Genomic DNA, 56573 nt, shown 5'->3' with positions numbered 1-56573 from the left:
GGTTACCGCTTTGAAGTCACCTTCGGATGCGATCGGAAAACCGGCTTCGATGATGTCGACGCCCATGTCATCCAACAGTTCGGCAATCTCGAGCTTTTCGTCATGGGTCATGGTCGCGCCGGGGCTCTGCTCGCCGTCGCGCAAAGTGGTATCGAAGATCAAGACGCGGTCTTGGTCGGTCACGTTGGTCATGGGAATCTCTTTCTTGTCTGTCCTAAAGCCTGTTGGCGCGCTGGCGTCCTCCTCTGAGCGGGCGCGCCGGATGGCACGCTCAGAGGCGGATTAGGATCAGTAGGCCACGCAGAACCGCGCCGCGAGGGGCGGCTTTGGCAAAAGGGATATCTGCGCAGTTGATCATGGGTCTGAGGTTATACAGACGCCGCCGGGAATGAAAAGAACCAATTTTCGACAAGTTGCGGTGCAGGGGGTTGGAAATTCCCGTCCCTTGATTGATCCGTCCATGCCGCTAGCTGGTCACAGATGGATACTGCTTTGATCATTGGTGCGTCCGGCGGGATTGGTGCGGCCGTACGCGAGCAATTGGAGGCACAGGGCGTTGCGGTGACGTGCCTCTCGCGCTCTGTCGAGGGGTTCGATCTGATGGAGCCAGATCAAGCGAGCCGGATGCTTGATCGCTTATCGGGCCCGTTCGATCTTGTTCTTGTCGCTTCCGGGGCGCTGGAAATTTCAGGCAATGCGCCCGAAAAGACCATTCGATCTGTTTCGGCAAGGGCAATGATGGACCAGTTTGCTCTGAATGCCGTTGGTCCGGCGTTGGTGCTAAGCCGGGCCCATCAGTTGTTGCCGCGACAGCGGCGTTCGGTATTTGCTGTATTGTCCGCGCGGGTCGGGTCCATTGGCGACAATCGGATGGGCGGCTGGATCAGCTACCGCGCGGCCAAGGCCGCGGTCAATCAAATCGTCCATACTTCGGCAATTGAATTGGCCCGGACCCATAAACAGGCGATATGTGTTGCGCTGCATCCCGGCACGGTCAAGACAGAGTTTACTCGGAAATATCTGGGACGGCACCCTGCCGTTGAACCCGGTGAAGCCGCGCGCAACCTGATGTCCGTGATCGGCGGGTTGCGCCCGGCGGATACCGGTGGGTTCTTTGACTGGGCCGGAAAACCTGTTCCCTGGTGAGCGATCATTCGCCAGACGGATCTGGTTGTGCCACCTCTGAATCCGGGTCTGTCTGCTGTGCCGGAGCGTCTGCGCCGCCCTGCTGGTCCGGGGTTTGATTTGGCAAAACACCGTTTTCCCAGATACCGGTTTCTTCTTGCCCGTTGGCATAGCGCATGGTTCCGCTGCCCTGCCTTTTGTTGTCGACAAAGTTGCCCTCATAGACGTCGCCGTTCGAATAGGTCGCTATGCCTTCACCGTTGATTTTGCCTTCGGACCAGTCGCCGACATACTTGAACCCGGCAGGGGTCACGATTTCTCCTTTGCCGTGACGCTTTCCGTTCACGAAGTCCCCGGTGTAGACCGTGCCGTCAGAGTAGGTCGCCTTGCCTTTTCCCTGACGGACCCCGTTGACCCAGTCTCCGTCATAGATCGAACCGTCCGCGCGGGTCATCACACCCTTGCCGTGGCTTTGCGCGTTTTTGAACTGGCCCCTGTAGATCATGCCGGTGGCATAGGTCGCCGTACCCTGACCTTCGATAACGCCAGCGATCCACTCACCCTCGTAAGTGGAGCCGTCGGGATAGGTAATGCGGCCGTTTCCTTCCGCCAGATCGGCCACGAAATCGCCCACGTAAACCGAACCGTCGGGATAGGTCAGCTCACCCAAGCCTTCTATCTGACCCTGGTTCCAGTCGCCGGTGTACACAAATCCATCGGTTCCGGTGAACGTGCCCTTGCCATGGCGGCGATCATCGACAAAGTCGCCCTCATAGACGTCCCCTGACGCGTGAGTTACTTTGCCTTTGCCCTGACGGCGCCCCTGCACAAGCTCGCCTTCATACACATCACCATTGGCATAGGTCAGGCGACCAGTTCCGGTGATCTGGTCCTGCGTCCATTCGCCTTCGTACACCATTCCGTCAGGCATCGTCTGGGTGCCTGTGCCATCGCGCAAGCCGACGTTGACATCGCCTTCGTAAACGCTGCCATCGGCATAGGTGATCGTGGCCTTACCTTGCCGCTGACCGTCCACCCAGTCGCCATCGTAGACATATCCGTCGGGAAAGGTCAGTTTGCCCTTGCCGTGCCGTTGCGCGTTCCTGAACTCACCCTCATAGCGCGAGCCATTGGCAAATTCAGCGATGCCCGTGCCGTTAATGGATCCGTTGGACCATTCACCGTCATAGCTGCTGCCATTGGCGTAAACGATCTTGCCGCGCCCGTCCGGCTGACCTTTGACGAACGCGCCTTCATAAACCGATCCATCCGGGTACTTGGTGACGCCTTGGCCTTGAATTTCGCCTTCCACCCACTGGCCGGTGTATTCGAACCCGTTGGGCAGCCGATACGTACCCGTCCCGTGGCGCAGGCCATTCTCATAAGTGCCCTCGTAGACGCCGCCCACTTCGTCATCCTTGACGATAATCGTGCCGTCCTGCGCAACAGCGGTCGCAGCTGCCAGGCTCATGGCCACAGCCCCAATTGAGTTTCGGATCACATTCATTTTGGTTCTGCCTGCCGGATCATCGTTGGTTGCATCCCTGGGCGCAAAACTAGGGTACCGTCGCGGGCAGGGCAACGGGTTTTGCCGCATTGGCCTTTTACTCGCGCGATGATCTGCTAAATGGCAATAGGACTGACGAGGCAAGAGGGCAGCATGGCCGACCGTTTCCGCATCACTCTGGCGCAACTGAACCCGACCGTAGGGGATATCGACGGCAACGCGGCCAAGGTCGTTGCCGCGTGGGAACAGGGCAAAGCGGCGGGCGCCGATCTGGTGGCGTTCCCCGAGATGTTCATCACCGGATACAACACGCAGGATCTGGTGCTGAAGCCGGTGTTTCATCGCGCGGCCATGGATGCGGTCGAGACTCTGGCCGGAAAATGCGCCGATGGACCCGCGATTGCCCTGGGTGGTCCGTGGGTCGATGATGGCAAGTTGTACAATGCCTATCTGATCCTGAAGGGGGGGCGGATCACCAGCAAGGTTCTGAAGCACCACTTGCCGAATGAGACTGTTTTCGACGAAGTGCGCCTGTATGATGCGGGTCCTCTGGGTGGTCCTTATTCGGTTGGCAACTTCCGGATCGGCAGCCCCATCTGCGAGGATGGCTGGCACCCGGATGTGGCGGAAACGCTTGAGGAAACCGGGGCCGAGTTTCTGCTGATCCCCAATGGATCGCCCTATTTCCGGAACAAATACGATGTACGTCTGAACCATATGGTCGCGCGCGTGGTCGAAACGGGCCTGCCGCTGATCTACCTGAACATGGTTGGCGGGCAGGACGATCAGGTCTTTGACGGCGCCAGCTTCGGTCTCAACCCGGGCGGAGAGCTGGCCTTCCGGATGTCGGTATTCGACGAAGTGGTTGCGCAGGTGGATCTTGAGCGCGGCGACGATGGCTGGCGCATTGTGCCGACAGAAATCGTGCCCCAGCCGGATGTGTGGGAGCAGGATTATCGCGCGATGGTGCAATCCCTGCGGGACTATATGGGCAAGACCGGTTTCAAAAAAGCAGTTCTGGGACTGTCCGGAGGGATCGATTCCGCGTTGGTGGCGACCATCGCGGTGGATGCCATCGGGGCCGACAATGTTCGCTGCGTGATGTTGCCGTCGGAATATACCAGCCAAGCGTCATTGGACGATGCCGAGGCCGTCGCCAAGGCGCTGGGTGTGCACTATGACCATGTGCCGATTTCGGAAAGCCGGGCTGCCGTCACCAACACGCTCGCTCCGCTATTTGCGGGGTTGGACGAAGGCTTGACCGAGGAGAACATTCAGTCGCGCCTGCGCGGGCTTTTGCTGATGGCAATCTCGAACAAATTCGGCGAAATGCTGTTGACCACCGGCAACAAGTCCGAGGTCGCGGTGGGCTATGCCACGATCTATGGTGATATGAATGGCGGCTACAACCCGATCAAGGATCTGTACAAGACCCGCGTGTTCGAAACCTGCCGCTGGCGCAACGCCAACCATCGAGACTGGATGATGGGGCCTGACGGAGAGGTCATTCGCCCGTCCGTCATCGACAAACCCCCCAGCGCCGAACTGCGCGAAGATCAGAAAGACAGCGACAGTCTGCCGGACTATCCCATACTGGACGCGATACTTGACATTCTGGTCGATCAGGATGGCTCCATCGCGGATTGCGTCGCCGCCGGATTTGACGAGGCGGACGCGCGAAAGGTCGAGCACCTGATCTATATCAGCGAGTACAAACGGTTCCAGTCCGCTCCGGGCACGCGCTTAAGCAAGCGGGCATTCTGGCTGGACCGGCGGTACCCGATCGTAAATCGCTGGCGTGATCGTCACTGAAATTGAAGCCAAACCCGTCAGATCGGAAACAGTGGAGTTTTCGCGCTGCGCATTGTCCCCTGATCGAGGAGCAAAGCCCGTGCGCCGGGGCGAAAAAGGCCATCCCTGGCTTGCTTGGGTGACATTTTTCTGACACATTTTTGCTTGGAAGTTGCCCAATGTGGGGCGGATGCGACGCATTGTTGTTGATGGCGAGGGCCTGACGTGGTGATCGCGGCGTATCCGGGGTTGGATGTCTGAGTGAATGGTTTGGTGTTAAAATGTACGAGAATGTTGAAAGATCGCTTCATGCGCCTTTGAAATGGCGCACAATGGAATCTTTGCCGCAAGATTTCGATGAAGAAAAGCTGGATGCGGCAATTGCCGATCTGTTGAATGAGCAGCGGCAGTCGGAAGATCAGAAAGCGGCCATGTTGCGGCCAGAGTTTCCGCAATTGCTTCCACAGGAAGACGTATCCGCGCAAGCGGCGCTGAAGGAAAACCGGTTGTCCGCGATCTTGCGTCAGAAATGGGCGGAACTGTCCGGCGCAGCGTAACCTTTGGCCCCGCGCTATTAACCTCAGGCGTCTGGGTCACAGAAGCCGAAAATCGTATGTTGCGGTGGCAGTTTGTATTGCCCATGCTTTGTCTTTTGGTCTCCATAGCGGTCCAAGTGACAGAGTAAGGCTTATTGATGACCGCGCCCAAACCGACTCCTGTAGAACCTGATCTTGCCCTGCCCAAAACCGTGGATGTCGTGGTCATCGGCGGCGGAATCATCGGCGTTTCAACCGCATTGGAACTGGCAGAGCGGGGCGCTTCGGTTCTTTTGTGCGAAAAAGGGCAGATTGCAGCCGAACAAAGTTCTCGCAATTGGGGTTGGGTCCGTCTTGGGATGCGGGACCCAAGAGAGATACCCCTGATGCAGGAATCGTCGCGCATCTGGCAGACGCTCGATGACCGGCTGGACCGCAAGACAGGTTACACCCGATCCGGTATCCTTTTTGGCGCATCCGGCAAGCGGGATGCCGGCAACATGGAACGTTGGCTGCACCATGTCGAAGGATTGCAGACCGGCGCGCGGATGGTTTCGGGCGGTGAGTTGGAAGACCTTTTGCACGGCAACCAATCGGGCTTTGAATCCGCTTTGTACATGCCGCAGGACGGTCGTGCCGAACCTCAATGGACAGCCCCCGCCATTGCCGAAGCTGCGCGGGCTCGGGGCGCGGTGATCATGACGAATTGCGCCGTGCGCAGTTTGGACATTCAGGCTGGACGTATCGCCGGTGTTTTCACCGAGCGCGGCAAAGTTGCCAGCGGCCGCGTCGTTCTGGCCGGGGGTGCGTGGTCGCGCCTGTTTGCAGGAAATGCTGGGATCGAGCTGCCGCAGTTGAAGGTTCTGAATACGGTCCTGCGCACATCCCCTATCGCAGAGGGGCCCGAGGCGGCGTTGTGGTCGGATGACTTTGCGATCCGAAAACGGGCAGATGGCGGGTACACTATTGCGTCCGGTCATGAGAATACCGTGGACATCGTGCCGGACAGTTTTCGATTGGCGATTCAGTTCCTGCCGGCTTTTGTGCAGGAGTGGAAATCTCTGCGCTTTCGCCTGTCCAAACGCTGGACGATCGAAGCACAACAGAACCGAAGATGGCTGCCAACCGATGTGACACCATTCGAACAGTGCCGGATCCTGGACCCTGAGCCGTCTCAAAAAACGTTGCGACGCGCCTGGGCCAGTGCATGCAAGGGATACCCCGCTGTGCAAAAAGGCGAGATCGTACAAAGCTGGGCAGGTATGATCGATGTGACGCCGGATGCCATTCCCGTCATCTCGGGCGTGGATGATCTGCCGGGAATGTACATTGCCACGGGGTTTTCGGGCCATGGTTTCGGAATCGGGCCCGGGGCGGGGCGGCTGATGGCCGATCTGGTTGCCGAAACAACGCCTTGCGTGGACCCGGCCGCCTTTCGCTTGTCGCGGTTCAGTGACGGTTCAAAAGTGCGGCCGGATCCGGGGTACTGAACGCTCAGCCCATCATCTGGTAGCTGACCGGGACAAAGCGAAAGCCTTCTCCACGGGTCTCAACATACCCGGCGCCGGGGAATGGCATGTGATAGCCGACCATAGGTACCTTGTCGGCAGCCAGCATGCCAAGAACATCGCGGCGTGCGGCAGTGGCTGCGGCCTTGTCCATGTCAAACCGGACTTCCCATTCGGGATGGGCGAAAGACCAGACATAGTGGTTGGCCAAATCCGCCGTCAGCACCAGACGTTGCCCGTTACTTTCCAGATGGTAGACCGTGTGGCCCGGTGTGTGGCCATAAGCGGCCACTGCGGTAATGCCCGAGGCAACCTCGCCCCCGTCTTCGACAAAGGTCATTTTCTCGGCCAGCGGTGTGACTTTTTCAGCGACCAGATCGCCCACACGATTGCCTGCGTCCTGCGCAGCCCAGAAATCATACTCCGGAGACGCCGTCACGTAGCGCGCTTTGGCGAAGGTGGGCGCGCCTTCGGTCGTCATGCCGCCGATATGGTCAGGGTGCATATGCGTTATCACGACCACATCGATCTGATCCGGGGTTACACCCGCATCTGCCAGCGCGGCCTGTATGCCACCTTGCCCCAGACCGGTATCAAACAGAACCAGCTCTGATCCTGTGTTGACCAGTGAGGGGGTAAAGAAAAACTGTGCGACGTCTGCCGGAATGAAGTTTTCAGCCGAAACCTTGGCAAATTCATCGTCCGTCGCTCCGCCCCCAAAAATCTCTTTGGCTCCGTCGCGTGGAAAGCTGCCATCCAGCAGGGTCGTGACCGTGAAGTCGCCAATATGAAATGACCTTGCGATGGTCGAGTTTGCTTTGGTTTCCGGGCTGGCGGCCAGAACCGGTGCGGCCGCAGCTGCAAACGGCAAGGCAGCGGCACTTCCCAAAGCGGCGCGGCGTGTAAGTTTTATTGTCATCTTCGTTCTCCCTGTCAGGACATCAATGTTGCAGTTAGGGCGTCGAGAGTTTCTTGCCAGTTTATACGCCATTCGGATGGGGTGCATGGATGAATAATACGTGTTAATTTTTGTTCATGGCGCGATCAGACAATAAGACAGTTCCGACAGATCAAAGCGTCGAGAATTTCCTGAAAACGGTTCAACCGGCGCACCGTGCTGAAGACGCGCACCAGCTTGACAAGTTGTTTCGCGCCACCACCGGGTTTAAACCGGTCATGTGGGGCCCGTCGATCGTCGGGTATGGCCGCTACCATTATCGCTACAAAACGGGTCGTGAAGGGGACTTTCTGGCAACCGGTTTTTCGCCGCGCAAATCAGCTTTGGTGATTTACACCATGCCGGGTTACGCAGATTTTGCGGATCTCATGGCCAGATTGGGAAAGCACAAGCTGGGCAAGTCCTGTCTTTACGTCAACAAACTGGCGGATATCGACACGGGTGTTTTGCGCGAACTCATTCGCGCCGGACTGGACGACCTCGACAGGGTGTGGCCGGTGAAACCTTTCTGAATCACCTGATGGATCAAGCGGCGGCTGGACAAAATCGCGCCTTTGTGACAAGAGCCGCGCCAACAGGAGACACCCATGACAACCACCCGTTTCGCCCCGTCGCCCACCGGTTACATCCATGTGGGCAACCTGCGCACCGCCCTGATGAACTATCTGATCGCCCGCAAGGCCGGCGGCACGTTCATCTTGCGTATCGACGACACTGATCCTGAGCGGTCGAAAGAAGAATATGTCGACGCCATCAAGCAGGATATGGAGTGGCTGGGCCTGCATTGGGACCGGATTGAACGTCAGTCCGAGCGTCTGGACCGCTATGCCGAGGCCGCCGACAAGCTGCGCGAGATGGGCCGGTTTTATGAGGCGTTCGAGACGCCCACCGAGCTGGACCTGAAGCGCAAGAAGCAACTGAATATGGGCAAGCCTCCGGTCTATGATCGCGCCGCGCTGAACCTGTCGGATGCCGAGAAAGAGGCCCTGCGCACTGAGCGCGGCAATGGTGTCTGGCGCTTCAAGCTGGATCATGAACGGATCGAATGGACCGATGGCATCTTGGGTGACATCTCGATCGATGCGGCGTCCGTTTCGGACCCGGTGCTGATCCGTGGCGATGGTCAGGTTCTTTATACGATCGCGTCGGTGGTGGATGACACCGAGATGGGCGTCACGGATGTAGTGCGCGGCTCGGACCATGTGACCAACACGGCGACGCAAATACAGATCATCAAGGCGCTGGGGGGCACCTGCCCGCGCTTTGCCCACCATTCGCTGCTGACCGGCCCGCAGGGTGAGGCGCTGTCGAAACGTCTGGGCACGCTGGCGTTGCGCGATCTGCGCGAGCAGGGTGTGCAGCCTATGGCGCTGCTGAGCCTGATGGCACGTCTGGGCTCGTCTGACCCGGTTGAGCTGCGCTCGGAAATGGCCGAACTGATCGAAGGGTTCGATGTGAACCGGTTTGGCGCCGCGCCGACCAAGTTCGATGTGCAGGACCTGTTCCCGCTGACTGCCAGGTATTTGCAATCGCTGTCGCTGTCCGATGTGGCCAGTGCCGTTGCGGATGCCGGTGTTCCCGATGAATTGGCAGAACCTTTCTGGGCAATGGCCCGTGAAAACATCACCACCCTGGCCGATCTCAAGGGCTGGTGGGAGCTGTGTCGTGACGGGGCAGATCCCCTGATCGCCGATGAAGATCGGGAATTCATTACCCAGGCGATGGCTTTGCTGCCCGAAGGCCCGTTCGATGGTGACACGTGGGGCACCTGGACCAAAGCCGTTAAAGAGGCAACCGGTCGCAAGGGCAAAGGCCTGTTCATGCCACTGCGCAAAGCGTTGACCGGCATGGAGCGCGGCCCGGAAATGGCTGCGCTGATGCCGTTGCTACAGGTGATCCGCGCGCGCGGCTAACGTGGTGGCACACCAATTTTCTGGGCCACGTCATCGGCGTGGCCCTTTTTGTTACGCCGGCTGTACGAACCGAACCGACAAACTTGTCAGGCGGTCATCGACAAAATCACGTTCGACAGGTTTGAGTTGCTGGTGGCGTGGATAACGCGGTTCGGCGCGGTCATTCAGGATCGGGGCGTCCCAGCCTGTTGTCGTCTCAAAGAATCGATCCGCGCCGTCCTCGCCGAATGCCCGCAAGTAACCCTGCACGACAACATCGATATAGCTGAGCAGCAACGGGTGGTGATTGCTGGGCTGGCAGTGCCGATCCTGCGGGACGGCGTAGACAGCTATTTCGACGTCGTGCGTCAGGGGATGTGAAACCGAATGCGTTGCAGGAATCCGGTCATACGCCCATTCCCGTTCATCCAGCGCGGCCCAGTCATTATTGGGAACATGCGCAATCATGCCTTCGATCTCTGACTTCGGGTCGGGCACGGCAGTCAGAAACGCCACGGGTCGCAGATCGGTATGCCGCCAGGCCCGCCGCCAACCCTTCAGTCGCGCGGGGCGCGGATCGGGGAAATCATGCGTCGCGAGGTTCACGAGGCTGCCATAGCCAAAGAAATAGGGGTCGGCCATCCAAGAAGTGTCCTTTGGGTCGATTGATGTATGTCAAACCGCTTTTTTCCCGGACATGCAATAAGGTTGCATCTTGAATTTAGGGAGGCCCTCATGCGGATTACCAAAAGGACGAATATCGCTGTGCGCCTGTTGATGTATTGCGCAGCTCACCCGGACAGGCTGGTCACGAAATCCGAAATCGCCGAAGTGTGCAACATTTCGGAAAACCATCTGGCGCAGGTGATCAATCAGCTGAGCCAGCTGAACTATCTGAGCACACAGCGCGGTCGTAACGGTGGCATGTCACTGGCGCGCCCCGCGGATCAGATACGCATCGGTGCGGTGTTCCGGCATGTTGAAGGGGCTTTGCCCATTGCCGAGTGTTTCGCCGACGCGGACAACACGTGCCCGCTCACGGATGCCTGCCGGCTGAGGCTTGCGCTTCAGGACGCGGCAGAGGTGTTCTATGCGTCCCTGGACGATGTTACCCTGGATGCGCTGGTATGTGACAATGATCCGCTGCTGAGGCTCTTGCAGCCCGTGGCCTGCGTGCGCTGATTTCAATCGCTCGCGCGCAATATGCGCGCCGGACGCACCGAAAGTGGACGCAGGGCAAATGCCAGCCCAGCACATAACGTGACGCCAATCCCGGCCAGAACGATGCCGAAGGCCGATGACCAGATCACCGTGAACTCTGTGTCGAAGATGTAGGTGGCAACGGCCCAGCCGCCCAGAATGCCAACGAACAGCGCGACGCATCCCGCAGCGGCCCCAAGCAGAACGGATCGCAGGCCAAAGCTGCGCAGGATACGGCCACGGTCCGAACCCAATGTCCTGAGGATTGCTGCTTCGTATCTGCGGGCAGGTTCGCCCGCCGCCGCAGCGCCGATCAGAACCAGAAATCCGGTCAGCAGCGATACTCCTGCACCGTACGAGGTCGCTGCGACGATGCCTGCCAGCAGGCCCGAGACACGATCAATGGCGTCGCGCACCCGGATGGCCGTGATATTGGGGAACTGGCCTGCAAGATCCCGCAGGATGGCCGCCTCGGCCTGTTCTTCGGCATAGACCGTCGCGATAAAGCTGTGCGGCGCACCGGCCAGCGCAGTGGGGTTCATCGACATGACAAAGCCCATTCCCGCGGTAGAGAAATCTACCTCGCGCAGGGACGTCAGCTCTGCCGTGATGTCACGCCCCAGGATATTGACGGTCAGTTGGTCGCCCAGGTTCAGGCCCATCTCTTCGGCTTCTTCGGCGGCAAAGCTGACCTGCGGCGCACCTGCGTAATCTTCGGCCCACCATTCCCCTGCGGTCAGGCGTGCCTTCGGTGGCGGTTGAACCGAATAGGTCACGCCGCGATCCCCTTCCAACACCCAGTGATCTCCGGCCACGTCCCGAGCGGGCTGGCCGTTGATCTGCGTGATGATCCCGCGCAACATCGGCGCGCTTTCAATGCGGCTGACCGCGGGGTCGTTTTGCAGGCGTTCGGTGAAGCCGGGCATTTGATCTTTCTGGATGTCCACGAAGAAGTACGACGGCGCGACATCCGGCAGGTTGCCCGAAATGGCGTTGCGCAGGGTACCGTCGATCTGCCCGACCGCAGCCAGCACCGACAGGCCCAGCCCCAGTGACAGAACCACAGACCCTGCGCCTTCGCGTGGGTCCGAGATGGCCGACAACGCCCATCTGACTGTGGGTCGCCCGCGGGCCAACGAAGTCCCAGCCCGGGCCAGTTTGCGAATGGCATAAGCGGCGAGGGCCAACAGCGCCAGTGCACCGACAAGCCCGCCGCCGGTCCAGACGGTAAGCCGCGTCGAGCCGCTGAACCATGATGCCAGGGCGATCAGCAACAACAGCCCGACACCCGTTGCCACGACGTAAATCAGACGTGGAAAGGGGCGGGCCGAGCTCAACGCGTCGCGAAACAACGTCGCGGCGCGCACATCTTCGGTGCGGGCCAAAGGCCAGAGTGTGAACAGGAACGCTGTGAGCAGACCGTATATTGCCGCCTCGATCAGCGGCTGTGGATAAAGGGAAAACACTGCTGGAACCGGCAATTGGCTTTCCAGCAGTGGGGCCAGAACAAGCGGCGCCAATCCACCCAACGTCAGGCCGATCGCGATCCCGAAGACGGACAGAACGCCAGTTTGAAACATGTAGGTTTGAAAAATGGTGGCGCGATCGGCCCCCAAGGTGCGCAGTGTGGCAACGGTTTCCGTCTTCTGCGCCAGATAAGCACGCACGGCGGCAGAAACGCCGATGCCGCCGACGGCAAGCCCGGACAGCCCGACAAGGACAAGAAATGCGCTCAGGCGATTGACGAACTCGGATATCCCGGGGGCACCGTTGCGCGCATCCGTCCAGCGCATCCCCGTGCCTTCGAATGCCGCATCAGCCTTTGCGGATAAATCCGAAAGATCTGCGTTCCGGGGCAGGATCATCCTGTATTTTGTTGAAAACAGTGTTCCGGGTTCCAGCAGACCGGACGCCTGCAATGCCTCGGTTCGGACCAGAGTGCGCGGCCCAAGGCCAAACCCATCCGCCGCGCTGTCGGGCTCGTCCAGCAGGGCTGCCGTCAGGATGAACTCTTGCGCCCCAAGTGAAAACCGATCACCGACGGACAACCCAAGCCGGTCCATCAGCACAGGTTCCATCACGGCCCCGGGCAAGCCGGAACTGCCGTTCAGGGCGTCTTCCAGCGGGATCTCTGGTTCCAGCCGTACCGAGCCGACAAGTGGGTACGCGTTGTCGACCGACTTGACCTGAGTCAGTGCTCGTTCCGGATCTGTCGCGCCGGGCACAACGGCCATCGAGCGGAAATCAACAACCTCGGACATCTGGACGGATGTCTGTTGCATCCAGGCGCGCTCGGCCGGGTCGGCAAATCGATAGGTGAATTCAAGTTCGGCATCGCCCCCCAGCAGCGAGGCCCCTTCTTGCGCAAGCCCAGCCAGTATGGCTTGCCGCACCGACCCGACGGCCGCGATGGCGGCGACCCCCAACGCCAAACAGGCCAGAAAGATCCGAAAACCACTCAGGCCTCCGCGAAGCTCGCGGCGGGCGAGCCGCCCGGCCATCCGCAGGCTCATTCCGCGGCCTCCTGCCGGGTCTCTTCGGCGATCCTGCCGTCACGCAACCGAACGACCCGGTCACATCTTTCGGCCAATGAATGGCTGTGTGTCACCAGAACCAGGGTTGCATCGTATTTCCGGCGCAGACCAAACAGCAAATCAACAATTGCGGCCCCGTTGGTTTCGTCCAGGTTCCCGGTCGGTTCATCAGCCAACAGGATTTTGGGACGCGGCGCAGATGCTCGTGCCAAGGCAACACGCTGTTGTTCTCCGCCCGACAGTTGCGCCGGGTAATGATCGCGACGGTGCGACAGGCCAACGGCGTCCAGCTCTTGCTTGGCCCGGTCGAACGCATCCTTGTGTCCTGCCAGTTCAAGTGGGGTTGCCACGTTTTCCAGCGCGGTCATTGTCGGGATCAGGTGGAAGTTCTGAAACACCACACCCATACTGTCGCGTCGAAACCGGGCCAGAGCGTCCTCATCCATGTCGGTCAGGTCCTGACCCAGCGCCATGATTTGACCGTGCGTCGCCTGTTCCAACCCCGCCATCAACATCAGCAGCGAAGACTTGCCCGAGCCAGAAGGCCCGATAAGCCCCAGAGTCTCGCCTTTGTCCACAGTCAACGTAATGTCATGCAGAATATCGACCCGCCCGGCATTGCCATCCAGGGACAAAGAGGCATCTTGGAGGGCGAGAACAGCAGTCGTCATGGGTCTACCCGAAAAAGGAGCGGTCTTTTGGGATATGGAGCGATCACCGCATTGCGCAAGGCTTTGATAGCAGGCCTTTTCACGTGGTGCGGTTTTGGGGCCACAGCCGAACAAGTGGTGATTGCGGCATTGGGGGACTCGCTGACTCAGGGCTATGGGCTGGTGGAGGAAAGCGGGTTTGTTCCGCAGCTTGAACGCTGGTTGCAGACGCAGGGCGCGGATGTCCGCGTCATCAACGCAGGCGTTTCGGGTGACACGACGGCGGGCGGGGCCGCACGTGTGGACTGGACCCTGACACCGGATGTGGATGGCATGATCGTTGCCCTTGGCGGCAACGACCTGCTGCGGGGGATCGACCCTGCCGTATCAAAGGCCAATCTGCGCAGGATCCTGGACGTGGCGCGGGGCGTGAATGTACCGGTTCTGCTAATCGGTATGCAGGCGCCGGGCAACTACGGGGCCGATTACAAACAAGCTTTCGACGGGATGTACCCAGACCTGGCGAAAGAGTTCGACGTCCTCTTCACCGCCAGTTTCTTTGAAGGTCTTGCGGCAGAGGGCGACCCCGGTGCGGTATCGCAGTTCATGCAGTCGGACGGAATACATCCAAACGCGGATGGGGTGGCAAAGATCGTTGAATCTCTGGGGCCGTCCGTTCTGAAGCTTGTTGATCAGGCGGGTCAAGCGGAATAGGCGCCCATCCATGGGCACCTAGACGACCGTGACAACTGTTCCGATCGGGACCCGGTTGTACAAATCGATCACATGCTCGTTCAGCATCCGTATGCAACCGTTGGACACTGCCCGGCCAATGGTCTGCGGCTGCGTCGTACCGTGGATGCGGAAATAGGTATCGACACCGTTCTGGAACAGGTACAGCGCGCGCGCGCCCAGCGGGTTATCTCCGCCGCCGGGTTGGACATAGTCATTGTCCTTGAATTTGGCGTAAGCGACGGGATCACGTTCGATCATCTCATCCGTCGGGCGCCAGGTCGGCCATTCCTTTTTCACATCGATGGTGGCCGTGCCGGTAAACTCCAACCCCGCTTTGCCGACGCCGCATCCATAGCGGATCGCCTTGCGAGGTTCCGTGACGAAGTAAAGGTAGAACGACCGGGGCGCGACCAGCAGCTGTCCTGGTACGAACTGTTTCTTGATGCGCACGAATTGCGGCGTCGGATCATACTCGACCGCCTTTTTGGCGCGGGCGATGCCCGGCAACATGCTTGCTGCTGTTCCGGCCAGAAAAATACGGCGTGTAAACATCGAAACCCTCGTCGAATGACCAATGAAACTGAAACCAATTTCATCATCATATTATATTTGGTCAATTCTAGGGCAGTCATCACGTGGACGTGATGTGTCCTGTCTGCCACCCGAGGTTGTGGCGGGAAAGGGGCGAGGGGGATCCCCTCACCCGATATCAAGCTCAGGCCAGCTGGATGCTGTCGGCGCTTTCGCGGCCGTCACGACCGGCGCGCAGCTCGTACGTGACTTTCTGGTTGTCGGCCAGACCGGTCAGGCCCGAACGTTCGACAGCCGAGATGTGTACGAATACATCTTTGCCGCCCTCTTCCGGTGCGATGAAGCCGAAGCCTTTGGTGGTGTTGAACCATTTTACGGTGCCTGCTGGCATATCCGTGTCTCCTGTTTGAGTGCTGCCCACGGAGTTGCGGCAGCCTGGCGTCGTCGGTCTGTATCGATAGACTGACTGCCGATGAAGGAGACAGTAGGTCGAATAGAAAAACGTAAGCTCTTTGCATATGGCATCGGGGCGGGGGTGTGACAAGGGATTTCGTTCGATTTGTGCAAGGGCATGACCGATTTCTGCCGTGCCCACATGCGCGGGGGGCGAGTATTCTTTTACGGTGCCCACGCCTTGCCCAGTGTCGACGAACGGGTTGAACGGCCGCATTTGGTCATCACAAATGCCGTGCAGAGTGGTGTTCATGTCACCAGATGGTCCGCGACCTTTTCGCAGCAATGCAGGGCGCGATGCGGTTTGCGTCAATCGTGATCGCTGTCCCGTCCAGGCGTCGGCGACCAAACCAGCCGCGATCCGGATGAAGATGTCTTTATCTCGCCTGCGTTTGCTTCGGCTGAATACTGGTTTGTGACGCGCGCATTCTCTGTCAACATAACGCCCACCAAAGTCGTCGCGATGGATGGAGATTGTCCCGCGCCACACGCCTGCCGTTGACGCAAGGCATGCGCTTTGATTTCAGAAATGAAAGCGCCGGGCATGCCTGTTACCCATAAAGTGCGCGGGCCTCGGCGAAGGACAAAAGACGACGGTTCTTCTCGTCCCACAGGTGAAGCCGCGCATTGGCGAGGCTTTCCCGGATGGTCATTCGGTTGCTGTTTGCCAGTTCTTCATGATCGCGCAGCACTTCGGTCAGACGGTAGAACGGAATGCGGCTGTAGAGGTGGTGTACATGGTGGATGCCGATATTGGCACTGAACCACTGCAACACCGAGGGCAGGATATAGTGCGAACTTCCGTGCAGCGCCGCTTCATGCAGTTGCCAGTCTGCATCGGCGTCCCAATGCGTGTTCTCGAACTGGTGTTGTACATAAAACAGCCAAACTCCGGCCGTTGCGGCAATCAGAGTCGACGGCAGAAAGATCAGCAACATCGGCATCAGCCCGCCAAAATAGTAGATGGCCACAAGGGCAACCAGAATCGCAAGATTCGTCGCCATGGCGCTGACCCAGAACCTGACGCTGTCTGTCAGGCCCAGCGGAAGGCGGTTTTGAAACAGGAACAGATAGCCAGGGCCAAGCACGAACAAGGTGATCGGGTTTCGGTACACGCGGTACCAGAACCTGTTCAGTGGTGTTTTGGCCCGATATTCCGCCACGGTCAGGGTGTGGATATCGCCCATCCCGCGCTTGTCCAGGTTGCCGGAACTGTTGTGATGCGTGGAATGCGTGCGGCGCCAGACATCATATGGTGTCAGTGTCAGAACTCCGATGCCGCGCCCGATCCAGTCGCTGACGGCGCGGTTTTTGAAAAACGCGCCGTGCCCGCAATCATGCTGGATGGCAAACAAGCGCAACAGAAAGGCAGCATTGAGGACGGAAATCACAAAGGCCAGCCAATAGCTGACTGACAGTGACATCCAGGACAAAGCCCACAGCCCGAAAAAGGGGACAATGCTTACGCCCAGTTCAAAAGAGCTGCGCATTTGGTCCGGTTCGCGATATTTGGCAAGCGTTGTTACCCAGTCACGTGCGGCGGTGGTCTCCGGCTTGTCGCGGAGGGAGAGAGAGGGTTCAGTCATATGCCTGCCAGTCAAGTGTTTGCAGGCCACCGGATAGACGACCCCCCCGACATAGCAAGCGGTTTTTGTAAAGGTCGCTGCATTTCACGGTCACTTTTCGGTCAAAGGCCGGCAGAGGTGCCCTTTGCGTAACACTGGGCTCAAGACCTCATGCCGACACTTCGCGGCGCAGGACAATCTACAGGCTTGTCAAGTGCGGTCATCGGGCCTATACGCCTGCGGTGGCTTTCCGCCACGAGAATCAAAACCAAGAAATGCCGTGTTTGGCCCATCACGCTTCGGGGTCACATCCGGCTTAGGAGAAGCGATATGAAACTGAACGAACTGCGCGACAATCCTGGCGCCGCACCGAAACGCACCCGCGTTGGCCGTGGTCCCGGTTCCGGCAAAGGTAAAATGGGTGGCCGTGGTATCAAAGGCCAGAAATCCCGTTCGGGTGTGGCCATCAATGGCTACGAAGGCGGCCAGATGCCGCTGTACCAGCGTCTGCCCAAGCGCGGCTTCAACAAGCCGAACCGCAAGGAATTCGCCGTTATCAATCTGGGCCTGATCCAGAAATTCGTCGACGCCGGCAAGCTGGACGCTTCGGCTGCGATCACCGAAGACGCTTTGGTTGCGTCCGGTCTGGTGCGCCGCAAGCTGGACGGTATCCGCGTTCTGGCCAAAGGCGAAATCAGCGCCAAGGTGAACCTTGAAGTAACCGGTGCTTCGAAATCTGCCGTCGAGGCAGTTGAGAAAGCGGGCGGTTCACTGAAGGTCACAAAAGCTGCTGCGGCAGAGTAATCGCTTGTGAGCGGGCAAAGACCCGCTTACATAGACCTCAGAGTTTTCCAAGACGCCGTCCGAGCCGGAAAACGGTTCCGGGCGGCGTTTGCATAAGAGAGACCGATTTATGGTATCAGCAGCAGAACAAATGGCAGCCAACACAAGCTGGGCTGCTTTGGGCAAGGCCACCGATCTGCGCAACCGCATCCTGTTCACGCTGGGTTTGCTGATCGTCTATCGTCTGGGCACCTTTATTCCGGTGCCGGGGATTGACGGAGCAGCTTTGCGCGAATTCATGGAGCAGGCGGGGCAGGGCATCGGCGGCATGATTTCGATGTTCACCGGCGGGGCGCTGGGGCGGATGGGTATCTTTGCCCTCGGCATCATGCCTTACATCTCGGCCTCGATCATCGTTCAACTGCTGACATCCATGGTTCCCGCGCTCGAACAGCTCAAGAAAGAGGGCGAGCAGGGGCGCAAGAAGATCAACCAGTACACCCGGTTCGGTACCGTGGCTCTGGCCACCGTTCAGGCCTACGGTCTGGCCGTTTCGCTGGAATCGGGCGATCTGGCGACTGATCCGGGGCTCTATTTCCGCATGTCGACCATGATAACGCTGGTTGGCGGCACCATGTTCCTGATGTGGCTGGGTGAACAGATCACCGCGCGCGGGATCGGCAATGGTATCTCTTTGATCATCTTCGTCGGCATCATCGCCGAGGTTCCGGCTGCTCTGGCGCAGTTCTTTGCAAGCGGCCGCAGCGGAGCGATCAGCCCTGCCGTGATCGTTGGCGTGATCGTCATGGTAATCGCGGTCATCACCTTTGTGGTGTTCATGGAGCGCGCCCTGCGCAAGATCCACATTCAGTATCCGCGTCGTCAGGCCGGTATGAAAATCTACGAAGGCGGCTCAAGCCACCTGCCGGTCAAGGTCAACCCTGCGGGTGTCATTCCGGCGATCTTCGCCAGCTCGCTGCTGCTGCTGCCGGTCACGATCTCGACCTTCTCGTCCGGTGCTGCCAACGGGCCGGTCATGTCGTGGCTGCTGGCCAATTTCGGCCCCGGACAGCCGCTGTATCTGCTGTTCTTCGCGTCGATGATCGTGTTCTTCGCCTATTTCTACACGTTCAACGTGTCGTTCAAGCCGGACGATGTGGCGGACAACCTGAAAAAGCAGAACGGGTTCGTGCCCGGTATCCGCCCCGGCAAGAAAACCGCCGAGTATCTGGAATACGTGGTCAATCGCGTGCTGGTTCTGGGTTCGGCCTATCTGGCCGCCGTGTGTCTGCTGCCTGAAATCCTGCGGGGCCAATTTGCCATCCCGTTCTATTTCGGTGGCACCTCGGTTCTGATTATCGTCTCTGTGACCATGGACACGATCCAGCAGGTTCAGAGCCATCTTCTGGCGCATCAATACGAAGGGCTTATCGAAAAGTCCCAGCTGCGCGGCAAAGGCAAGAAACGCGGCAGGAAGGGACCCTCTCGTCGATGAATATCATTCTGTTGGGCCCCCCGGGGGCCGGGAAAGGAACGCAGGCGCGTCATCTGGTGGAAACACGCGGGATGGTGCAGCTCAGCACCGGAGATATGCTGCGCGAGGCCAAGACCAGCGGAACCGAAATGGGCCAGAAGGTTGCTGCGATCATGGACGCGGGCAAGCTGGTCACCGATGAGATCGTGATCGGCCTGATTGAAGAGAAACTGACCACCGAAAAAGGCGCCGGTTTCATCTTTGACGGTTTCCCTCGCACTTTGGCACAGGCCGACGCGCTGTCGGCTCTGCTGACCAAGCTGGGCCAGTCCCTGCATACCGTGATCGAGATGCGCGTGGATGACGATGCTCTGGTGGAACGGATTACCGCACGGTCAACCTGTGGCGGATGCGGTGAGGTCTATAACGACAAGACCAAGCCGATCCCGGCTGACGGCAAGTGCACCAACTGCGGCAAGGAAAATGACTTCGTTCGTCGCGCCGACGATAACGAAGACAGCCTGCGCACGCGGTTGATGGAGTACTACAAGAAGACCTCTCCGCTGATCGGCTATTACTACGCCAAGGGCGATCTGCGCCCCGTGAACGGGCTGGCGGACATCAAGGAAGTCACGGCGTCGATCGAGGCCATTCTCGGCTGATTTCAATATGGGCTTGACGGCACCGCCAAAAGCCCATATCGACCCCCATCCCTAAAGGGAATCAAGACCGCGTGCGGGATTCGTCCCAACCGCCCCGACCACCTCGAATAATGCTGAACCCTCTGGCCACACTGCCACGGTAAAGCGTTGTGAAAAAAGGTTCTGGAGTTACGGAACCGCAACGAAAAGGAAAGTGACACGTGGCACGTATTGCCGGCGTAAACATCCCGACTGCAAAGCGGGTACCTATCGCCCTCACATATATCACCGGTATCGGAAACACTTCGGCCAAAGCGATCTGCGAAGCCGTGGGCATTGAAGCGCACCGTCGCGTCAACGAACTGTCCGACGCCGAAGTTCTGGCCATCCGCGAGCACATCGATGCAAATTTCACCGTTGAAGGTGACCTGCGTCGCGAAGTTCAGATGAACGTCAAACGTCTGATGGACCTGGGCTGCTATCGCGGTCTGCGTCACCGCCGCAACCTGCCGGTTCGCGGTCAGCGTACCCACACCAACGCTCGTACCCGCAAAGGCCCCGCAAAGGCCATCGCTGGTAAGAAGAAATAAGGGAGGGTCTGACCGATGGCACGTGACAAGACTCGCGTTAAGCGCAAAGAGCGCAAGAACATCGCATCGGGCGTTGCCCATGTGAATTCGACCTTCAACAACACCAAGATCCTGATCTCGGACGTACAGGGCAACGCCATCTCGTGGTCGTCTGCCGGTACCATGGGCTTCAAGGGATCGCGGAAATCGACCCCCTACGCCGCTCAGATGGCTGCCGAAGACGCAGGCAAGAAGGCGCAGGAACATGGCGTTAAGACGCTGGAAGTCGAAGTTCAGGGCCCCGGTTCGGGCCGTGAATCGGCACTGCGCGCGCTGGCTGCAGTGGGCTTCAACATCACGTCGATCCGCGACGTGACACCGATTGCTCACAACGGCTGCCGTCCGCCGAAGCGTCGTCGCGTCTAAACGATTTTGAATTGAGCTGGGGCTGTGTTTCTGCACGGCCCCAGCACGTCATTTTGAACCTCGGGCGTCTGCACCTTGTTGGTCATGGGGCGCGGACAGGAATGGAGGGATTACATGATCCACAAGAATTGGGCAGAATTGATCAAGCCGACCCAGCTGGAAGCCAAGCCGGGCAATGATCCTGCACGTCAGGCCACCCTGGTTGCCGAACCGCTGGAGCGTGGCTTTGGTCTGACCCTGGGCAACGCCCTGCGCCGCGTCCTGATGAGCTCGCTGCAAGGCGCGGCCATCACCAGCGTCCAGATCGACAACGTTTTGCACGAGTTCTCGAGCGTCGCAGGCGTTCGCGAAGACGTCACCGACATCATCCTGAACCTCAAGCAGGTTGCCCTTCGCATGGAAGTCGAAGGCCCCAAGCGCCTGTCGATCAATGCCAAAGGCCCCGCAGTCGTCACCGCGGGTGACATCAGCGAAAGCGCCGGTATCGAGGTTCTGAACCGCGACCACGTCATCTGCCACCTCGACGATGGCGCTGACCTGTTCATGGAACTGACCGTCAACACCGGCAAGGGCTATGTCTCGGCCGAGAAGAACAAGCCTGAAGACGCGCCTATCGGCCTGATCCCGATTGATGCGATCTATTCGCCGGTCAAAAAGGTCGCTTATGACGTTCAGCCGACCCGTGAAGGTCAGGTTCTGGACTATGACAAACTGACCCTGAAGATCGAAACCGATGGTTCGATCACGCCGGAAGACGCACTGGCCTTTGCCGCTCGTATCCTTCAGGATCAGCTGTCGATCTTCGTCAACTTCGACGAGCCGGAATCGGCAAGCCGTCAGGACGAGGACGATGGTCTGGAGTTCAACCCGCTGCTGCTGAAGAAGGTGGACGAGCTGGAACTGTCGGTCCGTTCGGCAAACTGCCTGAAGAACGACAACATCGTCTATATCGGCGATCTGATCCAGAAGACCGAAGCCGAGATGCTGCGCACTCCGAACTTCGGTCGCAAGTCGCTGAACGAGATCAAGGAAGTTCTTTCCGGCATGGGCCTGCACCTGGGCATGGATGTCGAGGACTGGCCGCCCGACAACATCGAAGATCTGGCGAAGAAATTCGAAGACGCGTTCTAAGCGCGTCTTCCCCAATGCCCGGCCCGAAGTGGGAATATCCGGGGACAATATGGGCATTTCCGCCCCAAGGAGAGCCGGTGACACGCATCGCCGGCCAGACAAAGCAAAACGCGAAAGAAGGAACTAGAAAATGCGTCACGCACGTGGTTACCGCCGCCTGAACCGTACTCATGAGCACCGCAAGGCGCTGTTTGCGAACATGGCTGGCTCGCTCATCGAGCATGAGCAAATCAAAACGACTCTGCCCAAGGCAAAAGAACTGCGCCCGATCGTTGAAAAACTGATCACTCTGGGCAAGCGCGGCGACCTGCACGCCCGCCGTCAGGCCGCAGCACAGCTGAAGGAAGACAAAGACGTCGCCAAGCTGTTCGAAGTTCTGGGGCCCCGCTACGCCGAGCGTCAGGGCGGTTATGTCCGCATCCTGAAGGCTGGCTTCCGATATGGCGACATGGCCCCGATGGCGATCATCGAATTCGTTGATCGTGACGTCGATGCTAAGGGCGCGGCCGACAAAGCCCGCGTTGCCGCCGAAGAGGCAGCAGACGAAGAATAAGATCTGACCCAGGGTCACGGTCGAACCTCCGTTCGGGAAACCGGACGGAGGTTCTTTCGTTATGGCATGCCGGCATGTTGCGGGGCATACCCGACCGCCGACTTGCAATTCGGATTTTGTGTCAGCATATCTGGGTCAATCGCAAAAAACGGAGCCACCATGATCCGCGTAATGCTGACCCTTGTTGCCTTGACCTGCGCGACGCAAGGAATGGCCGAAACGAAAGCTCCGCAGTCACAGGCCGAGATTTCGTTGGGATTTGCCCCGGTCGTGAAACAGGCATCACCGGCGGTTGTGAACATCTATGCCAAGATCGTCCGGCAGGGCCGGGCAAGCCCGTTTTTCTCGGACCCGTTCTTTCAGGATTTCTTTGGCCGGGGATTTGGCGAACCACGTCAGCGGGTTCAAAACTCGTTGGGTTCCGGGGTTATCCTGTCGGACGATGGGTATGTTGTTTCCAACTATCACGTGGTTGGCTCTGCGACCGAGATCCGGGTTGTCACCACGGATCGGCGCGAGTTTTCGGCCGAGGTTGTGCTGGGCCATGAGGAAAGCGATATTGCGATCCTGCGCTTGAAGGAGGCCGAAGATCTGCCCTACCTGACCCTTCGCGATTCCGACCAGGTCGAAGTCGGAGAGCTGGCGCTGGCCATCGGAAACCCGTTCGGGGTGGGGCAGACGGTATCTTCCGGCATCATCTCGGGGCTGGCGCGCACGGGCACGGCAACCGGGAATGGCCGCGGATATTTCATCCAGACGGATGCGGCAATCAACCCGGGCAACTCCGGTGGGGCGCTGATCGATGTGAATGGCCAGCTTATCGGGATCAATACCTCGATTCTGACCCGATCGGGTGGGTCAAACGGAATAGGCTTTGCCATCCCCGCCAATCTGGTGGCGCAATTCCTCAAGCAGGCGCAGCAGGGAAACGAAACCTTCGTCAGCCCGTGGGCAGGAATGTCGGGTCAACATATGAGTGCGGATATCGCGGAATCCCTTGGTCTGGCCATCCCGTTGGGCGTTGTGGTCTCTGATCTGCATGAGCTCAGCCCTTTGCGCGACGCAGGGTTCAGAGTTGGAGACGTGGTAACCCATGTGGACGGGGATGAGGTCAATTCACCCGCCGAGATGAAGTTTCGGATGTCGGTCGCCGGAGTGGGCGGAACCTCGGTTCTGACCCGTCTGCGCGGCGACCAAAGTGACCAGGTTGAGGTGGCGCTTATCAAAGCCCCCGATGTTCCGGCCGCCGAAGAAACGACGTTGAACGACAGAACCGTTCTTCCGGGGTTGGTGGTGTCCCGGGTCAATCCCGCGGTGATCACTAGGATGGGATTGCCGCTGTCGCTGACCGGTGTCGTCGTGGTGGATCCCGGCCCGTATGGCGGAAGGGCGGGATTGCGAACCGGTGATATTCTTGAAAGCATCAATGCCGATGAGATCCAGCGCCCTCGGGACGTTGAGACCGCGCTGACCGATCCGGGCCGTTACGTGCAGATAGGTCTGGTGCGCGGGGGGCGGTCCGTCTCTTTGCGGTTCCGGCTGTGACCTGTGAGTGATCTGTTCGATACCGGGGCGGCAGAACCCGCCGCTTCTCCTCACCGGCCTCTGGCTGACCGGTTGCGGCCTCGATCCCTGGCCGAGGTGATCGGGCAGGAGCAGGTGCTGGGCCCCGAGGCCCCTCTGGGTGTCATGCTGGCGGCGGGCAGTTTGTCCAGCCTGATCTTCTGGGGCCCACCCGGAGTTGGAAAGACCACGATTGCACGGCTGTTGGCACAGGAAACCGATCTGCATTTCGTTCAGATCAGTGCGATCTTTACCGGTGTGCCGGATCTGAAGAAAGTCTTCGAGGCCGCGAAAATACGCCGCCAGAACGGGCAGGGCACCTTGTTGTTCGTGGACGAGATTCACCGCTTCAACAAGGCTCAGCAAGATGGTTTTCTGCCCCATATGGAAGACGGGACAATCCTGTTGGTCGGCGCAACCACCGAGAACCCGTCATTCGAACTGAATGCCGCTGTGCTCAGCCGGTCGCAGGTGCTGGTGCTGGAACGGCTGAGCCTTGCCGATCTGGAGCGTCTGACCCAGCGGGCCGAGAAAGAGCTGGGCCACGCGTTGCCATTGACGCCTGCCGCCCGCGATGCGTTGCAAGAGATGGCCGATGGCGACGGTCGGGCTTTGCTGAACCTGATCGAACAGGTTTCGGCGTGGAAGGTGGATGCGCCGCTGGGCCCCGATGCGCTGTCTACGCGTTTGATGCGGCGGGCTGCAAAATACGACAAGTCTGGTGATGAGCATTACAACCTGATCTCGGCCCTGCACAAATCGGTGCGCGGATCTGATCCCGATGCGGCCTTGTATTGGTTCGCGCGCATGCTGACCGGGGGCGAAGACCCGCGGTATCTTGCGCGCAGGATCACACGCATGGCGGTCGAGGACATAGGCCTGGCCGATCCGCAGGCGCAGGCCATTTGTTTGCAATCGTGGGAAACCTACGAACGTCTGGGTTCACCCGAGGGCGAGTTAGCGCTTGCTCAGGCGCTGGTCTATCTTGCCCTGGCGCCAAAATCCAACGGCGCCTATGTCGGCTACAAGGCGGCAATGCGGCTGGCCAAGCAATCCGGCAGCGAGCCACCGCCTAAGCATATCCTGAACGCGCCGACCTCTTTGATGAAGGAACAGGGTTACGGCGCGGGCTATGCCTACGACCACGATGCCGAGGACGGGTTTTCCGGTCAGAACTACTTCCCCGAGACGATGAAACGCCCGGTTTTGTATCAGCCGGTCGAGCGCGGTTTCGAGCGTGAGCTAAAGAAACGCCTCGATTATTTTGCCAAGCTGCGGACACAGCGGAACAGCTAGTTACGCGGGGTCAATCGTAAAGGTTCCGCGGCGCCACAGGCGACTGGATTGAAATTGGACGCTTCCCCTGGGTCAACGCTTGCAGCGGAGGACTTGATATGCCGGTCGATCATCGAAACGCGTGGAATGCCGGTTTGTGACGCGCTTAAGGTTGAATGGGCCAACGGGTTGGATGTCATTCGCCGCGAAGGAACCGCTGGTGCGACCCGTTTCCGGGACGGAGCAGGGCAGCACGGCGACTTCTCGAACATCTGAGATCCAGAGCCAGATACCTTGACTCTTGCCGCGTTGCGCGCGACAGACGCCCATGATTTCTGGGACACGGATAAACACGCAATCCGGGCGGATCACCCGCGCGGAACAAGGGGTAATGGCATGAGTGGCGTGCAGATGATTACAGTCGCTGAAGGGGATGGGGACCAACGCGTGGATCGCTGGCTGCGCCGCCTGTTTCCGCATGTCAGCCAGGGGCGCATTGAAAAGATGTGCCGCAAGGGAGAATTGCGTGTTGACGGTAGCCGCGCCAAGGCCTCGACCCGGCTGGAGGCCGGGCAGGTTGTTCGCGTGCCGCCCTTGCCGGACGCTGATCACAAACCGGCTGAGGTCAAGCATCACATCTCGGATGCGGATGCCAAGATGATCCAATCCTGCGTGATCTACCGCGACGATCACGTTCTGGCGCTGAACAAGCCGCATGGTCTGCCGGTGCAGGGCGGCAGCGGGCAGACAAGGCATGTTGACAGCCTGTCCGAAGCGCTGCGGTTCGACTATGACGAGAACCCTCGGCTGGTCCATCGGTTGGACAAGGACACGTCAGGTGTTCTGCTGCTGGCCCGCACCCGCGAAGCCGCCAAGGGTTTGACGGCCGCTTTCCGCCACCGCGATACGCGCAAGATCTACTGGGCGCTGGTTGCCGGGGTGCCGACACCGTATCTGGGTGAGATCAAGACCGGCCTTGTCAAGGCGCCCGGTCATGGCAAGCACGGTGAGGGTGAAAAGATGATCCCCGTGCATATGAACGAAATTGACAGCACTCCGGGCGCGAAACGCGCGCATACGCATTACGCAACCCTTTATCGAGTTGCCGGCCGCGCTGCTTGGGTCGCGATGGAGCCGATCACCGGACGTACGCACCAGTTGCGGGCGCATATGGCCGCAATCGGACATCCGATTATCGGCGACGGAAAATACGGCGGTTCGGGTCAGGAAAACCTTGGCGACGGATGGGGTGCGCAACTGGGTGGGATCATCAGCAAAAAGCTGCATCTGCACGCACGGCGGCTGTCCTTCCTGCATCCGGTGACGCGGAAACCAGTGACCGTGACGGCGCCCTTGCCGGAGCATATGAAGCACAGCTGGGACACGTTCGGATGGAGCGAGGATCTGGCGGCTGATGACCCGTTTGAGGCGCTGCAATGAGCGCACCCTTGCGGCTGGTCCTGTTCGACGTCGACGGTACTCTGGTCGACAGTCAGGGCAGTATCGTTCATTCCATGACCGCCAGCTTTCAGGCCGCCTCCGTGCCGGTTCCGACGCGAAAGGCGATCCTGTCCATTGTCGGCTTGTCGCTGCCGCATGCCATCGCCCGGTTGGCGCCGGAACAGCCCCTCTCGGTCCAGAACGATCTGGTCGACGGGTATAAAGAGGCCTATCACGCCCATCGTCTTGAATTGGGCGCGGCAAGTTCGCCGCTGTACCCCGGTGCGCGCGAGGCGATTGAAGCGTTGCATGCCGTGCCCGAAGTGCTTCTTGGCGTGGCAACCGGCAAGTCGCAGCGCGGGTTGGATGCATTGATCGAAGCCCATGGGCTGGAACCGTATTTCGTGACCCGGCAGGTCGCGGATCACCACCCGTCAAAGCCGCATCCGTCCATGGTGCAGACCGCATTGGCGGAAACCGGGGTCGATCCGGGTTGTGCAGTGATGATCGGCGACACGAGCTTTGACATGGATATGGCCGCGGCTGCCGGTGTTCGCGGCATCGGCGTCACCTGGGGCTATCATGACCGATCGGCTTTGACCGCAGCTTCTTGCATTGTCGAAACCTTTGACCAGTTGCCCAATGCTCTGGCTGGGATGTGGGATTGAATGATGAGTGACTGGAAACCGAAACGCTTCTGGAAGGACAGCACCGTTGTCGCGGTTGATGGCGGCTTCACCGTCGAACTGGATGGCCGCAGGGTCAAAACACCCGCCAAGGCAGACCTGATCCTGCCAACCCGCCCCATGGCCGAAGCGGTGGCAGGGGAATGGGACGCGCAGGAAAAAGAAGTTGATCCTGCCGTGATGCCGTTCACCCGTTCTGCAAATGCAGCGATTGACAAAGTCCGCATCCAGCACGGGGAAGTGGCCGACATGCTGGCCGATTACGGCGATTCCGATTTATTGTGTTATCGCGCAACCCACCCGCAGGAGTTGCAGGATCGTCAGAGCGCCGAATGGGACCCCGCCCTGGATTGGGCCGAGACCGCGCTGTCTGCCCGTCTGGTTCCGGTTGCGGGCGTCCTGCATCAACCGCAGCCGGAATCCGCCCTGGCGACATTGCGTTCTCGAGTGCACGGGCTGGATGCGTTCCAACTGGCCGCTTTTCACGATCTTGTCAGCTTGTCGGGGTCATTGATTCTTGGCTTTGCGGCCGCCATGAATTGGCGCAATCCGGACGAAATATGGCGCATTTCAAGATTGGATGAAACCTGGCAGATTGAACAATGGGGCCATGACGAAGAAGCCCATCAGGTTGCCGAGGCCAAGAAAGCGGCCTTTATGCATGCCAAACGCTTCTTTGACATATCGGTTTGATCCTAAATTCCGGTTTTTTGAGCAAATCTGTAAACAGCTTGGGGCCTGATCCATCGTTTTCGATGATCCGGCCCTTGACGTTTGTTTATGAATACGCCCAAACTCAGTGCCACTAAAGGGGAGACACCTTTGGGGTAACCTATCCGGCATCCACTTGCCGGGCAGAGCCGTCTCGGACGGGGCGGAAAATCAGGAAGAGGTAAAAATGAAAAAATCCGTAATCTTGGGCGCGGCAACGATTGCCGGTCTTGCTGCTGGCGCAGCCATGGCAGGGACCGTTGACGACGTTAAAGCACGCGGCAAGCTGAATTGTGGTGTGACCACCGGTCTGGTTGGTTTTGCTGCGCCCGACGCCAATGGCGAATGGCAGGGCTTTGACGTATCGCTGTGCCGCGCCGTTGCTGCTGCTGTTCTGGGCGACGCCAACGCCGTTGAATTCGTTCCGACCACTGGTAAGACACGTTTTACCGCTCTGGCCTCGGGCGAGATCGACATGCTGGCAAGAAACACCACCTGGACCTTCAGCCGCGACGTCGACCTGAAGTTCGAATTCACTGGTGTGAACTACTATGACGGTCAGGGCTTCATGGTTCCCAAGGCGCTGGGCGTCAGCTCGGCCAAGGAACTGGACGGCGCCCGTGTCTGCATCCAGACCGGTACCACCACCGAGCTGAACCTGGCCGATTTCTTCCGTGCCAACAACATCAGCTACGAGCCGGTTCCGATCGAAACCAACGCCGAAGCGCAGCAGCAGTACCTGGCCGGTGCATGTGACGTTTACACCACCGATGCTTCGGGCCTGGCCGCAACCCGCGCCACCTTCGAAGCGCCGGACGAGCACATCCTGCTGCCCGAGATCATCTCGAAAGAGCCGCTGGGCCCGCTGGTCCGTCATGGCGATCACGAGTGGGGCGACGTTGTCCGCTGGACGCTGAACGCACTGATTTCGGCTGAAGAGCTGGGCGTGACCTCGGCAAATATCGACGAACTGAGCGCCGGCACCGACAACCCGGAAATCAACCGCCTGCTGGGTACAGAAGGCACTCTGGGTGAAATGCTGGGTCTGGACGCTGACTGGGCTGCCAAAGCGATCAAAGCTGGCGGCAACTATGGTGAAGTGTTTGCCAAGAACATCGGTGAGGAAACTCCGATCGGTCTGGCGCGGGGCCTGAACGCACAGTGGACCGAAGGCGGCCTGCTGTACTCGCCGCCGTTCCGTTAAGGCATCAATGGAAGAGGGCGCGGGGCAACCTGCGCCCTTTTCTACAATAAATTGCTGCGGGCAGATGCAGAGCGGGGAAAACCTCGCCGAAATGAAACAGCTCGCAAGCCACGGGGATCCCAAAATATGTCGACTATGACTGACCCACCGAAAGCTGATTTTCGGTTGTCTATGCTCATAAACGATACCCGCTATCGCTCTCTTACATTTCAGGTGATTGCGGCCATCGTCATTGCGCTTTCCATCTGGTATCTGGGCAACAACCTGATCCAGAACCTCAGGGCCGCAGGGCTCAATATTTCCTATGCTTTCCTCGGCGATTCAGCCGGGTACGACATCAACCAGCGTCTTGTTGAATATGACAGTCAGTCATCGCATGCACGCGCGGCACTAGTCGGTTTGCTGAACACACTGCTTGTGGCCTTTCTGGCCTGTATCACTGCAACTGTTTTCGGTGTGATTGCGGGTGTTCTGAGACTGTCGAACAACTGGCTCGTGTCGAAGCTGATGGCCGTGTATGTCGAGATCTTCCGGAACATCCCGGTTCTGATCTGGATCATCATCATCTTCACGATCATGACGGCCGTGCTGCCGGCGCCAAGCGCGTTCCGGGGGGAAAACCCGACGTCTTCAATGCTGTTTGGGTCCTTTGCCTTTACCAATCGGGGCATCTATTTTCCGCGTCCCGAATTCGCCAATGGCCTGTTTGCATCGACAGCCCTGAACTGGTTGCTGGTCATCGCCATCCTGATCGGATCGTGGTTCGTCAGTGGCGAAGTTGAAAAACGCGCAACCAAGAAGCAGGAAGAAACCGGCGAGCGCCCCGCAACACTGTTGCCGAAACTGGCAATCTGGCTGGTGCCTTTTGTGCTGTTGATGGTCATCATGGGCCTGACCTGGGATGTCCCCGAACTGAAGCGCTTTAACTTCAGCGGTGGAATGAATGCCGGCGGCCCCCTGATTGCGCTGTGGTTTGCCCTGTCGATCTATACCGGTGCCTTTATCGCGGAAAACGTGCGTGCGGGTATTCAGGCGATCAGCAAAGGTCAGACCGAGGCTGCCGCCGCGCTGGGCCTGCGTCAGGGACGGATCATGAAACTGGTCATCCTGCCCCAGGCATTGCGGGTCATCATCCCGCCGCTGATCTCGCAGTATCTGAATATCACCAAGAACTCGTCTCTCGCGATTGCCGTTGGCTATGCGGATATCACCGCAACACTGGGTGGTATTACTCTGAACCAGACCGGCCGGGCGATTGAATGCGTTCTTCTGCTGATGTTGTTCTACCTCACGGCCTCGCTGCTGATTTCGACGGGGATGAACATCTACAACGCTTCCGTCAAGCTGAAGGAGCGCTGAGCCATGAGTGATCAAGCAACAAACCCGATCGCCTTCGTGGCCGAAGGCACCATCCCGCCCTCACCGCCGCCGGCAAATGAGACGGGCGTCATCAAATGGCTGCGCGAGAATCTGTTTTCAGGGGTCGTCAACTCGATCCTGACAGTTCTGTCGCTGATCCTGATCTACATTCTTCTCAAGAATACCTTGCCATGGATTCTGAACGGAGTGTGGAATGCCAACTCGCTCGCGGAATGCCGCGAGATTCTGGGGGACAAGACCGGAGCCTGTTTCGCGGTTCTGACGGAACGCTGGCCGCAGCTGATCTATGGGTTCAAGTACCCCGTCGATGCCTATTGGCGGCCGAACCTGGCCTTTGTGCTGATGCTGGTGGCGATTGCGCCGGTGCTGTTCTTTGACTTGCCTCGCAAGATGCTGTTGTTCACTGCGGTCTATCCCTTCCTGGCTTTCTGGCTGATCTGGGGTGGCACGATCCTCGTGCCTCTGGTTGCGCTTGTTGGCTGCATGGCCGCCGGTGGTGTCTTCCAGAAGCTGGGCAACAACAACTTTGCCGCCGGGTTCTTCGGAGCGATTGTGACGGCACTGGTCATCTGGAACGTCGGAGGGGCCCTGATCCCGGAAGGCGCATCAGAAAACGCGTGGCTGACGGCCGTTCCCAGCCGTGATTTGGGCGGTTTCATGCTGAACATGATGCTGGGCGTGACCTGTGTGTCGCTGTCGGTACCACTTGGGATCGCACTGGCCTTGGGGCGACAGTCGAACATGCCGCTGATCAAGTGGGTCTGCGTCATCTTCATCGAGTTCATCCGCGGCGTGCCTCTGATCACGCTGCTGTTCGTGGCTTCGGTGATGCTGGCCTATTTCTTCCCGCCTGACAGCACGGTCGACCTGTTCCTGCGCGTTGTGATCATGATCACCATGTTCTCGTCCGCCTATATCGCCGAGGTGATCCGCGGCGGTCTGGCAGCGCTTCCGCGCGGGCAGTACGAGGCCGCAGACAGTCTTGGGTTGGATTATCCGCAGGCGATGCGGCTTATCATCCTGCCGCAGGCGCTGAAGATCTCGATCCCCGGGATCGTGAACGTGGCCGTTGGCCTGTTCAAGGATACGACACTGGTCTCGGTAATTTCGATGTTCGATCTGGTGGGTATGATCCGGGGACCCATCCTGGCGTCGACCGAATGGAACGGCGTCTACTGGGAGCTTCTGGGCTTTGCCGCGCTTCTGTTCTTCGTCGTCTGTTACGGCATCTCTCAATATTCTCAGTGGCTCGAGCGTCGCCTTGCCACAGATCATCGTTAAGGAGTTCAACACATGTCTGAACTTGCAATTGACCGCGAAATCGACCGCTCCAAGATGCAGGTGAGCGACGAGGTCGCCATCGAAATCAACAACATGAACAAGTGGTACGGGTCCTTCCACGTGCTGCGCGACATCAATCTGACCGTCAATCAGGGCGAGCGGATCGTGATCGCGGGCCCGTCAGGGTCGGGCAAGTCCACCCTGATCCGCTGCCTGAACGCACTGGAAGAACACCAGCAAGGCAAGATCGTGGTGGACGGGATCGAGCTGTCGAATGACCTGAAGAACATCGACAAGATCCGGTCCGAGGTTGGAATGGTGTTCCAGCACTTCAACCTGTTCCCGCATCTGACCATTCTGGAAAACTGTACGCTGGCCCCGATCTGGGTGCGCAAGACGCCCAAGAAAGAGGCTGAAGAGAGGGCGATGCACTTCTTGGAAAAGGTGAAAATCCCCGAGCAGGCTGACAAGTTTCCCGGTCAGCTTTCCGGCGGTCAGCAGCAGCGTGTGGCGATTGCCCGCTCACTGTGCATGATGCCACGGATCATGTTGTTCGATGAACCGACATCGGCGCTGGACCCCGAGATGATCAAAGAGGTGCTCGACACCATGATCGAACTGGCCGAAGAAGGTATGACCATGCTGTGCGTGACGCACGAGATGGGCTTTGCCCGTCAGGTCGCCAACCGCGTGATCTTCATGGATGCCGGTCAGATCGTGGAACAGAATGAACCCGAAGAGTTCTTCAACAACCCGCAAAGCGAGCGGACCAAACTGTTCCTGAGCCAGATTCTGGGTCACTGACCTGCACAAAGGCTGAATGAATGAAGGCGGGGTATTGCCCCGCCTTTTTCTATTCGATCAACTCACGCGGGATGGTGAACCCCAGCACTGTCCCGGTTTGCCATCGGACCTCGGCCCAGCTGTTTATTTCGAACGACATGACGGTTGTTGCACAGGTTGGATAATCGAAAAAGCGTGTATGATTTGGCGGTTGCCGCACCAGACGGTTGGCAAAATCGGCGATCCCGGGATTGTGGCCCATCATCAAAACAGCCGGTTCCGTAGCACCTGAAAGTTCCCGCAGCATGACCATTGAATCAGCGTGGTAGAGCGCGCTGTGAAAGCTGACTTTATCGGCCTGCAAACCCATGCGATCCCATGTCTCGCGGGTGCGGGTTGATGTAGAGCTTAGGACTTCATCCGGCAACCAACCGTGGTGACGCAACCAAGCAGCGATGGCCGGGGCTGACTTTCGTCCACGCTTGTTCAGCGGGCGGTCATGATCGCCAAGACCCAGGCTATCCCAGCTGGATTTCGCATGACGTGTCAGGATCAGAATTCGGGTCATGACGGATGAAAGGCTTTCATGTGATGGGCCGATTGTTCCGGGTCGCGTCCTGCGCCCGCGCTCAGAGGGCAGGCAAGGCGGGCCAGACACCCGCCCGCCATACAGGTCTGACCTTCAGCAGTGCCCAGATGGTCGTGGCATGCAGCGACGTCATAGAACTCCTGCGCGTTCAGCGCACTGACCGGACAGGTCGTCGTGCAAGGCGCGGCGCATGTTTCGCAAGGCGACACGCCGGAAGGGGTTGGGATGGCGAACTCTTTGGCAAAATGCAGTGCGCCCCGATAGGAAATCATCATCCCAACGGTATCATGCACCAATGCCCCGACTGGGCTGCTGAACGTTCGCCCAGACTTGAGTGCCCAGTCAATGAATGGCGTGTACGGAGGGCCGCCGAACGGGAAATACGCCTGTGCGCCGAGCCTTTCGGCCATCTGACCGACGACCCTTTTCGACCATCGGTCAACGGGGTCGGCCCGGTGCCATTCCGGTGAGGCTTTCAGTACGGGCCAGAATTCCGGCCCGGCCCCCAACAGGATCAGCGTGCCGGTTTCGAGGTCTTTGGCTGCAACGTGGCGAGGATGCAGTGCGCCCATGACCAACAAACCAGTATCAAGGGCGGCGTTTTCAACCTGTTCATAGGGCGTCGCGTCAGGATCAGAGGAAGGCTGTGCAAGATGTGTCATGTCTCCTCCTCCTCTCTTGCGGGGTCAGTCCGGGCGTATCAGCGACCCGGCCCCATGTTCGGTGAACAGCTCCAGCAGCACGGCATTGGGTGCGCGCCCATCAAGTATGACGACAGCCCGAACGCCGCTGTGCAGGGCGTCCAGTGCGGTTTCTGTCTTGGGTATCATACCGCCTGCAATGGTGCCTTCGCGGGTCATTTCCCTTATCTGACCGGCCTTGAGTTCGGTCACGACATCGCCCGCCGCGTTCTTGACACCGGAAACATCCGTCAGCAGCAACAGACGGTCTGCCTTGAGCGAAGAAGCGATTGCTCCGGCTGCCGTGTCGCCATTGACGTTGAATGTTTCACCGTCGCGGCCTGCACCAAGCGGGGCGATGACCGGGATTACGTCATGTGAAAACAGATCATGCAGGATCTTCGGATTCATCTCGGCAGGAGTGCCGACAAAGCCCAGCGACGCATCCGTCTGATCGCAGACCATCAGGCCTGCGTCCTTGCCAGACAGGCCTACGGCTGATCCGCCCTGATCATTGATCGCCTGTACGATGCGCTTGTTCACGAGCCCGGACAGAACCATTTCGACCACTTCAACCGTGGCCTTGTCGGTCACTCGCTTGCCGTTCACGAATTCGGATTGAATGTCCAACTTGCCCAGCATTGCATTGATCATCGGACCACCGCCGTGGACGACCACCGGGTTCACACCCACCTGGCGCATCAGAACCACGTCCCGGGCAAAGCTCTCCATCGCCTCGTCGCTGCCCATGGCGTGTCCGCCAAGTTTGATGACGACGATGGCTCCGTCATAGCGCTGCAGATAGGGCAGGGCGCTGTTGAGTGTGGCTGCGGTGGCGATCCAGTCCCGGTTCATATCTCGTGTCTTCATTGCTAAAGTCCTTCTGGAAAACCGTGTTAGGACCTTTGCCCCACGCTGCCAAGGGTGAAGCTATTCCAGATGCGCAATGATGGACCGCAGGGTCGCGATGCCGTCACCCTTTTCGGAAGAGGTAAGCACGATTTCCGGAAATGCCGCGGGATGTTTGGACAACGCGGCCCGGGTTTGTTCCAGAACCTTTTCACGATCCTTGGCTTTGACCTTGTCTGCCTTGGTCAGAACGCATTGAAATGTCACGGCGCTGGTGTCCAGCAACTTCATAATTTCGTCATCGACCGGTTTCACCCCGTGGCGCGAGTCGATCAGGACAAAGGCGCGGCGCAGTGTCTGGCGCCCGCTGAGATATTGTTTCAGCAGCTTCTGCCACTTCTCGACCACTTTCACCGGGGCGTTTGCATAGCCATAGCCCGGCAGGTCCACGAGATAGAGTTCAGGGCCTTGGGTGAAAAAGTTGATCTCTTGCGTGCGGCCGGGCGTGTTGGATGCGCGGGCCAGACCCTTCGTGCCGGTCAAGGCATTGATCAGGCTGGATTTGCCCACGTTCGAACGCCCCGCAAAACAGACTTCCAACCGGTCAGGTGCGGGCAGGCCATTCATGGCGACAACGCCTTTGACGAACTCGGACGGGCCTGCAAACAGCTTGCGGCCTCGCTCCAGGGCGAATTCATCCGGGTCTTCGGCCAGGGGGAAGGGAAGCGTGGTCATAGCACCTGCACCTCATCGTTGACGCGGATTTCGCCGCCCTGAACGACCTCGGCGTAAACGCCGAAATCCTGATGGTCCCAGCTGTTCAGGGCGCGCAGGGTGTCTGCGTCCCTCTCACCGGTTTCGGGATTGGCGGTGGTGGCCATACATCGCGTGATCCGCTCGCGGACGCGAAGCACGGCCTCGCCAATGCGCAGGTCCCGGCCCAGCCAGTCAAACTCATCCCACAACGGCAGACCTTCGAACCAGATATTGCCGCGCCACCGAACAATGGACAGAGTCTGGCCCAGCTTCTGTTCGACTGCGCGATGCGATGCCATGTTGCACAGGCTGATCGATGGAAAGTCGCTGTCCGTCATACCGCGCCCCGGAACCCGAACGATCCGGGCAGATGCAGCGCGGTCCGCCGGCATAAGTGGCTTTACCCAGTCCAGAAAAGCTTCTTGTTCGGTGTCCGGCGCAACGCTGAGATCCGGTCGCTGCGGGTGGCGCAATGTAACCCGGTCGCCCTGCAATTCGGCCGAAATGGCCATCAACTGAGGCGCTTTTGAACCGCGGCTGAAATTGAAACAGGGTGCCCATTCCGAACCATCGGTTTTGGCGGCCTCATGAGCGACCGCCCAAACGCGATCCCCGGGCATGGTCTGCCCGGGGATGAGTGTGACTTGGCTCAGGGTTTCTCGCCCATGGCTTTTGATCGGGTGGCGCCAAAGGCTTGAGACCGTTCCGCTCATTTGTTGTCCGTTTTTGGCGTCCGCTTGAAACCGGACTTTATGTTTCCGAATACATCCGGCTTATAGCCCTGGCTGCGCATGATCAGATATTGCTGTGTGAACGTGATCGTGTTGTTCGCGATCCAGTACACGACCAGACCACTGGCGAAACCACCCAGCATGAACATGAAGACCCAAGGCATCCAGGCAAAGATCATGGCCTGCGTCGGATCGGTTGGCGCCGGGTTCAGTTTCTGCTGCAACCACATCGAAATACCCAGCAGCAGCGGCAGAATACCGATGAAGATCAGCGCCATCAGGCTGTCAGGTTGCGGCCCGGCCCATGGCAGCCAGCCAAAGAAGTTGAAGATCGAGGTTGGATCAGGTGCGCTCAGGTCCCGGAACGGGCCGAACCATGGGGCCTGACGCAGTTCGATCGTCACGAAAATCACCTTGTACAGCGAGAAGAAGATCGGAATCTGCAACAGAATAGGCAAGCAGCCTGCGGCAGGGTTCACCTTTTCCTTTTTGTACAGCTCCATCATGCCCTGCTGCATTTTCTGGCGATCATCGCCTGCGGCTTCTTTTAGGGCCTCCATTTGCGGCTGCAATTCCTTCATCTTTGCCATCGAGACGTAGGACTTGAAGGCAAGCGGGAACAGGATGGCCTTTATGATCAGCGTCAGGCCGATGATCGACCAGCCCATGTTTCCAATCAGGGCATTGATGTTGTGCAGCAGCCAGAAGATCGGCTTGGTCAGGAAGTAGAACCAACCCCAGTCGATGCTGTCGATGAACTTCTGAACACCTTCCGCCTGATACTCCCGGATAGTTTCCCACTCCTTGGCACCGGCGAACAGTCTGGTCGTGACCTCTTCCGTTGTACCGGGAGCGACTGTCAGTGTCGGCAGCACCGTTTCCGTTTGATAAATTTTGCGACGTGAATCGTATTTGGCAGCGGCCTTGAACGCTGCACCCTCGGCCGGGATCAGGGTGGTCATCCAGTAGTGATCCGTGAACCCAATCCAGCCGCCTTCTTTGACCTGATAGACCTCGGCCTGTGCGCGTTCATTGGGGTCGATATCGAAATCGCGCACATCGCCATAGTCGATCTCATCCAGAACGCCGTCAGCCATGACCATGACGCCTTCGTGAAGAATAAAGAAGTTCTTCAGGCCCGGCAGGTCACCGTCTTCGCCCATGCCGTGGCGTGCCAGAATGCCGTAGGGGGCCATGCCGACCTCGGCGTCCGTGGCGTTCTCGACCGACTGGGTGACCGAGAACATATAGTCTTCATCCACGGCAATGGTGCGGCGGAAGGTGAGGCCGTTACCATTGTCCCAAGCCAGCGTGATCGGAGTGTCAACACCCAGAGTTTCGCCCTGCTCAAGCGTCCAAAGAGTGTTCGGGCCGGGAACGTCCGTGACCGACAGGCCCGCGCCGGGGGCCCAGCCATAAAGCGCATAATAGGCAGAGTCACTTCCAACCGGGGACAGAAGTTCGACGATCGGAGAATCCTCAGCCAGTGAAACCTTGTAATCCTTCAGCGACAGCTCATCAATTCGGCCACCGGCAAGCGACAGGCTGCCCGTCAGGCGGGGCGTGTCGATGCTGACGCGGGGCGCCTCGGGTTCGGCTTCGGCTTCAGTGGCGCTTGCAGTTGCTTCGCCGACCGTTCCGGTATCAGCGGCGCTGGGCGTCTGAACCTCATTCCCTTCGATGCTGGCGATTTCAGCCTGTTCCGTGGTTGGCGTCTGTTCCGGCGGAGGGAACAGCACGAACCAGACCAGGATCACGAGAAAGCTGAGCACGGTTGCGAGGATGAGATTCTTGTTCTGATCGTCCATCTGGGACAGCCACCTTGAGCAGTGAAAGACACCCGCAGGGTTCAACAGAGTGCAGGCCCAAAGGTCAAGCGGAATCGCTCGTTATTTCGTCACGGATTGGTCTTCTGTGGCGCAGTTTCCGGTTCTTCAGCCCGTTTGCCGCCCGATTTTGGGCATTCCGTCGATCTTGTCGCGATGAGACGTGATCCAGTCCTCGGTTTTTTCGAAAGGCATGGGCTTGCCGATGCCAAACCCCTGAACATGGTCACATCCCAATTGCGCCATCAAAGCGTGTTCTCCGGGCGTCTCGACGCCTTCAGCAAGGGTTTCCAGATTCAGCCGTTCTGCCATGGTCAGAATTGCGCTGGCCAACTGCTGCTGGCTTGGGTCCTGGTCCGCCTTTGTCACGAAAGAACGGTCGATTTTGATCCGGGACACGTTGAACCGCTTGATTGAAGCGATCGAGGCATGCCCTGTGCCGAAATCGTCCAGATCGATACAGCACCCCATCGCGGCCAAGCCCGTGACATTGCGGGTGATTACGTCATCCGGTCCTCTGGAAAACACGGTCTCCAATACTTCGACCGCCAATCTGTCCGGGGTCAGATCGCATTGATCCAATTCCCATTTCAGGCGGTCGATCAGCCCCGGGTCGCGCAATTCGTCCGACGAGAAGTTGATGCCGATGCGTGGTACGGTCAGACCGGCGCGATCCCATTCGCGCATTGCGCAAAAGGCGTGATGCCGCATCGCCTGTCCCAGTTTGCCCATCAACTCTGCCTGTTCGGCAAAGGGCAGAAAGATATTGGGGCCCAGCACTCCCTTTGCCGGGTGTTCCCAGCGGGCCAGAGCCTCGAACCCGGACACACGCCCGGTATCCGTCGAGATCTGCGGTTGAAACCATGGTCTAATTTCACCGCTTTCCAGCGCCGCATCAAATTCCTTGCGCAGATTGGTTCTGACCTGAGCTCGGCGACGTGTTTCGGACGAAAAGGCACGAATCGTTGACGGCCCGTTTTGCTGTGCTTCTTGCAGCGCGTTGTTAGCAGCGTTGCACCAGTCTTTCGCGGTGCCGTCGGGGACATTGCTGCTGAGGCAGAAACCGATGGAGCAGGACATGTAAACTCCGGTTCCGTTCAGCATGATGGGGTCTTCGACCGAGGATTGTATTCGTCCCGACATCTGAATGCAGGTTTCCAGATCAAGCTGTTGCGTCGGGTGCAGAACAACCATCATCTTGTTTCCATCGATCCGGGTTGCGGTGTCACTGGAGCGGATCATGGACATGATGCGCAAACAGAATTGCTGCGCCACATGGTTCGCTGCTGCTTGGCCATGCAGATCGAGCATTTGCATATAGTCGTCCAGGATCACAGCGAAACAGGCCGACGTTTCACCTTTGCGGCGACTATCCCAGAGCACCTCAGCCAGAACGGTTTCGAACTGGTCATTCGGCAGCAGGCCACCCTGTTGCCGTTTCCTGTCTGCCGGGTTGGGGGCCATTGCGCCTATACCGGCAATCATCAGGGGCAAGCCCAGGGCCACCGCGACCAAAGCGCGTTCACCGCCAAGCCAGAACGCCCCCAGGCTTGTTGCCGGAACAAAGGCCAGAAAGGCTGGGCCGTATGCCACGTTTCCAAAAGCTTCAATAATACGGTCGACGAAAGGATGATTCCGCATCGGGTCCTGACCTTGGGCATGAATGGTATGCCGAGCCTAGGAAACCAGTCTGAGTCAGTCGTTAACGCAGCAGCGGTATTTCTTCCAAATTTTCCGATTTTTCGTCAGAGTTTACGGAAAGATTAACAAAATCAAAGAGTTTCGCATCCAACAGGTGCGACGGGCGCGCGTTTGTTAACGCGCGGAACATAACCTGACGCCGACCCGGGCTGTTCTTTTCCCATTGATCGAGAATCTGTTTGACCTGCTGCCGTTGCAGCCCGTCCTGACTGCCGCACAAATCGCAGGGGATGATCGGATACTGCATGGCCTTGGCGAATTTCTCGCAATCGGCTTCGGCGACGTGGGCAAGCGGGCGAAAGACAAAAAGATCTCCCTCTTCATTCACTAGTTTCGGTGGCATGGTGGCCAGTCGGCCTCCGTGGAAGAGGTTCATGAAAAACGTCTCGAGAATATCGTCGCGGTGGTGTCCCAGCACGACGGCGGAACAGCCTTCTTCCCGGGCAATGCGATACAGGTTGCCGCGGCGCAGTCGCGAGCACAGGGCGCAATATGTTCGGCCCTGCGGGACCTTGTCCATCACAACAGAGTATGTGTCCTGATACTCGATCCTGTGTGGCACACCCATGCGGTCCAGAAACTCGGGCAGGACCGTTGCCGGAAATCCGGGTTGTCCCTGATCCAGATTGCAAGCCAGAAGATCGACGGGCAACAATCCGCGCCATTTGAGTTCGTAGAGGACAGCCAGCAGTGTATAACTGTCCTTGCCGCCCGACAGGCAGACAAGCCAACGCGGCGGTGTGCCGTCCTTGTCATGGGCGGACGGGTCCACCATCCCGTATTGCTCGATCGCTTCGCGGGTCTGGCGCACGATGCGTTTGCGCAGTTTCTTGAACTCGGTGGTCGAGGGCGCGCCGGCAAAGAGCGGGTGGATATCGTCTGCATCATCAAACATGCGCTGCCCCTACAGCAGATGGCGCAACCGGGCAAGTGGCGGGTCAGCCAAGCCGCGCCAGCAGGGCGCCGGTATCCAACCCGGCTACTGCTCCGGGAATGCGGCCGCCATCGCCGGAAAGGCGTGTGGCAACAAAGCGGTCAGCCACAGCGCCCGGCGCGTGACGCAGCAATTGCGAGGCCGTCAGCAGCAGTGCCGTACGTTCAGCGTACCAGCGCGCTTCGGCCTCGGGCGGAAGACCGGGCCAGCGGTTGCGATGCGCGGTCAAAGCTGCGTCATACCTTCTGTCCGTGCCTCTTACCGCATCCAACTCGGCCCCCAGAACCTCGGCGGCCAGCGGCTCACGCGTCAGGGTGCGCAGGATATCGAGGCAGATCACATTGCCTGACCCCTCCCAGATGCTGTTCAGGGGCGCTTCACGATAGATCAGGGGCAAGGGCGTGTCTTCGACGTAGCCCATGCCGCCCAGTATCTCCATCGCTTCGACGACGACGACCGGGCAACGCTTGTTGTTCAGGAACTTGGCCAATGCGACGCCGATCCGGGCAAAGGCCTTGTCTTCGGGTGTCTGGCCGTCAAATGCCTGCGCCACACGCATTCCCAAGGTCACAGCGCCTTCCCAGTCCAGAACAAGGTCGGACAGGACCGCACGCATCAGCGGTTGATCAATCAATCGGCGCTGAAATGCGCTGCGGTGTTCCACCCAATGATGCGCTGCGCTGAGCGCGGCACGCATCAGCCCGGCCGGTGCCATGGCTGTATCAAGCCGCGTGTGGTGCACCATTTCCAGTATGGTGCGCACGCCCGCGCCTTCTTCGCCCAACTGATAGGCCAGCGCGTCATGATACTCGATTTCCGAGGATGCGTTGGATTTGTTGCCCAGCTTGTCTTTCAGGCGCATCAGGTGGATCGCATTGCGTTCGCCTTCGAGCCAGCGGGGCACCAGAAAACAGGTCAACCCGCCGGGCGCCTGCGCCAGTGTCAGGAACCCATCCGACATTGGCGCGGAACAGAACCACTTGTGCCCTCGCAAGCGCCAATGATCCCCGTCGCGTGCCGCAATGGTCGTATTGGCGCGTATGTCCGAACCGCCCTGTTTTTCGGTCATCGCCATCCCCAGCGTCGCGCTGGTCTTTTGACCGATCGGTTCCTTCGAAGGATCATAGTGGCGGGCCATGAGTTTTGGCTGCCAGAGCGAGGCAATGTGTCCATTGGCGGCCAGTGCAGGGATTGCTGCATAGGTCATGGTCATCGGGCAGCAATGCCCGGGTTCGACCTGTCCGGCCAAATAGACCATCGCCGCATGGGTCGCATGCCCTCCGGGTTGTCCATCCCAGGCCAGTGCGGCATAGCCCGCCGATTGGCTGATCTGCATCATCTGATGATAGGCCGGGTGAAACCGCACCTCGTCCAGGCGCCTGCCGCCGGGATCGAACAGCCGCAGCTCTGGCGGATGCCGGTTGGCTTCCCGACCCAGTTCCCGCGTTTCTTCGGTTCCGAGTGTTTTGCCATATGCCGCCAGCTCCAAAGCGCGCGCGCCCGCTGTCTTTGCTGCGTCTTGCAGGACCGGATCGGACAGCCAAAGATCGGTGCCGCCGCGCGTGGGCGGTTGGTTCAGGACATCGTGGGTTGGCAGGGTGTCGCGCGCTGGGGATTTCATAGGGACCTCGGGTTGTGCAGGTCCAACTGTTCAGGCGCGGCACTTGCCGGTCAAGTCTGACGAGGGGTCAGGACGAAGGGTCGTTATGCTTGTCGTCAGGTACCGGATCATATCCGTCGCCGCCCCAAGGGTGGCAACGGCAGATCCGGTGAGCGGCCAAGTAGGATCCTTTGACCGCCCCGTGTTTCTCCAGCGCCTCAAGCGCATAGGCGGAACAGGTGGGTTGGTAGCGACAGTTGAAACCGACCCATGGGCTGAAGATCAGCCGATACGCCCGAACAGGCAGGGCGACGATATGGGACAGGAAGGTCATTTTTCAGCCGCATGCACCTTGCGGAGCGCATAGCGCAGGTCGTCCAACAATGCGTCATAGGGGCGGTTGGCGGTAACTTCGGCACGGCCGATCAGAACGTAATCCCACCCGTCGCGGCCGGCTTCGGGCAACACGGCCCGCGCGGCCTCGCGCAGACGGCGCTTGGCGCGGTTGCGGGCCACGGCATTGCCCACTTTTTTCGAGCAGGTGAACCCCACGCGAATCCCGATGCCCTCGCCGGGGGCACGCTTGCGGGCCTGCACCATCATCGAAGACGTGCCTTGTCGGCGGGCACGCGCCGCTTTCAGAAAGTCGGACCGTTTCTTGAGAACGGTCAGGGGCGCAGATGCACAAACGGACGCCGCCGGGGGCTTGTTCCCGGGGTGGTTCCTACCAACCTCAGGGGCCTCCGGCGGCGTCATGTTCATAACCTGATCGGTGAGCGGTTTACGCGCTCAGCGATTTGCGGCCGCGTGCGCGGCGTGCATTCAGGATCTTGCGGCCGGCCTTAGTGGCCATGCGCGCGCGGAAACCGTGGCGGCGTTTGCGAACCAGGTTCGAAGGCTGATAGGTGCGTTTCATCGCTCCGTCTCCAATCTATGCGGTCGGGTGCGGCGCGGATTCGCCTGCCCGTGGTGTTCGAAGCCCGTCCTCTACTGCCAAGCGGGGGGTAAGTCAAACCCCAACGGCCAGGTTTTCGCAGCTTTTGCAACAATTCTGTAACCGGCAACGGCAAAAGGTTTCAAAATACCCGTTTATCGCCGAAATTCCTCACATTCGGTGCCACAAAGATCAAGGCCCCGTGATCCCCCTATTGCTGGCCCGTCAGTCAGCGCATCTTGGGCACAAGATGAAGCACAAAGAACCGGAAAATCTGATGTCCGACACAAGCCAGGCGCCGCGCAACGGTTTCGCACGCCACATTCCGCTGCTTGTAATCCTGAGCGTTGCCGTTGTCGGCTTTTTCACACTTGGGGATTACCTGACTTTCGAGACCTTGCGGGACAATCGCGAGGCGCTTCTGGCGTGGCGGGACGGTCACTATTGGATCATGGCAGCCGCTTTTGTAGCCATATACATCGTCATAGTGGCCTTTTCACTGCCCGGTGCCGCGGTGGCTTCGATGACGGGCGGTTTTCTTTTCGGTCTTTTTGCGGGAACTGTTTTCAATGTCGTGTCCGCCACCATCGGTGCGTCGGCGATCTTTCTGGCGGCGCGCTGGGGCTTGGGCGAAGCCCTGACGTTGCGCCTGGAATCATCAGAAGGCACGGTCAAAAAACTGAAGGACGGTCTGCGGGAAAACGAAATCTCGGTGTTGTTTCTGCTGCGTCTGGTGCCGGTGGTGCCGTTCTTTGTTGCCAATCTCGTGCCGGCTTTGGTCGGTGTGAAGTTCCGCAATTTTCTTTTGACGACTGCGCTGGGCATCATTCCCGGAGGCATCGTGTACACTTGGATCGGGGTCGGTTTGGGCGGTGTATTCGACCGTGGGGAAACGCCTGATGTTTCGTTGCTGTGGGAACCGTTCGTGATCGGGCCGATTATCGGGTTGTGTATATTGGCCGCCTTGCCCATCGTTTTCAAAGCACTGCGCGCGAAAAGAGGCACCTGAACCATGAAAGAGTTGAAAGCCGATCTCCTGGTCATTGGCGCCGGGTCCGGAGGATTGTCCGTCGCCGCGGGTGCCAGCCAGATGGGCGCGGATGTTGTCCTGCTGGAAGGGCACAAGATGGGTGGGGATTGCCTGAATTTCGGCTGTGTCCCGTCGAAGGCGCTGATCGCAAGCGGCAAAGCGGCGCATGCTCAGGCGCATTCCGTTCGTTTTGGCATCGCTGATACAATCCCTCAGGTCGACTACGCCGCAGTAAAGGATCATGTTCATGATGTGATCGCGCAGATCGAACCGATGGACAGCCAGCAGCGGTTCGAAGGCTTCGGCGTGAAGGTCATTCGCGAATATGGCACGTTCATATCCCCTGAAAAGGTGCAGGCCGGGGATCATGTCATCTGTGCACGTCGCATCGTCATCGCGACCGGTTCATCACCGCTGGTGCCGCCGATTCCGGGGTTGGACACGGTGCCCTATTATACGAACGAAACCATCTTTGACTTGAGAGAGCGGCCAGATCACCTGCTGATCATCGGGGGCGGCCCGATCGGGATGGAGATGGCGCAGGCCCATATACGCCTCGGCAGCAAGGTGACGGTCGTCGAAGGGTTCAAAGCCTTGGGCAAAGACGATCCCGAGGCTGCCTCCGTGGTGCTGGATACCCTGCGCAGTGAAGGCGTGGACATCCGGGAAAACGCCATGATCGCTCAGGTGCGCGGAACAGAGGGCGCTGTGGAGGTCGTTGCCGAAAACGGTGAAATTCACCGGGGCTCTCATCTTTTGATCGCTGCCGGTCGCAAAGCCAATATCGAGCGTCTGAACCTGGAAGCAGCCGGAATTGAACGCACAAAAACCGGCATCAGAACGGATGACGCGTTGCGCACGGCCAATCGCCGCGTCTATTCGATCGGAGATGTAACGGGTGGCCTGCAATTCACCCATGTTGCAGGGTATCATGCAGGTGTCATCATTCGTTCGGCCCTGTTCGGTCTGCCGTCCAGGGCGAAAACGGCACATATCCCTTGGGCCACCTATACGGATCCAGAGCTGGCCCAGGTCGGACTGACCGAAGCTCAGGCCCGCGAGACGCATGGAGAAAAGCTCGAAATCGCCCGCTTTGACTATCTCCACAATGACCGGGCGATTGCCGAGCGCAAAACCAAAGGCTTCGTCAAGGTCATGGTCGTGAAAGGCCGACCCGTCGGCGCCACAATCGTCGGGCATCAGGCGGGTGAGTTGATCAACTTGTGGTCGTTGGCTTTGGCCAATAACCTGAAGATGGGGCAGATCGCCGCCATGGTTTCACCCTATCCGACGATCGGAGAGCTTAACAAACGTGTGGCGGGTGCTTATTTCTCGCCAAGGCTGTTTGAGAATCAGACAGTTAAACGAGTGGTCCGGTTCGTCCAGCGCTGGATTCCCTGACCTAAGGAGGGGCGCAAATTGAACTCGCTTTCGGGCCGATTTCTGATCCTGACGACGGTCTTCGTCATGTTGGCCGAGGTTCTGATCTTTGTCCCGTCGATCGCCCGGTTCCGCGAGGACTTTCTGCTGAACAGGCTCGAACGCGCGCAGATCGCCTCGCTGGCTTTGCTGGCGGACGACATGCTGGCCGAAGATCTTGAGGCAGAACTGCTGGAAAACGCAGGCGTCTACAATGTCGTATTGCGACGGGATGAGGTTCGGCAACTGATGCTGTCGTCGCCGATTCCCGATCCAATCGCCGACACGTTCGATTTGCGGGATGCAAGCCCCTGGATTCTGATCCGGGATGCGATTAGCCGCTTTCTCAAACCCGAAAACGAAGTCATCCGGGTCATCGGAGAACCGGTCAAGGGGGCGGGCCTTCTGATCGAAGTCACCATGGATAGCATGCCGTTGCGAACGGCGATGATCGACTACGGGTTGCGTATTCTCGGTCTGTCCTTTGTGATCTCCATCATCACAGCGTTTTTTCTGTTTCTCGCCGTGCGCGTCGTACTTGTGCGGCCCATCAAAAGCGTCGTCGGCTACATGCAACGCTATGCCAGTGCGCCAGAGGACGCGCGTGGCATAATCTCGCCGAACTCGAAGGTGACGGAGTTGCGAGAGGCCGAGGAGGCACTGAAGATGCTGCAAACGGACCTGACCCAGGCGCTCAAACAGCGGGAAAGGCTGGCGCAGCTTGGGGGGGCCGTCGCCAAAGTCAGCCATGACTTGCGCAATATCCTGACGTCGGCGCAGCTGTTTACCGACCGGATCGAGGCCAGCGATGATCCGCTGGTGCGGCGGATGGCGCCGAAACTGGTGAATTCCATCACCCGGGCCGTGTCCCTTTGTGAAAGCACATTGGCCTTTGGCCGCGCGGAAGAACCCGCGCCCACTCTGACTATGGTTCCGATCCGCGCAATCGCGGCGGATGTCGCGGCCAGCGAACAACTCGCCGTCGCGGATGCCTGCGTCGAAATCGTGAACGAAGTGCCGGACGCGCTTGTGGCCCGCGCCGACCCCGAACAATTGTACCGCGTCATCATGAACCTCGTGCGCAACGCAAGACAGGCTCTGGTTGCCTCGGGAAAACCTGGCCGGATTACGATTGCGGGGTGTGAATACGACGATGCTTGGTGCATCGAAATCCGCGACACGGGGCCGGGTCTTCCCCCCAAGGCGCGCGAAAACCTGTTTACACCTTTTCAGGGTGGGGTCCGAAAGGGTGGCTCGGGTCTGGGGCTGGCAATCTCGCAGGAGCTGGTGCGCGGCCATGGCGGGGACCTGGTTTTGAAAGAGACCGGACCCGAGGGAACAGTCTTTGAAATCAGCCTTCCGCGCGGGGATATGACTTTTTGATTTTTTTTTGAAGAATCGGCTTGCACGTCTCGGGCAGCAGGTCTAAACACCGCCTCACCAACGCGGACCGATAGCTCAGCTGGATAGAGTACTTGACTACGAATCAAGGGGTCGGGGGTTCGAATCCTCCTCGGTCCGCCACTGGTTTCCTGTTGAACGTCACACGAACCTGACCCAACCGTCACAGTTGGACCAGAAACAAGGTGGACGTTCGACACTGGAAGGCACCCCAAAAAATTCTCCTATTGGAAACGAAAACAGTGCTTGAGCTGCTGATCAGTTGCTGGAGCTAGAAATTAGTTCCAACTTCTTGGGTGTTGGTTAGCTGTTACTCGCGGCCCTAAGCCGACCTTGAGCACGGTCTTAGAATGCTGCAGACGCAGCCCGCTTTGCGGTCATTCGCTGCGCACGCGAACTCTGGGCTTCGTTTAACTCGCGGTTTGCAGATATTGCGGTCATCCAACAGCCAAGTCAGATGCTGCGGTCGCAACCCGCTTTGAGGTCATTCGCCGTGATAGCGAAATCCAAAGGTAGCCAGACTCACAGTCTGCGGGACATTTGAGACTTTCGCTGCAACTGCGCCCACGACTGCATTGGGTAGACCCTTTATTGTCGCGGCGGCACGATTCCACGCGTGATCCCGATGTTCATGAGAACCTTTGGGCCAACAACAGTGATTATGCCCCCGACGATCATCGGAACCCACCGAAACCATGGCGAAAGCTCTTGCCAGTTCGCAAAAGCAAACCACCCAAAGATCACCATCCACATGGCAGAGAACAGAATGTTCGATTTGATGAACGCGGGATGCGTTGCAAAATCTCCGACGTCGGCAGCAGACAACTCGGCTGTCCACGGCTTGCGCTGAACAACACTGATCAAGGCACCACCTGCAAGGAATGCGAACACAATCGCCAGCCCATTGATTTCCTTCAGATCAGGCACCAGCAGCAAGATGACGAGGACTGTGAACACGCCCAGAACTTGAGCCGCCATGAACGCTGGCGGGATCGTCGCCCCGTAGCGCATTGCGCAAGCAACCACACCAATCACGACGCCAAGTACCGCGCCGAGCAACGGATAACCGAAAGGTGCGAGAATGGTGAAAACGAGAAACGGCAGCAAAAATACATGTGCGACGATGTAGGCTTTCATCTTGGCTCCAAAGACTGAAATGCTATGTGCGGTTGTTGCGGATGAACTGAAACACAAGAATGATCCCGGCGGCGCCAAGCATCGCTGTCACAAACTGGCCGATGAACCCACCAAGATGGACACCAAACGCGGATTGAAGAAGCGCGTTCATGCCGACCGCTCCCAGGATACCCAGAACCACGTTTCCTGCGACACTGTGTGTGGTGTTTGTGATGCGGCTGGCAAGCAGTCCCGCCACACCGCCGATCAAGATCATCAAGACCCAGTTGATGCCGTCCATCGTTGCGCTCCGTTGAATTTTCGCTGGTTTTCGCGAACAACTGCTACATCCGGTCGCTGATCAACACCGGATGCGTCAAATGCAGGGATTTCTTCGTGAACTACACCTTTCTCAGAAGAACAGTTTGGGAGCTCAAGATCTGGAAGTGGCGAGAGCAATGCCTCGCGTACCTGATTGCGGTTGCCGTTCTTACGACGCTTGGCCCATTTGGGACATTCTCGCTGCAAACCCCTGACCGCATCTTGTATTGGAGCCTCGCACTCGCCGTTGGCTGGGTGGCAATAATTGCGTCCATGACACTGGTTCTGCGACATCCCGATCTGGATGACTGGCCCGGTGCGGCAAGGGCGGCACTGGCCGTCGCCATTGCAACAGCTCCGATCGCGTGGGGTGTGCAAGCGGTTGAAGAGTGGCTTCGTCCCGAGCGTGACCCAATCCCGATTGTTCACTTTGCCCTGAATATTGTCGTGGTTTGCGGTCTGATCGTGACCACGATGTATTTCCGAATAAATCAGCGTATCGGCAAAATGCCGCAAACCGACCGGTCGCCAGCACCTTTTCTGGATCGGCTGCCGTTTGAACTGGGTAAGGAGTTAGTCTCGTTTTCGATGCAGGATCACTACGTCGAAGTGACCACGACAAAAGGCACGACGATGATCTTGATGTCGCTTGGTGACGCGATGGAAGAAGCCGGCAGCTATGGCGGGGTGCGCATACACCGCTCACACTGGATCGCAACGGACGCCTACCGTGGCCTTGTCAGGCGCAAGGGCAAACTCTTTGCAAAGCTCATGGATGGGCGAGAACTCCCCGTCAGCAGAACATATGCATCGACTGTGCGCGGACTTGAGGTCTCCAAGGGCTGACGATCGCCGCAACCGCAAGAACTGCATGAGATTGGGCGCGCAGTTCTCGGGACGAAGGAGACCTCCACCAAGGGGCACCATAGCATCCCGCAAGGTAGACTTTATGCCAGGACCAGAAACGAACTCCCGAGCGCAAGACACAGAGGTGAGTAAAGCACCACATCCAGCGCGCGGAAGGGCTGTTCAGAGGTAAGCCGTGCCCAAAATGGCAAATAGCCGAACAAACCCCGTAAAAGAAACACCGTCGCTGCCATAACGCCAAGGACCGTCAGTATCTGACTTTGAGCCGCAGGACCCTCCCCATTCAAAGCAATCGCTAGCCATGCCGCAAGTAGCAAAGCGATTGCAACGGGAAGGCAAGCGACAGTAGGTGGCATGGTCGAGACTTTCGGGAACCCCGTGACTGCCCGCGCGAGGGCTTTCTCGTTCCTGATCGGCCACCAAATCCGTGCACCCCATAGGACATGCAAGAGCGCAAGAGCGCCAAGAACAACTGCAGTTGAAGTGGAAAGCAGTGTCACTTATCCGAGCCGTTCCGAGACGTCCTTTTTTCGCAGCATTTGCAGCAGGCGTCAGGGCGGCAACAGAGTGCGTTGAGATGGCATACAAGTCGTCTCATGGTTTCCGTATTCGCTTTATAGATGACGTTTCTTCCAACACGGCGCGACGTAACCAACCCCGCCTGAGCAAGTGTTTGAAGCTGTACCGATGCGGTGGTCGCATTGATGGCAAGTGCTTGCGCTAGACCGCCAGCGATCTCACCGCGCTCACCACGGTTTAGGAGTTCTTGCATAAGCGACAAACGCCCATCATGGGCAATTGCAGAAAGAACCTGAGTAATATTATTTTTCATCATTTCATGAAATCATGAAATGATGAAGAAATCAATTCCAGTATCGTTTTCTGCAAGTCGCCATTTGCTGTAAGCGTTTCGGCATTATTGGGGAGAGCACCTGCCTCGTGGGAAATTCAGGCACATCCTGAAGATGTGTCTTATTGAAACTGAAGATCATCCCAGCGGCTTCGAATTACTGCAAGGTAGAGTGGCGCGTTATGTCAATCGATTGGCGCGTCCGGCGAATGATGTGCACCTCCCAAGCGTCTATCTCACTGGTATCCCGACCATCGCGGTCCAGGCCAAGGTCGGGATCGACAGATAGATACCGGGAGAAGCTCTCATGAAAGCCAAAGACGCCATAGACCAACTTGATCCGCAGAAATGGGCGGACACGCCGCCTGCAGAGCGCCTTCATCTGCTCGAGCAAGTGCGCGAGAACATGAAGCGCTACGGCAATGATCTCGCCGCCGCCGATAGCAAGATGAAGAACGATATTCTTGGAGTGGCGCTCTACTCCGACCCGGTGTCGAAGGTCGGCACGGTTGTGCCCATGGCCAACACCGTGACAGCGGCCATCGACCTCTATGAGGCGATAGTCGAAGGCAAGATGCTTCAGCCGATCAAGGTCGAGAAGGTCGGGGATGATCTCTATGACATCTACGTCTTCCCGCAAGCCCGGAAAGACAAGTTGATGTATGCAGACCGCAAGGATCGCATCCGGGTCAAAGGGGAACCGAAGCAGGTCAACCCGATGGACAAGCCTGCAGGCATCATCGCTGTGTTGGGAGCAGGCAACTACTCGTCCTCACTTGAGATGATGAAGGCGATGTTCTTTGAAAACTGCGCCGTCGTGCACAAGCCGCATCACCTGAATGAAGAAACCGACGCGGTCTGGGCCAAGATCATGCAGCCTCTGATTGATCATGGGGTGCTGAGTTTTTGCGCCTCGGATCAAGGCCGTGATCTGACGGTCGATCCACGGTTGTCGAAGATCTATTTCACAGGCGGAACCGGCACCGCACAAGCGATCATGTCCGCCACCGACACGCCGCTCATCTCCGAATGCGGTGGCAACAATCCCTGCATCATCGTGCCTGGCGACCGACCCTGGACCGATAAGGAGATCGAACATCAGGTGGTGCAGATCGCGACTATGTCAAAGCTGAACGGCGGCGCGGTTTGCGGACGTATCCAGACACTCGTGACATCGAAACACTGGCCACAACGGCAAGCATTTCTCGATGCCTTGGCAAGGGCGTTGGAGGATCAGACACCGGCGACGGGTATCTACTACCCCGGTTCGGACAAGGTGATCGAGGGATTTCGCGACGCCTACCCAGACGCCAAAGTACTTAGGCCCGAGGGCGGAAAGCACCCCAACAGCGAAGTGATACTGATCACAGGTGTTGAGCCGGGTGGGTACGCCTGCACGCATGAAGCCTTCACGCTAGTCATCGACGAGGTGCCGCTCGACGTGCTCGCCAACGCGGCGGATTTCCTGCCGAAGGCTGTTGAGTTCTGCAACAATGAGCTGCTCGGCACCCTCGGCAGTGCGATCATCATCGACGATGACACGGCGAAAGCGCATCGCGCGGTCCTCGATCAGGCCGTCACCGACATGGAGTATGGCGGCATCGCCATCAACACCATGCCGCCCTTCATCTTCCTCAGCCCCTATCTGACCTGGGGTGGCAACGAAGAGGGCAAAGAGTTCGTCTCGGGCGTCGGGAACTTCGGTAACTTGCTGAACTACGAGAACGTCGAGAAGTCGATCATCGAGGCGAACTTCATGTCAGCAGGTCACATGATGAACACCAACCGCAAGGCGTTCGACAACATGGCTGAGAACATGTCGCGTTTCGCTGTTGAGCCGACCTGGGGCAATCTCGCCTGTCTCGTCGGCGACGGCATCGTCGACAGTTTCCGCAAGAAAGACTTCTGAAGATTACTGGCTGACGGATTGTTGGCACGAACAAGACTAGGAGAGATCCCATGAGCAATGAAACCATCCTCATCACCGGCTGCAGCAGCGGCATCGGACGTCTGACCGCCCAGTACTTCCAGGAGCGCGGCTGGAACGTGATCGCCACAGTGCGCTCGAAACCTGACGCCGATGCGGAGCTAAACGCGCTCGAAAACGTTCTGGTAACGGCACTCGATGTGACCAAGAAAGACACCATTGATGCCTCCATTGCCGCTGGGATCGAGCGGTTCGGCAAGATCGACGTTATTCTCAACAACGCGGGCTACGGCTCCTACGGTCTCCTGGAAGCCACGCCAGAGCACAAAATGCGGATGCAATACGACGTGAACGTCATCGGCACGATGCTGGTGATGCAGTCGATAATCCCACACTTCCGGGAGCGCGGCGCGGGCACGATCATCAACATCTCGTCCATGGGCGGAAAAATTACCTTCCCGCTTGGGACACTCTACCATGGGTCAAAGTTTGCCGTCGAAGGCATGACCGAAGCCCTGTCCTTCGAGTTGTCCGCCATCGGCGTGAGGGTGAAGCTGGTAGAGCCGGGCATGATGCGCACGAACTTTGGCGGTTCATCCTTCGACATGAACCTTGATCCGGCGCTGACCGAATACGCCGACTTTGTAGCCGGTGTTACCACTGCGATGGCCGAAGGCGGCGACGGGGCTGGCGATCCGATCCAGGTAGCCGAGACGATCTGGCAAGCGGCGACGGATGGAACGGATCAGCTGCGCTATGTCTCGGGCCAGGACGCCGAACAGATCATCGCGGCACGCAAGGCCATGGACGACCCAGAATACCTGGCACTGATCCGTAGCCAGATGGGCATGTAGCACCAAGCATATGGGCGGCCTGCGCAATGCGGGCCGCTTTTCCCAGCTGTCACCACAAAGAACGTAGAGTTATGGTCCATCCATGCCTGTGCAAAGACCAGAAACATTCGTGCTCAACCCCGGCTGGCGCATTCTATTTGCCGAGATGGGCCTGCCGGTTGCCGACACGCTCAGGGCAGCCGGACTTTCCCCGAAACTCTTTGATGAACTGCCCGTCATGTTAGACGCGGAAAATTACTTCCGGTTTTGGGACGCGATGGAGGCATATAGTGGAAACAAGGATGTCCCGCTGGCGCTTGCCAACGCGCTTGATGTCGAAGTGTTTTCGCCTCCACTCTACGCGGCAGTGTGTTCTCACAACCTGCGGCAGGCGACGCATCGCGTCGCAAAGTTCAAGGCTTTGACCGGGCCGATCACGATAGATGTCGATGATGGAGCGTCCAGATTGAAGCTGACGTGGAATTGGCCGCCGCACCTTCAGCCGCCCTATCCGCTTTTGATGAGTGAAGTGTTGTTCTGGGTGTTTCTCGCCCGGAAATGCACGCGCATGGCCATCAATCCGCTCGAAATCTCGACACCAGTGTTGCCGCAATCCACCCCCGCATATCTCGACTATATTGGCGCTCCGATTAGGCGGGACGAGGCCGTGTCGATCACTTTTGCCAATCGTGATGCAGAGCATCCATTCATCAGCGGAAACGATGCAATTTGGAGCGCGTTTGAACCTGCGCTTAAGGACCAACTGTCCGAACTTCAAAACAGCGCGTCGGTCTCGGAACGGGTCCGCGTCGCCCTTCACCGCGCCATTCCCGCCGACCAGGCCAGTGCCGAGCATGTCGCAAGCGCGCTCTCGATGACCGCGCGCACCTTGCAACGTCGACTTCAACAGGAAGGGACCAGTTTCAAAGCGCTCGTCAATTCCACAAGATCCGAGCTAGCCAAGACCTATCTTCGGAACACAGAGCTCCCGCTCTCCGAAATCTCATTCCTCCTTGGCTATGCCGACCCCAGCTCGTTCAATCGTGCATTCAGGGAATGGACACGAACCACCCCTGAAAGATACCGAAGAACGAACGAACCTTGATTTGATTGGCCGCAAGATCACTCGGCATCGGCGTCCACAATCGATTTCCCGGGTCGGCCCGTTCCTGCCGTTAGCGAACGGGTCAAGATGCTGCGGTCGCAGCCCGCGTAGCCGCCATTCGCCGCGACCGCAATATCCCGGAGTAGATCGAATTCACGGAACGAGGACAGACCCGCCTTTTGCCTGCGCGGCTGTCCGACGCGTTGGCCCCGTTCACCTCTAATGTGGCCGATCTGCTGAAACTGCGCCGCAATGGGCGTCTGAAGGTGGGAATGGACGCGGAGCCGGTGGTTCTTGACGAAAACCTTACCGTGCGGCATGTGATGGCCTGGGGGGAATGGCATGTCGGCGGTGGCCAGATAGCCCAGCGGGGCATGTATGAACAGATGTAAGCGCCCGCGCGGCCCCCGGTGGCTGCCCGCTTCAGCACCGGAAGGTAGTTAAGATATGTGCCCTGCACCCGTTGATGCAGAAACCCCGCGCGGGTTCATCATTCCAGTTGGCGGCGGCGAAGACCGCGTCAAGGAAATGCAGATCCACCGCAAGTTTGTCGAGATGTCGGGCGGCGCGGACGCCGATATCGTGGTGATCCCGACCGCCTCGATGTTGGAGGAGACAGGGCCGGATTATCACCGCATCTTCTCCGAGCTTGGCTCAGGGCAAGTCGAGTTTCTGCCGATCTCGCGCCGGGCCGATTGCGACAATCCCGACTATGTCGAGATTCTGGACCGCGCAACCGGCATATTCATGACCGGCGGCAACCAGTTGCGCCTGTCGGCGATTCTGGGAGGCACGCTGGTTGCACAGAAAATCCGCCGTCGCAACGCGGCGGGCGTGCCGGTTGCCGGAACCTCGGCCGGGGCCTCGATCATGTCCGAGCATATGATTGCCGGTGGCAGCAGCAATTCCGCCCCGGCAGAAGGCAATATAACGCTGGCCCCGGGCATGGGCTTGACCAACGCCGTCGTCATAGATCAGCACTTTACTCAGCGTAACCGGCTCGGGCGTCTGCTAACGGCTTCATCTTTCAACCCTTTTTTGATTGGATTGGGCATTGATGAAGACACGGCGGCCTTCATCGGGCCCGACAACGTTCTGGAAGTGGTTGGCAGCGGAACAGTCACGGTGGTGGACGCCAGCCACCTGACCCATTCGTCCATGTGGGACGCTCGCGCGGGTGAGGCGCTGAGCCTTCTGGGACTTCGCCTTGACGTTCTGGGCGAAGGGTGCCGTTATGATCTGACGGCTCGCCAGGCTTTTCCGCCGGATGAGCATCTGGCGTTCTGCACATTGCCGGACCTGTCCGAGGATGAGGCCGCCAGCGGGGGGGAAACAAAAAGCTAACAAACGGGGAGCCTCATGAAAATAATCTCGACCAATGTCTTTGTCGGCCCGAATGTCTGGGCAAGTTTTCCGGTCATCCGCCATGTCATCGATCTGGGTATTCTGGAAGATTGGCCCTCGGCAAAAATTGGTTCAGAGTTCATCGACGCTCTGGTTGAGGCACTTCCCGGTCTTGCGGAACATGGCTGTTCCTACCGCGAACCCGGTGGTTTCATCCGCCGCCTGCGTGAGGATGAAGGCACTTGGTTGGGTCATGTACTGGAACATTGCTCCATCGAAGTGCAGAATGTGGCGGGCACCGATGTGACCTTTGGCCGGACCCGTGGCACGGGCGAGCCGGGCCAGTACAACATGGTCTATGAATACCGCCAGCGCGATGTCGGTCTGGACGCGGGCAAGCTGGCATTGCGGTTGTTGATGCACCTGCTGCCGCAATCCCTCAAGGATCAGGTGGATTATGATTTCGACCCTGATTTCAACTGGGATGACGAATTGCGGAGCTTCGTCCTGCGGGCGCAGCGTAAGGAATTCGGCCCTTCGACCGGCTCGCTTGTCAAGGCAGCGCAGGAGCGGGATATCCCTTGGATCAGGCTGAACTCGGGCTCGCTGGTGCAATTCGGACACGGCAAGTATCAGAAACGCATTCAGGCGACCATCACATCCGAGACCAAACATATCTCGGTCGAGATTTCCTGCGACAAGGAAGACACTCATAACCTGCTGAACGATCTGGGCCTTCCGGTGCCGCAGCAGCGCATGGTCTATTCAGCGCGCGAGGCAGTGCGCGCCGCCGGACGGATCGGACATCCGGTGGTTGTCAAACCGCTGGACGCCAATCACGGGCGCGGGGTTTCAATCAATCTGAACTCGGACGC

58 protein-coding genes and 1 tRNA gene (2 of these 59 cut by a window edge) are annotated in these 56573 nt (G+C 58.7%); 36 read left to right on the top strand and 23 right to left on the bottom strand.

Annotated elements, in window-relative coordinates; genetic code table 11:
- Positions 1–192, bottom strand: the 5' portion of a protein-coding gene (locus I9184_RS12330; protein ID WP_171634829.1) for a 2-isopropylmalate synthase. Its footprint begins 1377 nt before the window's first position; only the first 192 of its 1569 coding nucleotides appear in the window; the start codon lies at positions 190–192; its stop codon lies off the left edge, out of view.
- Positions 193–480: 288 nt separating this feature from the next.
- Here I9184_RS12330 and I9184_RS12325 point away from each other — a divergent pair, with 288 nt between their 5' ends.
- Positions 481–1146, top strand: coding sequence for an SDR family NAD(P)-dependent oxidoreductase (locus I9184_RS12325; RefSeq protein ID WP_171634821.1), 666 nt, complete (start codon positions 481–483; stop codon positions 1144–1146).
- 4 nt (positions 1147–1150) lie between these two features.
- Here I9184_RS12325 and I9184_RS12320 read toward each other — a convergent pair whose 3' ends face one another.
- Positions 1151–2596 carry a 2-isopropylmalate synthase gene (locus I9184_RS12320; protein WP_245218114.1) on the bottom strand — a complete coding sequence of 482 codons (1446 nt, stop codon included), beginning with the start codon at positions 2594–2596 and terminating at the stop codon, positions 1151–1153.
- Between the two features lie 189 nt (positions 2597–2785).
- On the opposite strand from I9184_RS12320, the gene I9184_RS12315 reads away from it, so the two are divergent.
- The 3 genes from I9184_RS12315 (at position 2786) to I9184_RS12305 (ending at position 6449) form a co-directional block, all read left to right on the top strand.
- A complete protein-coding gene (locus I9184_RS12315; RefSeq protein WP_209834613.1) occupies positions 2786–4444 on the top strand; it encodes an NAD+ synthase in 1659 nt (552 codons plus the stop codon).
- Positions 4445–4755: 311 nt separating this feature from the next.
- A complete protein-coding gene (locus tag I9184_RS12310) occupies positions 4756–4980 on the top strand; it encodes a hypothetical protein (RefSeq protein WP_245218113.1) in 225 nt (74 codons plus the stop codon).
- 137 nt (positions 4981–5117) lie between these two features.
- On the top strand, positions 5118–6449 hold the full coding sequence (locus I9184_RS12305; RefSeq protein WP_209834609.1) for an FAD-binding oxidoreductase: 1332 nt from the start codon (positions 5118–5120) through the stop codon (positions 6447–6449).
- A 4-nt stretch (positions 6450–6453) separates the two neighbouring features.
- Here I9184_RS12305 and I9184_RS12300 read toward each other — a convergent pair whose 3' ends face one another.
- Entirely contained in the window at positions 6454–7386 is a 933-nt protein-coding gene (locus I9184_RS12300; protein WP_209834607.1) for an MBL fold metallo-hydrolase, read from the bottom strand.
- A gap of 116 nt (positions 7387–7502) precedes the next feature.
- Here I9184_RS12300 and I9184_RS12295 point away from each other — a divergent pair, with 116 nt between their 5' ends.
- Together I9184_RS12295 and gltX are read left to right on the top strand one after the other, a co-directional pair.
- Positions 7503–7937, top strand: coding sequence for a DUF1801 domain-containing protein (locus I9184_RS12295; protein ID WP_209834605.1), 435 nt, complete (start codon positions 7503–7505; stop codon positions 7935–7937).
- Between the two features lie 75 nt (positions 7938–8012).
- Complete coding sequence (gene gltX, locus I9184_RS12290) at positions 8013–9338, top strand: glutamate--tRNA ligase (protein WP_171634804.1); 1326 nt, start codon at positions 8013–8015, stop codon at positions 9336–9338.
- A 51-nt stretch (positions 9339–9389) separates the two neighbouring features.
- Here the strand turns inward: gltX and I9184_RS12285 are convergent, their stop codons facing one another.
- Positions 9390–9959: a gamma-glutamylcyclotransferase family protein gene (locus I9184_RS12285; protein ID WP_209834603.1), complete on the bottom strand. Its 570-nt coding sequence runs from the start codon at positions 9957–9959 to the stop codon at positions 9390–9392.
- Between the two features lie 93 nt (positions 9960–10052).
- Between I9184_RS12285 and I9184_RS12280 the strand changes: the two genes are divergently transcribed.
- A complete protein-coding gene (locus I9184_RS12280; protein ID WP_170346430.1) occupies positions 10053–10499 on the top strand; it encodes an Rrf2 family transcriptional regulator in 447 nt (148 codons plus the stop codon).
- Between the two features lie 2 nt (positions 10500–10501).
- Here the strand turns inward: I9184_RS12280 and I9184_RS12275 are convergent, their stop codons facing one another.
- Positions 10502–13030 (bottom strand): FtsX-like permease family protein, encoded by a 2529-nt coding sequence (locus I9184_RS12275; protein ID WP_209834601.1) that lies wholly within the window; start codon positions 13028–13030, stop codon positions 10502–10504.
- Positions 13027–13722, bottom strand: a complete 696-nt coding sequence (locus I9184_RS12270) for an ABC transporter ATP-binding protein (protein WP_209834599.1) — start codon at positions 13720–13722, stop codon at positions 13027–13029. The genes I9184_RS12275 and I9184_RS12270 overlap by 4 nt, the downstream gene beginning before the upstream one ends.
- 51 nt (positions 13723–13773) lie before the next feature.
- On the opposite strand from I9184_RS12270, the gene I9184_RS12265 reads away from it, so the two are divergent.
- Positions 13774–14415, top strand: a complete 642-nt coding sequence (locus I9184_RS12265) for an arylesterase (RefSeq protein WP_245218123.1) — start codon at positions 13774–13776, stop codon at positions 14413–14415.
- An 18-nt stretch (positions 14416–14433) separates the two neighbouring features.
- Here the strand turns inward: I9184_RS12265 and I9184_RS12260 are convergent, their stop codons facing one another.
- From I9184_RS12260 to I9184_RS12250, 3 genes are all read right to left on the bottom strand, one after another.
- Positions 14434–14988, bottom strand: a complete 555-nt coding sequence (locus I9184_RS12260; protein ID WP_152456903.1) for a L,D-transpeptidase — start codon at positions 14986–14988, stop codon at positions 14434–14436.
- A 163-nt stretch (positions 14989–15151) separates the two neighbouring features.
- Complete coding sequence (locus I9184_RS12255; RefSeq protein WP_152456904.1) at positions 15152–15358, bottom strand: cold-shock protein; 207 nt, start codon at positions 15356–15358, stop codon at positions 15152–15154.
- Between the two features lie 613 nt (positions 15359–15971).
- A complete protein-coding gene (locus I9184_RS12250; RefSeq protein ID WP_171634793.1) occupies positions 15972–17006 on the bottom strand; it encodes a fatty acid desaturase in 1035 nt (344 codons plus the stop codon).
- Between the two features lie 309 nt (positions 17007–17315).
- On the opposite strand from I9184_RS12250, the gene rplO reads away from it, so the two are divergent.
- The 17 genes from rplO (at position 17316) to I9184_RS12165 (ending at position 32906) form a co-directional block, all read left to right on the top strand.
- Positions 17316–17789 carry a 50S ribosomal protein L15 gene (gene rplO, locus I9184_RS12245; RefSeq protein ID WP_171634791.1) on the top strand — a complete coding sequence of 158 codons (474 nt, stop codon included), beginning with the start codon at positions 17316–17318 and terminating at the stop codon, positions 17787–17789.
- Positions 17790–17898: 109 nt separating this feature from the next.
- Entirely contained in the window at positions 17899–19263 is a 1365-nt protein-coding gene (gene secY, locus I9184_RS12240; protein ID WP_171634788.1) for a preprotein translocase subunit SecY, read from the top strand.
- Positions 19260–19904 (top strand): adenylate kinase, encoded by a 645-nt coding sequence (locus I9184_RS12235; RefSeq protein WP_152456908.1) that lies wholly within the window; start codon positions 19260–19262, stop codon positions 19902–19904. The genes secY and I9184_RS12235 overlap by 4 nt, the downstream gene beginning before the upstream one ends.
- 200 nt (positions 19905–20104) lie before the next feature.
- Complete coding sequence (gene rpsM, locus I9184_RS12230; RefSeq protein ID WP_008757392.1) at positions 20105–20473, top strand: 30S ribosomal protein S13; 369 nt, start codon at positions 20105–20107, stop codon at positions 20471–20473.
- A gap of 15 nt (positions 20474–20488) precedes the next feature.
- Positions 20489–20878 carry a 30S ribosomal protein S11 gene (rpsK, locus tag I9184_RS12225; protein WP_008757289.1) on the top strand — a complete coding sequence of 130 codons (390 nt, stop codon included), beginning with the start codon at positions 20489–20491 and terminating at the stop codon, positions 20876–20878.
- A 114-nt stretch (positions 20879–20992) separates the two neighbouring features.
- On the top strand, positions 20993–22009 hold the full coding sequence (locus tag I9184_RS12220) for a DNA-directed RNA polymerase subunit alpha (RefSeq protein WP_117870179.1): 1017 nt from the start codon (positions 20993–20995) through the stop codon (positions 22007–22009).
- A 130-nt stretch (positions 22010–22139) separates the two neighbouring features.
- The gene (gene rplQ / locus I9184_RS12215) at positions 22140–22562 is read left to right on the top strand and encodes a 50S ribosomal protein L17 (RefSeq protein WP_170687292.1); all 423 of its coding nucleotides are present in this window, start codon (positions 22140–22142) and stop codon (positions 22560–22562) included.
- 159 nt (positions 22563–22721) lie between these two features.
- Positions 22722–24107, top strand: a complete 1386-nt coding sequence (locus I9184_RS12210; protein ID WP_209834595.1) for a trypsin-like peptidase domain-containing protein — start codon at positions 22722–22724, stop codon at positions 24105–24107.
- A 3-nt stretch (positions 24108–24110) separates the two neighbouring features.
- Positions 24111–25421: a replication-associated recombination protein A gene (locus I9184_RS12205; protein ID WP_171724229.1), complete on the top strand. Its 1311-nt coding sequence runs from the start codon at positions 24111–24113 to the stop codon at positions 25419–25421.
- A gap of 48 nt (positions 25422–25469) precedes the next feature.
- Positions 25470–25676 (top strand): hypothetical protein, encoded by a 207-nt coding sequence (locus tag I9184_RS12200; RefSeq protein WP_209834593.1) that lies wholly within the window; start codon positions 25470–25472, stop codon positions 25674–25676.
- Positions 25677–25796: 120 nt separating this feature from the next.
- The gene (locus tag I9184_RS12195; protein WP_209834591.1) at positions 25797–26840 is read left to right on the top strand and encodes an RluA family pseudouridine synthase; all 1044 of its coding nucleotides are present in this window, start codon (positions 25797–25799) and stop codon (positions 26838–26840) included.
- Positions 26837–27508 (top strand): HAD-IA family hydrolase, encoded by a 672-nt coding sequence (locus I9184_RS12190; RefSeq protein ID WP_209834590.1) that lies wholly within the window; start codon positions 26837–26839, stop codon positions 27506–27508. The genes I9184_RS12195 and I9184_RS12190 overlap by 4 nt, the downstream gene beginning before the upstream one ends.
- A gap of 3 nt (positions 27509–27511) precedes the next feature.
- Positions 27512–28219, top strand: coding sequence for an ATP12 family protein (locus I9184_RS12185; RefSeq protein WP_171641747.1), 708 nt, complete (start codon positions 27512–27514; stop codon positions 28217–28219).
- Positions 28220–28424: 205 nt separating this feature from the next.
- The gene (locus I9184_RS12180) at positions 28425–29441 is read left to right on the top strand and encodes an amino acid ABC transporter substrate-binding protein (protein ID WP_171724225.1); all 1017 of its coding nucleotides are present in this window, start codon (positions 28425–28427) and stop codon (positions 29439–29441) included.
- A gap of 126 nt (positions 29442–29567) precedes the next feature.
- A complete protein-coding gene (locus I9184_RS12175; protein WP_209834588.1) occupies positions 29568–30800 on the top strand; it encodes an ABC transporter permease subunit in 1233 nt (410 codons plus the stop codon).
- Positions 30801–30803: 3 nt separating this feature from the next.
- The gene (locus I9184_RS12170) at positions 30804–32102 is read left to right on the top strand and encodes an amino acid ABC transporter permease (protein WP_171205993.1); all 1299 of its coding nucleotides are present in this window, start codon (positions 30804–30806) and stop codon (positions 32100–32102) included.
- A 12-nt stretch (positions 32103–32114) separates the two neighbouring features.
- Complete coding sequence (locus I9184_RS12165; RefSeq protein WP_171634770.1) at positions 32115–32906, top strand: amino acid ABC transporter ATP-binding protein; 792 nt, start codon at positions 32115–32117, stop codon at positions 32904–32906.
- Between the two features lie 49 nt (positions 32907–32955).
- On the opposite strand, the gene I9184_RS12160 is transcribed toward I9184_RS12165, so the two are convergent.
- From I9184_RS12160 to rpmH, 12 genes are all read right to left on the bottom strand, one after another.
- On the bottom strand, positions 32956–33453 hold the full coding sequence (locus I9184_RS12160) for a histidine phosphatase family protein (RefSeq protein ID WP_209834586.1): 498 nt from the start codon (positions 33451–33453) through the stop codon (positions 32956–32958).
- On the bottom strand, positions 33450–34136 hold the full coding sequence (locus I9184_RS12155; RefSeq protein ID WP_209834584.1) for a ferredoxin: 687 nt from the start codon (positions 34134–34136) through the stop codon (positions 33450–33452). The genes I9184_RS12160 and I9184_RS12155 overlap by 4 nt, the downstream gene beginning before the upstream one ends.
- A 24-nt stretch (positions 34137–34160) precedes the next feature.
- Entirely contained in the window at positions 34161–35024 is an 864-nt protein-coding gene (argB, locus tag I9184_RS12150; protein WP_171119631.1) for an acetylglutamate kinase, read from the bottom strand.
- A 60-nt stretch (positions 35025–35084) separates the two neighbouring features.
- A complete protein-coding gene (yihA, locus tag I9184_RS12145) occupies positions 35085–35738 on the bottom strand; it encodes a ribosome biogenesis GTP-binding protein YihA/YsxC (RefSeq protein WP_152456923.1) in 654 nt (217 codons plus the stop codon).
- Positions 35735–36472, bottom strand: coding sequence for an MOSC N-terminal beta barrel domain-containing protein (locus I9184_RS12140; RefSeq protein ID WP_209834581.1), 738 nt, complete (start codon positions 36470–36472; stop codon positions 35735–35737). The genes yihA and I9184_RS12140 overlap by 4 nt, the downstream gene beginning before the upstream one ends.
- Positions 36469–38298, bottom strand: coding sequence for a membrane protein insertase YidC (yidC, locus tag I9184_RS12135; protein WP_209834580.1), 1830 nt, complete (start codon positions 38296–38298; stop codon positions 36469–36471). The genes I9184_RS12140 and yidC overlap by 4 nt, the downstream gene beginning before the upstream one ends.
- A 126-nt stretch (positions 38299–38424) precedes the next feature.
- The gene (locus I9184_RS12130) at positions 38425–39957 is read right to left on the bottom strand and encodes a phosphodiesterase (RefSeq protein ID WP_209834578.1); all 1533 of its coding nucleotides are present in this window, start codon (positions 39955–39957) and stop codon (positions 38425–38427) included.
- A gap of 61 nt (positions 39958–40018) precedes the next feature.
- The gene (ttcA, locus tag I9184_RS12125) at positions 40019–40912 is read right to left on the bottom strand and encodes a tRNA 2-thiocytidine(32) synthetase TtcA (RefSeq protein WP_209834576.1); all 894 of its coding nucleotides are present in this window, start codon (positions 40910–40912) and stop codon (positions 40019–40021) included.
- A 43-nt stretch (positions 40913–40955) separates the two neighbouring features.
- Positions 40956–42572: an acyl-CoA dehydrogenase family protein gene (locus I9184_RS12120; protein ID WP_209834574.1), complete on the bottom strand. Its 1617-nt coding sequence runs from the start codon at positions 42570–42572 to the stop codon at positions 40956–40958.
- Positions 42573–42639: 67 nt separating this feature from the next.
- Positions 42640–42885 carry a membrane protein insertion efficiency factor YidD gene (gene yidD, locus I9184_RS12115; RefSeq protein WP_152456928.1) on the bottom strand — a complete coding sequence of 82 codons (246 nt, stop codon included), beginning with the start codon at positions 42883–42885 and terminating at the stop codon, positions 42640–42642.
- Positions 42882–43307 carry a ribonuclease P protein component gene (rnpA, locus tag I9184_RS12110; RefSeq protein WP_171724213.1) on the bottom strand — a complete coding sequence of 142 codons (426 nt, stop codon included), beginning with the start codon at positions 43305–43307 and terminating at the stop codon, positions 42882–42884. The genes yidD and rnpA overlap by 4 nt, the downstream gene beginning before the upstream one ends.
- Positions 43308–43332: 25 nt before the next feature.
- The gene (gene rpmH, locus I9184_RS12105; RefSeq protein WP_005980833.1) at positions 43333–43467 is read right to left on the bottom strand and encodes a 50S ribosomal protein L34; all 135 of its coding nucleotides are present in this window, start codon (positions 43465–43467) and stop codon (positions 43333–43335) included.
- 295 nt (positions 43468–43762) lie between these two features.
- Between rpmH and I9184_RS12100 the strand changes: the two genes are divergently transcribed.
- From I9184_RS12100 to I9184_RS12085, 4 genes are all read left to right on the top strand, one after another.
- Complete coding sequence (locus I9184_RS12100; protein WP_209834572.1) at positions 43763–44494, top strand: TVP38/TMEM64 family protein; 732 nt, start codon at positions 43763–43765, stop codon at positions 44492–44494.
- A gap of 3 nt (positions 44495–44497) precedes the next feature.
- Positions 44498–45916 carry an FAD-dependent oxidoreductase gene (locus I9184_RS12095; protein ID WP_209834570.1) on the top strand — a complete coding sequence of 473 codons (1419 nt, stop codon included), beginning with the start codon at positions 44498–44500 and terminating at the stop codon, positions 45914–45916.
- A gap of 18 nt (positions 45917–45934) precedes the next feature.
- Entirely contained in the window at positions 45935–47317 is a 1383-nt protein-coding gene (locus I9184_RS12090) for a HAMP domain-containing sensor histidine kinase (RefSeq protein ID WP_245218112.1), read from the top strand.
- Positions 47318–47381: 64 nt separating this feature from the next.
- Positions 47382–47458, top strand: a tRNA-Arg gene (locus I9184_RS12085).
- Positions 47459–47923: 465 nt separating this feature from the next.
- Here the strand turns inward: I9184_RS12085 and I9184_RS12080 are convergent.
- Positions 47924–48472 carry a hypothetical protein gene (locus I9184_RS12080; protein ID WP_209834568.1) on the bottom strand — a complete coding sequence of 183 codons (549 nt, stop codon included), beginning with the start codon at positions 48470–48472 and terminating at the stop codon, positions 47924–47926.
- Between the two features lie 22 nt (positions 48473–48494).
- Positions 48495–48752 (bottom strand): GlsB/YeaQ/YmgE family stress response membrane protein, encoded by a 258-nt coding sequence (locus I9184_RS12075; RefSeq protein ID WP_209834566.1) that lies wholly within the window; start codon positions 48750–48752, stop codon positions 48495–48497.
- A 95-nt stretch (positions 48753–48847) separates the two neighbouring features.
- Here I9184_RS12075 and I9184_RS21115 point away from each other — a divergent pair, with 95 nt between their 5' ends.
- From I9184_RS21115 to cphA, 7 genes are all read left to right on the top strand, one after another.
- Positions 48848–49618 (top strand): LytTR family DNA-binding domain-containing protein, encoded by a 771-nt coding sequence (locus tag I9184_RS21115; protein WP_209834564.1) that lies wholly within the window; start codon positions 48848–48850, stop codon positions 49616–49618.
- A 1178-nt stretch (positions 49619–50796) separates the two neighbouring features.
- Positions 50797–52398, top strand: a complete 1602-nt coding sequence (locus I9184_RS12055; RefSeq protein WP_209834558.1) for an aldehyde dehydrogenase family protein — start codon at positions 50797–50799, stop codon at positions 52396–52398.
- A 50-nt stretch (positions 52399–52448) separates the two neighbouring features.
- Positions 52449–53270, top strand: a complete 822-nt coding sequence (locus tag I9184_RS12050) for an SDR family oxidoreductase (protein WP_209834556.1) — start codon at positions 52449–52451, stop codon at positions 53268–53270.
- A 145-nt stretch (positions 53271–53415) separates the two neighbouring features.
- On the top strand, positions 53416–54354 hold the full coding sequence (locus I9184_RS12045) for an AraC family transcriptional regulator (RefSeq protein ID WP_209834554.1): 939 nt from the start codon (positions 53416–53418) through the stop codon (positions 54352–54354).
- Between the two features lie 179 nt (positions 54355–54533).
- Positions 54534–54746, top strand: a complete 213-nt coding sequence (locus I9184_RS12040) for a hypothetical protein (RefSeq protein ID WP_209834552.1) — start codon at positions 54534–54536, stop codon at positions 54744–54746.
- Between the two features lie 55 nt (positions 54747–54801).
- Complete coding sequence (locus I9184_RS12035; RefSeq protein WP_171636974.1) at positions 54802–55698, top strand: cyanophycinase; 897 nt, start codon at positions 54802–54804, stop codon at positions 55696–55698.
- 15 nt (positions 55699–55713) lie between these two features.
- Positions 55714–56573, top strand: partial view of a cyanophycin synthetase gene (gene cphA / locus I9184_RS12030; protein WP_209834550.1) — the 5' end (the start) only. Its footprint extends 1942 nt past the window's final position; 860 of the gene's 2802 nt are visible here — the first part of the coding sequence; its start codon is at positions 55714–55716; the stop codon falls past the right edge of the window.

Source organism: Ruegeria sp. HKCCE3926, assembly GCF_017872515.1.
GTDB lineage: Bacteria > Pseudomonadota > Alphaproteobacteria > Rhodobacterales > Rhodobacteraceae > Ruegeria.
This window is presented reverse-complemented; position numbering and strand designations above follow the sequence as displayed.

Excerpts from the sequence above, each read along its gene's own strand:
- rpmH (WP_005980833.1), bottom strand. The coding sequence starts at position 43,467 with ATGAAACGCACCTATCAGCCTTCGAACCTGGTTCGCAAACGCCGCCAC.
- I9184_RS12270 (WP_209834599.1), bottom strand. The coding sequence starts at position 13,722 with ATGACGACTGCTGTTCTCGCCCTCCAAGATGCCTCTTTGTCCCTGGAT.
- gltX (WP_171634804.1), top strand. The coding sequence starts at position 8,013 with ATGACAACCACCCGTTTCGCCCCGTCGCCCACCGGTTACATCCATGTG.
- I9184_RS12075 (WP_209834566.1), bottom strand. The coding sequence starts at position 48,752 with ATGGACGGCATCAACTGGGTCTTGATGATCTTGATCGGCGGTGTGGCG.
- I9184_RS12255 (WP_152456904.1), bottom strand. The coding sequence starts at position 15,358 with ATGCCAGCAGGCACCGTAAAATGGTTCAACACCACCAAAGGCTTCGGC.
- I9184_RS12045 (WP_209834554.1), top strand. The coding sequence starts at position 53,416 with ATGGGCCTGCCGGTTGCCGACACGCTCAGGGCAGCCGGACTTTCCCCG.
- I9184_RS12175 (WP_209834588.1), top strand. The coding sequence starts at position 29,568 with ATGTCGACTATGACTGACCCACCGAAAGCTGATTTTCGGTTGTCTATG.
- I9184_RS12050 (WP_209834556.1), top strand. The coding sequence starts at position 52,449 with ATGAGCAATGAAACCATCCTCATCACCGGCTGCAGCAGCGGCATCGGA.
- rplO (WP_171634791.1), top strand. The coding sequence starts at position 17,316 with ATGAAACTGAACGAACTGCGCGACAATCCTGGCGCCGCACCGAAACGC.
- I9184_RS12300 (WP_209834607.1), bottom strand. The coding sequence starts at position 7,386 with ATGACAATAAAACTTACACGCCGCGCCGCTTTGGGAAGTGCCGCTGCC.
- I9184_RS12170 (WP_171205993.1), top strand. The coding sequence starts at position 30,804 with ATGAGTGATCAAGCAACAAACCCGATCGCCTTCGTGGCCGAAGGCACC.
- I9184_RS12310 (WP_245218113.1), top strand. The coding sequence starts at position 4,756 with ATGGAATCTTTGCCGCAAGATTTCGATGAAGAAAAGCTGGATGCGGCA.
- I9184_RS12285 (WP_209834603.1), bottom strand. The coding sequence starts at position 9,959 with ATGGCCGACCCCTATTTCTTTGGCTATGGCAGCCTCGTGAACCTCGCG.
- I9184_RS12130 (WP_209834578.1), bottom strand. The coding sequence starts at position 39,957 with ATGCGGAATCATCCTTTCGTCGACCGTATTATTGAAGCTTTTGGAAAC.
- I9184_RS12055 (WP_209834558.1), top strand. The coding sequence starts at position 50,797 with ATGAAAGCCAAAGACGCCATAGACCAACTTGATCCGCAGAAATGGGCG.
- rnpA (WP_171724213.1), bottom strand. The coding sequence starts at position 43,307 with ATGACGCCGCCGGAGGCCCCTGAGGTTGGTAGGAACCACCCCGGGAAC.
- I9184_RS12220 (WP_117870179.1), top strand. The coding sequence starts at position 20,993 with ATGATCCACAAGAATTGGGCAGAATTGATCAAGCCGACCCAGCTGGAA.
- yidC (WP_209834580.1), bottom strand. The coding sequence starts at position 38,298 with ATGGACGATCAGAACAAGAATCTCATCCTCGCAACCGTGCTCAGCTTT.
- I9184_RS12180 (WP_171724225.1), top strand. The coding sequence starts at position 28,425 with ATGAAAAAATCCGTAATCTTGGGCGCGGCAACGATTGCCGGTCTTGCT.
- I9184_RS12155 (WP_209834584.1), bottom strand. The coding sequence starts at position 34,136 with ATGACACATCTTGCACAGCCTTCCTCTGATCCTGACGCGACGCCCTAT.
- I9184_RS12325 (WP_171634821.1), top strand. The coding sequence starts at position 481 with ATGGATACTGCTTTGATCATTGGTGCGTCCGGCGGGATTGGTGCGGCC.
- I9184_RS12035 (WP_171636974.1), top strand. The coding sequence starts at position 54,802 with ATGTGCCCTGCACCCGTTGATGCAGAAACCCCGCGCGGGTTCATCATT.
- I9184_RS12165 (WP_171634770.1), top strand. The coding sequence starts at position 32,115 with ATGTCTGAACTTGCAATTGACCGCGAAATCGACCGCTCCAAGATGCAG.
- I9184_RS12185 (WP_171641747.1), top strand. The coding sequence starts at position 27,512 with ATGAGTGACTGGAAACCGAAACGCTTCTGGAAGGACAGCACCGTTGTC.
- I9184_RS12280 (WP_170346430.1), top strand. The coding sequence starts at position 10,053 with ATGCGGATTACCAAAAGGACGAATATCGCTGTGCGCCTGTTGATGTAT.
- I9184_RS12195 (WP_209834591.1), top strand. The coding sequence starts at position 25,797 with ATGAGTGGCGTGCAGATGATTACAGTCGCTGAAGGGGATGGGGACCAA.
- I9184_RS12260 (WP_152456903.1), bottom strand. The coding sequence starts at position 14,988 with ATGTTTACACGCCGTATTTTTCTGGCCGGAACAGCAGCAAGCATGTTG.
- I9184_RS12080 (WP_209834568.1), bottom strand. The coding sequence starts at position 48,472 with ATGAAAGCCTACATCGTCGCACATGTATTTTTGCTGCCGTTTCTCGTT.
- I9184_RS12160 (WP_209834586.1), bottom strand. The coding sequence starts at position 33,453 with ATGACCCGAATTCTGATCCTGACACGTCATGCGAAATCCAGCTGGGAT.
- I9184_RS12120 (WP_209834574.1), bottom strand. The coding sequence starts at position 42,572 with ATGAAATCCCCAGCGCGCGACACCCTGCCAACCCACGATGTCCTGAAC.
- secY (WP_171634788.1), top strand. The coding sequence starts at position 17,899 with ATGGTATCAGCAGCAGAACAAATGGCAGCCAACACAAGCTGGGCTGCT.
- ttcA (WP_209834576.1), bottom strand. The coding sequence starts at position 40,912 with ATGTTTGATGATGCAGACGATATCCACCCGCTCTTTGCCGGCGCGCCC.
- I9184_RS12140 (WP_209834581.1), bottom strand. The coding sequence starts at position 36,472 with ATGAGCGGAACGGTCTCAAGCCTTTGGCGCCACCCGATCAAAAGCCAT.
- argB (WP_171119631.1), bottom strand. The coding sequence starts at position 35,024 with ATGAAGACACGAGATATGAACCGGGACTGGATCGCCACCGCAGCCACA.
- I9184_RS12250 (WP_171634793.1), bottom strand. The coding sequence starts at position 17,006 with ATGACTGAACCCTCTCTCTCCCTCCGCGACAAGCCGGAGACCACCGCC.
- I9184_RS12190 (WP_209834590.1), top strand. The coding sequence starts at position 26,837 with ATGAGCGCACCCTTGCGGCTGGTCCTGTTCGACGTCGACGGTACTCTG.
- I9184_RS12210 (WP_209834595.1), top strand. The coding sequence starts at position 22,722 with ATGATCCGCGTAATGCTGACCCTTGTTGCCTTGACCTGCGCGACGCAA.
- rpsK (WP_008757289.1), top strand. The coding sequence starts at position 20,489 with ATGGCACGTGACAAGACTCGCGTTAAGCGCAAAGAGCGCAAGAACATC.
- I9184_RS12320 (WP_245218114.1), bottom strand. The coding sequence starts at position 2,596 with ATGAGCCTGGCAGCTGCGACCGCTGTTGCGCAGGACGGCACGATTATC.
- I9184_RS12315 (WP_209834613.1), top strand. The coding sequence starts at position 2,786 with ATGGCCGACCGTTTCCGCATCACTCTGGCGCAACTGAACCCGACCGTA.
- I9184_RS12235 (WP_152456908.1), top strand. The coding sequence starts at position 19,260 with ATGAATATCATTCTGTTGGGCCCCCCGGGGGCCGGGAAAGGAACGCAG.
- rplQ (WP_170687292.1), top strand. The coding sequence starts at position 22,140 with ATGCGTCACGCACGTGGTTACCGCCGCCTGAACCGTACTCATGAGCAC.
- I9184_RS12305 (WP_209834609.1), top strand. The coding sequence starts at position 5,118 with ATGACCGCGCCCAAACCGACTCCTGTAGAACCTGATCTTGCCCTGCCC.
- I9184_RS12295 (WP_209834605.1), top strand. The coding sequence starts at position 7,503 with ATGGCGCGATCAGACAATAAGACAGTTCCGACAGATCAAAGCGTCGAG.
- yidD (WP_152456928.1), bottom strand. The coding sequence starts at position 42,885 with ATGACCTTCCTGTCCCATATCGTCGCCCTGCCTGTTCGGGCGTATCGG.
- I9184_RS12095 (WP_209834570.1), top strand. The coding sequence starts at position 44,498 with ATGAAAGAGTTGAAAGCCGATCTCCTGGTCATTGGCGCCGGGTCCGGA.
- I9184_RS12100 (WP_209834572.1), top strand. The coding sequence starts at position 43,763 with ATGTCCGACACAAGCCAGGCGCCGCGCAACGGTTTCGCACGCCACATT.
- I9184_RS12275 (WP_209834601.1), bottom strand. The coding sequence starts at position 13,030 with ATGAGCCTGCGGATGGCCGGGCGGCTCGCCCGCCGCGAGCTTCGCGGA.
- yihA (WP_152456923.1), bottom strand. The coding sequence starts at position 35,738 with ATGACCACGCTTCCCTTCCCCCTGGCCGAAGACCCGGATGAATTCGCC.